We start from the raw sequence: 56,567 nt of genomic DNA on the forward strand, positions 1-56,567 counted from the left end.
CCCAGAGCACGCACCAGACGCCGCGCGGCCGCCCTGCGGGCGTGGGGGTCCCCCCGGCCGAAGGCTGGGGGAGGGAGTTTGAAGACACGCCCTAGTGGCCCGGGCGGGGACCGTGTCGACCGTGCGTGGCCTGTGAGTGTCGTCAACTACCTTGCCACGCAACGGCTATGACCCCTTGGGGTGCGGGCTCTACGTTCCCGCTGCCGACTGCACCTCGTTGTAGTTCGCCACGGTCCCCGCCACTCGCGTTGATGTTAAGAGCATGACGCAGCGCGCTGCGTCAGGGCCGCAGTTGCGTGCCTCTCTCGTTGTCCGACAAGCGTTGACCGCGGATCAGTTGAAGAACCACCAGCATCGTCGTCGGCCGGATGACGTCCCGCCGGGTGCCGGCGGTTCAGGCACGGCCTCGGCAGCATCTTCGACTGGTCGCTGAGGCGGGGGCGCTTTGAACACAGAGGCCCTGCCGCACCGGGGGGGTGTGCGGCGGGGCCAGTGCCGGGCGCTACCCGGCGCGCAGCGGCTGGGGCTCTATGGGCCCATGGTGACCGCAGGTGGGGCTTGCTGTGGCTACATGTCGTTGACCTTGAGGCACGTCTGGCACTGGACCCATTCCGCGCCAAGGAGCTTGCCTGTCTTCGTCGCGTCGATGAGCATGCCCCCGAGCTGCCCCGCAATGCTTCCATCGTCGAGCTCGAAGGCCTTGCGTGCGGAGATGACCACCTGCTTTTTGATCTTCTTGCATCGGTAGCAGTAGACCTTGACTGTCGACCCTCGTGCGGGCATGGGTCCCCCTGGGCTCTGGCACTTCGCGGATGAGGCGCGAAGTTTGTGTCCGAAGTGCTTCAAGCGTCCCGGAAGTTGAAGGTTGATCGGAAGATGCCGCAGGTCATGCTGTGTGCTGGTTCGCGGCACGTCCTGCGGCGGATAGACACCTACTGGTGTGTAGGTAGGAGAGCTACGTGAATCCCCGCTCCGCGGCAACGTGGGCTCGCGGTCAACGCCGCCCTGCGATGCCCGGTACTCCGTGCTCTGGCCGCTGTCCTTCTTCGCGGCCTTGGGGTCCCGGATGGGCATGTACTTGCGCAGTGCCATGACGGCGCTCCTGTCTCGTGATCGGGATGGGGGAACCGGGGCGGCCGACCAGCTGCCGGGCGGGCGGCCGCCCCGGGGGCTACGGGAGGTGGGTTGTGACCAAGTGGGAGCACAAGTTCGTGCTAGTTCAGAGGAACCTCGACGCGATCAACGCGCAGCTCGGGGAGTTGGGACGAGAGGGCTGGGAAGTCGTGGGGTTCACATGGGTCCCCGACCCGACAAGCGGCAGGCCTCACGCGTGGGCGTTCACGCTGAAGAGCCCGTTCGAGTAGCTGTTCATCAGCGGCCCCAGCAGTTCGCGAGGACGGCGCGCACGGTGCTCGTCGCGCCTGTCCTCGGCGTCGACACGGTGGTCGTGCGACTCCTCGGACCGGGCCCGGCACTCGGCGCACGAGTAGACGAACGGCATCGCTGCTCCCTCAGGGCTTGCGGAAGGTGACGCGGCGGTGATCGGCCGGGGCAGTGATGATCGTGATCCCCTCTCGGACGACCACCGTGGGCTTGTTGTTGGCGTTGGTATTGGCGCCCTCACCTGGCCAACATCCCCAACCGGGGTGTCGGTTGAAGCCGGGACCGCGCTGCCGTACGTCATGACCGGCCTCCGGCTGGCCGCCACCGTCGCCCAGACGTCCCGGGCGGCCCCCGAGATGTACGCGCTGATCGTCGTCAGCGGCTGCCTCGGCGTAACGGTCAACACCGGCGCAGCCTGTTCCCCTGGATGAGGGTGGCCGAGAACGTCGAACTGCCGCTGCGACAAAGAAAGTCGATGCCGCGTGTCGAGCGCAGGAGGCGGTCGGTCTCGCCGGGGCCGGACGGGCCTACCCCTGGGAGCTGTCCGGCGGCATGCGGCATGACCGTCCTGTTCGTGACGCACGACATCGGCGGGGCCGTGTACCTGGGCCGGCGGGTCCTGGTGCTCAGCGCGTCGCCGACCGTGGTGTGCGCGGACCTCGGGGTCGAACTCTTCCCGGAACGCAACCAGTTGACGACGCGCGCGGGCCCCCGTTTCACCGAGCTGCGGAGCCGGGTGTTCGCGCTCATCCGGAGCGGGGCGGCGCGGGACCCGCTCAGGAAGGCCGGTCACCCTGCCCGGGGAACCGACTCCTGAGCATGTCCCGGACCCGCCCGCCGAGGCGGTCCTTGTCCCGCTCGTGGGCGGTGAGCAGCGCCTGCACCACCCGGCCGAAGTTGTGCCAGCCGTGCGGCATCAGCACGAGTCCCCGCACCACCCGCTCGTACAGCGCGATCAGTTTGTCGTCGGTCAGCTCCGTCGTGTCGTAGAGCAGGAGCGTCAGCAGGTCGTGCGCCAGGGAGGAGGCGCGCTCGCCCTCGACGGGGACGAACGTCGTCAGGGCCGGCCCCAGGTTTCCGATCACCGGCTCCAGGGCGAGCCGCAGGACCGATTCGGACGTCGACCCCTCCAGCGCCGCCTTGTGCCACACCTCGTCCCAGTACGACCGCTGCCACACCTCGCCCCCGTGCCCCTGCGGATAGCCGAACAGCCAGTTGGCGTCGACCGGTTGGGGTGCCCGCAGCGTCCCCTCGCGCAAGGTGATCGTGAGCGAGCGCCCGCCGTCCTCGCCCCAGCCGCGCCGTGGGGTGAAGCTGAGGGCGAAGTCCGTCCACTGCTCCTCGTCCATCGACGAACGCCACAGCATGCAGTGCCGGTGCCAGATGTGGACCGGGTCCGCCGATTCGGGGAACAGCTCGGCCGCGGACGTCCGTCCGCGCAGGACCACGATCAGCAGCACCAGGTTCGCACCGTACAGACCGTGCCGCGCCGCCGTGCGCAGGGCCGCCGGGCGGTACGCCGCGTACCGGTCGGTCGTGCGGACCTCGTGCGAGCGCAGCACCTCCACGAGCCGCGCGGCGAGCCGCTCGCGCTCCGCGGCCGGCATCCGCTGGGCCAACTCCCCGGCGAAGCGCATCATCTGACGGGACGACAGGGGCGCGTACGACAGCAGCGCATAAGCCAGGTCGTCGTCGATCACACCCTCGGCGAGCGAGAACGCCGAGGGCCGCGCGGGCAGCAGATCGGCCAGCAGGCGCAGCGCGAGGCGGACGGTCAGGTACTCGCCGAACGTCGCGTGCAGGAACTCGTACGTGGCCAGCACGCGCCCGTCCCGCATCGACTGGGCCCGCTGGACGAAGAAGAACCGGCCGAGAGCGACCTCCGCCGCGTCCAGCGGGGTGCGGAACCCGGTGTCCTGGGACACCTGCTTGCCGAGCAACGCCACGAGGTCCGCGTCGAGTTCGTCCGCGGACACCCACTGGCGGCCGCGATTGAGGAGGGCGAAGGCGACGAGGGACAGGCGCTGGAGTTCCCGCTCCACCCGCTCGTCGACGACATGGTCGGGGGCCGCGCCCCGGCCGGTCTTGGTCACCTCGCGGCGCGCGAACGTCGACAGGAGCTCCTCGTACAGCTGGGTGACGGCCAGCGGCTCTCCGCTCTCGCCGTGCAGCCGCCCGTCGGTGGCGTCGTGCAGCGCGAGCATCGTCAACAGCAGGGGCTGCTCGGCCAGTTCGCGGTGACGGACGACCGCTTCCCAGGTGAGCGGGCGCCCGCCGGCGGCGTTGGCCTCGTTCCAGATCGCCAGCCACCGCTGGATCTGTTCCGCCCGGAACGGTTCGAGGCGCAGGGCGACCATGCCCTCGGGGTGCCGGGACCGGTCGGCCACCGCGGTCCTGCTGGTCACCAACGCCAGTACGGGACGGCCCTGTTCGGCCTCGCGCTGCTGGAAGCGGGCGACGCGGACCAGGAAGTCGGTGTGGTGGACGCCGGTCGTCTGGAGCAGCTCGTCGAAGCCGTCAAGGAGCAGCACGGGCGTGGCGCCGCCCGCCGAACGGACCAGCTCGGGCCACGTCGTGCGTTCACCGGTGAGGGCGCGCACCGCCTGCTCGATTTGGTCCTGCAGTTCGTCCTCGGCGCGGACGTCGCGCAGCGGGACCCGCACGGGCAGGAACCCGGCGGCGGGCAGCCGCGCGGCGAGCACCCGGGTCAGCACGGACTTGCCGGCGCCCGGGTGACCGAGGACGAGCAGCGGGGCCGCGGCGAGCGCCGGATTGGTGAGCGCACCGGCGAGGTAGTGCGTCAGGTCGCTGCGGACATCGACCCGTTCCCACCAGGACTCGTCCGCCGGATTGCCCTGGCTGCCGGGTACCGCGACCCGGAAGTCGGGGTCCAGGTACATGTCCTGCAGCGAGGGCACCCGGAATCCGTCCGGTGCGCTCGTGGAGTCGAGGACGGGCTGACCGAGCGCGGCGAGGTGGGCCCGGGCGAGGGCCGCGGCCACGTCGACGGGCGGGGCCAGCGCCTGCGCGGTCCGCGCGAGCAGCGTGTCGATGCCGGACAGGGCGTGCCGCACCTGGGTGCGGGTGGCCTGGTGCTCGATCCGCGTCGTCCAGAGCTGGAACTCCGGTGCCTGTTGGACGAGTTCGGAGTAGAGCGCGTCGTACCGGAGGATCGCGGTCTCGGTCAGCCGGTTCAGGGACACCCGGACGTCTGCGCGCTGCCTCGAGGAGAGCCTGTCCACGAGCGCGAGTCCGTCCAGGAACCGGGCGAAGGTGTCCGCGAGGACGAGGTAGTAGGGGTACAGGAGGCTGCGGACGTTCTCCGGCGGGATGTCCGGCGTGGGGAAGGGCGCTTCGACGGTGAGCAGCGACTGCCACCTGCCGTCGGGGTGCCCAGGGCCCCCGGAAGCCTGCCCCGCGAGCAGCACCTGCTCGTCCCGGTTCAGCTCCAACTCGTCCAGGGCGAACGGCAGTCGCGCCTCCTCCAGCGCCTCCTCCAGCGCCTCGAACCACGCCACGACCACGATGACCGTGTGCGCCGCCCGCAGCACCTCCGTCCGCTCGGCCCGTCGCCGCGTGTGCCGCAGCCGCTGCCCGAGTCCGCGCACCGCGTCCCGGCCCGCCCCGACGATGCGGGCGCGCCCGGACACCATGCCGAGGACGGTGCCGCTCGCGCCGCCGGTCGCCAGGTTCAAGGCCCCGCCCAGGGCGCGGTCGAGCGCGGCGATCCGCGGCGAGTCCACACCGAGCAGTTCCAGCGCATCCGCGAACGACAACAACCTCGACGACCCCACCCGAATCCCCCGTCCGTCAGGTGTCCTTGCGTGCGCCCAATTTACGCGCCCGTCCCCCGAATGGCTTACGGTGTGCCGGGTGGACAGTCAGGGGAAGCGGGCGGTTCGGCTGCGCCTGACCGGGGCCGCGGCCCTCGCCGTCGTGTCCTCAGCCGCGGGTTCCTGGGCGTACGCACGCGTCGGCGCGTCCGCGTCCGACCTGGTGCGCGACCTCGCCGTGGGCTGGGCGTACGTCGTCGCCGGCCTCATGGCCTGGCGGCGCAGGCCGGCCAACCACACCGGCCGGCTCATGGTGGCCGAGGGCATCACCTGGTTCTTCGGAAACCTCCAGGGCACCACGGTCCCGGCCCTGTTCACCTTCGGCGCCTGGTGGGAAGCGCTGAACATGGCGGTGCTCCTGCACCTCGTCCTCTCCTTCCCCGAGGGCCGGCTCACCACGGTCCTCACCCGCCGCCTCGTGCAGATCGCGTACGCACTCGTCGCCGTCGGCGGTCTGCTGCGCACCCTTCTGTTCGACCCGGCGACCGACACCGGCGCCACCTACCTGGACTGCCGCGACTGCGGCCCCAACCTCTTCTCCGTACCGGCCTGGCACGGGCTGTTCGAGCCCTTCGACGCCGTGTACCACGCGGCGGGCTGGCTGATCTCCGCCGTGGCGACGGTCGCTTTGATCCAGCGCTGGCGGCACGCGTCCGCCGCCCGCAGGCGCGCCCTGGTGCCCGCCTGGTTCGGCATCGCCGTCGCCGTCGTGTTCCTGATGTGGGACATGCTGTTCTACGTCGTGCCCTGGTTCGGCGAGGTCGGTTCGCTCGCCGAACAGGCCGTGTACCTGATGTCCGACCTGGCGCAGGTCGCCGTCCCCTTCGCGTTCCTCGGCGGACTGCTGCGCATGCACCTGCAGCGGGCCGAGGTCAGCGAACTCGTCATCGACGTGGGCACCGACCCGGACCCGGCCCGGGTCCGCGAAGCCCTGGTGCGCGTCCTCGGCGACCCGACGCTGCGGCTCGGCCTGTGGCGCGAGGAGCGCGGCGCGTACGTGGACGGGTCGGGCCGTGAGGTCAGCCCCGAGGGGGCCGGGCGCACCCCGGTCGGTGCCTCCGACGGTCGTCCGCTCGCCCTGCTGCACCACGACCCGGCCCTGCTCGACGACCCCGAACTCCTCGAATCCGTCGCCGCAGCGCTGCGCCTCGCCCTGGAGAACGTCTGGCTGCGCACCCGCGCCAAGGACGTCGCCACCCGCATCGTGCAGGCCGCCGACGCCGAACGCGGACGCCTGGAGCGGGACCTGCACGACGGGGCGCAGGCCCGCCTCGTCTTCGCGCTGATGTCCGTGCGCCGGGTCCAGCGCGGCCTCGCCGACCATCCGGACCAGGCGCTGCGCGGCGCCGCCGACGAGGCCGAGTCGAGCCTGCGGCTCGCCATCGAGGAGCTGCGCGGTATCGCCCAGGGCATCCACCCGGCCGTTCTCACCCGGGAAGGTCTGGCGCCCGCGCTCACCGCGCTCGCCAAGGAAGCCGCGATGCCCGTCGTCGTCGCGGCCGAACCCCGGCGCTACGACCCGCTCGTCGAGACCACCGCCTACTTCACTGTCTGCGAGGCCCTCACCAACGCGGCCAAGCACGCCAGGGCCCGAGCTGTCAGCGTCTCGGCCCGGCACCAGGACGGCCGGCTCGTCATCGAGACCGTCGACGACGGCATCGGCGGCGCCGACACCGCGCGCGGCTCGGGCCTGCGCGGCCTCGCCGACCGGCTCGCCGCCGTCGACGGCGTACTGCACATACACAGTCCCGCCGGTGGCGGGACCAGGATCAGGGCGGAGCTTCCGTGCGGGTGATCGTGGCCGAGGACTCGGCACTCCTTCGACAGGGGATCGTGCGCCTCCTCACCGACGAAGGGATCGAGGTGGTCGCCGAGTGCGGGGACACCGTGCCGTTGCTCGGGCTCGTCGCCGAGCACCTGCCGGACGCCGTGCTGCTCGACATCCGGATGCCGCCCACCCACACCGACGAGGGGCTCGTCGCGGCGGCAGCCATCCGTGACGCCCACCCCGGTACCGCCGTCCTGCTGCTGTCCCAGTACGTGGAGACGACGTCCACGGTGCAGACGCTGGCCGAGCGTCCCGAGGGCTTCGGCTATCTGCTGAAGGAACGCGTCGCCGACATCGACGAGCTGCGCAGCGCCCTGAAGCGCGTGGCCTCCGGCGAGACCGTGCTCGATCCGCTGGTCGTCGCGAAGCTGATGGACGCGCCGCGACCGCCGGGCCCGCTCGACGAACTGACGGGGCGCGAACGCGACGTGCTCGCGCTGATGGCGGAGGGCCGCTCGAACGAGGCCATCGCGCAGAAGCTGGTCATCGGCGGCAAGACGGTCGAGACGCACGTGCGGAACATCTTCACGAAGTTGCGTCTGGAACCCGACCTGCTCGAGCACCGGCGGGTGATGGCCGTGCTCACGTATCTGCGCGGCTGAACCGTCGCGCCCATCCCCCCAAGAGGTCCCGGCTGTCCGCTCCGGAGACGACGTCGTCCCCCGTTTTCCCCCGTGGTCCCCCGTACGTCGTCCGCGGAGCGGTGCCGGACCTCCACAGTAGGCGGGGCGGGGGAGGCGGACATCAGGGTCAGCCCTGAGATGTGGAATCCCGTCCACCTCTTTGATCACGGCATGCCCCCTTTTGATCACCCGGAGCCTCTTCCCAGGCGCCGAAGTGCGGGTCTATAGTCCAAAACTAGCACTGCTAATTTTGCCGTAGCCCCAGGAGCCGACCGTGCGTCCCGTTCACTTCGCCGCCGCCCGCCGCACCCCGATCGGGAAGCTGCGCGGATCCCTCTCCTCCGTACGCCCCGACGACCTCGCCGCGACCGTGATGCGGGGCCTGCTCGCCGACGTGCCCGGGCTCGACCCGGCGCGCGTCGACGACATCTACTGGGGCGCCGCGAACCAGGCCGGCGAGGACAACCGCAACGTCGCCCGCATGGCCGCCCTGCTCGCGGGCCTGCCCGAGTCGGTGCCCGGCGCGACCGTGAACCGGCTGTGCGCCTCCGGCCTCGAGGCCGTCACCACCGCGGCCCGCACCATCGCCGCGGGCGAGGCCGACGTCGTGCTCGCGGGCGGTTCCGAGTCCATGAGCCGCGCCCCGTTCGTGCTGCCCCGCCCCGACGAGGCGCTGCCGCACAAGATGGAGACGTACGACACGAGGCTCGGCTGGCGGCTGACGAACCCGAAGATGAAGGACCTGCACGGCGTCCTCGCGATGGGGGAGACCGCCGAGGAGGTCGCCGACCGGTACGGCGTCCCGCGCGAGCGGCAGGACGCCTTCGCCCTGCGCAGTCACCAGCGCGCGGCCGCCGCCCGCAAGGACGGCCTCTTCGACGCCGAGATCCTCCCGGTCACCCGGCCCGACGGCGTCGTCGTCGACGCCGACGAATGCATCCGCCCCGACACCTCCCTGGACAAGCTCGGCGGCCTCAAGCCCGTGTTCCGCAAGGGCGGTTCGGTCACCGCGGGCAACGCGTCGCCGATGAACGACGGTGCCGCGGGCCTGCTCCTCGTCTCCGAAGAGGCCCTGCACGACCTGGGCCTCGAATCGCTCGGCCGCTACGTCGCCGGGGCCTCGGCCGGCGTCCACCCCGACGTCATGGGCATCGGCCCGGTCCCGGCCACGCAGAAGGCGCTGGCCCGCGTCGGCTGGAGCGTCGCCGACCTCGAAGAGGCCGAGTTCAACGAGGCGTTCGCCGCGCAGGCCCTCGCCTGCGTCGACGCCCTCGGCATCGACCCCGAGCTCGTCAACCCCACCGGTGGCGCCATCGCCCTCGGCCACCCCCTCGGCTGCTCCGGCGCCCGCATCCTCACCACCCTGCTGCACCGCCTGCGCCGCACCGGTGCCGCCCGCGGCCTCGCCACCATGTGCGTCGGCGTCGGCCAGGGCAGCGCCGTCCTCGTCGAGCGCGGCTGAACTCCCGTAGAACGCAAGGAAGTCACGAGCACATGAACAGGTTCACCGGCCGCGTCGCCGTCGTCACCGGAGCCGCCCAGGGCATCGGCGCCGCCACCGCGCAGCGCCTCGCCGACGAGGGCGCGGCCGTCGCCGTCGTCGACCTCACCGCCGAGCGCGCGCAGGTCACCGTCGACGCGATCGAGGCGAAGGGCGGCACCGCCCGCGCCTACGGCTGCGACGTCACCGATCAGGAGGCCGTCGAGGCGACGTTCGCGCGGATCAACGAGGAACTGGGCGCCCTGCACATCCTCGTCAACAACGCGGGCATCACGCGCGACGGCATGTTCTTCAAGATGCCGAAGCCGGACTGGGACGCGGTCATCAACGTCAATCTGAACTCCGTCTACGCCTGCTCGCAGGCCGCGCAGAAGTACATGTCCCGGCAGCAGTACGGGAAGATCGTCTCGCTGTCGTCCCGCTCCGCCCTCGGCAACCGCGGGCAGGCCAACTACGCCGCCGCCAAGGCCGGCATCCAGGGCTTCACCGCGACCCTCGCCATCGAGCTGGGCCGCTTCAACATCAACGTCAATGCCGTGGCGCCCGGTTACATCGCCACCGCCATGACCGCCGCCACCGCCGAGCGCGTCGGCTCCAGCGCCGACGAGCACCAGAAGCTCGCGGCCGAGCGGACCCCGCTCGGCCGCGTCGGGCAGCCCGAGGACGTCGCGTCGGTCGTCGCGTTCCTCGCGAGCGACGACGCCTCGTACGTCAGCGGCCAGACGCTGTACGTCAACGGCGGCGCCCGCTGAGCCAGTTCAGGGCTCACGACCTGGTCCAGAGCCGCACCAGCAGTCAGTAGTACGGAACGGAGCACCACCCCCATGGCAACCCTGTCCCTCGCCGCGATCCTCGCCGAGTCCGCCCGCCGCCGCCCCGACAAGGTCGGCCTCGTCGAGGGTGAACTGCGCCTCACCTTCCGGGAGTTGTGGCTCCAGGCCCGCAAGCAGGCCGCGGCCCTGACCGGCCTCGGCATCCGCCCGGGGGACAAGGTCGCTTTGCTGGCGCCCAACACGGCCGAGTTCCCGCGCGCGTACTATGCGGCGCTCGCGGCGGGCGCCGTCGTGGTCCCCGTGCACCTGCTGCTGTCGGCGGAGGAAGTGCAACACGTGCTGAAGGACAGCGGCGCGACGCTGCTGCTGTGCCACCCCGCACAGGCGGCGGTCGGCGCGGCCGCCGCCGAGGCCACCGGCGTACGCATGCTGGTGCTCGGGGCGGGCGGCGAACTGGAGCAACTCACCGCAGCGGCCGAGCCGTTGGCGTCGTACGTCACCCGCGAGGCCGACGACCCGGCCGTCATCTTCTACACCAGCGGCACCACCGGCGTCCCCAAGGGCGCCGAGCTCAGCCACTTCAACCTGGTGATGAACGCGACGGTCAGCGCCTTCGACGCCAACGACGTGCACGTCGACGACATCGCCCTCGGCGCCCTGCCCCTGTTCCACGCGTTCGGCCAGACGGTTTCCCTGAACGCCACCTGGCGCGCGGGCGCCACCCTCGTCCTGCTGCCCCGCTTCGACGCGGCGCGCGCGATCGACCTGATGGTCGCCGAGAACGTCAACACGTTCCACGGCGTGCCGACGATGTACGTGAACCTGCTCGCGGCGGCCCAACAGGCGGAGAAACTCCCGCAGTTGAAGATCTGCATCTCGGGCGGCGCCTCGCTGCCCGTCGCCGTCCTCGAAGGCTTCCAGCAGGCCTACGGCGCCACCCTCTACGAGGGCTACGGCCTGTCCGAGACCTCCCCGGCGGCCGCCGCCAACCAGCCGGTGTTCGGCGCCCGCCCCGGCACCATCGGCCAGCCCCTGTGGGGCGTCGACGTGGAGATCGCCCGCGCCGAGGTCGAGGACCGCGTCGAACTGCTCCCCGACGGCGAACTCGGCGAGGTCGTCGTGCGCGGCCACTGCGTCTTCACCGGCTACGCCGGCCGCCCCGAGGCCACCGCGGAGGCCCTGGTCGACGGCTGGTTCCGCACCGGCGACCTCGGCACCAAGGACGAGGACGGCTATCTGCGCATCGTCGACCGCAAGAAGGACATCATCATCCGCGGCGGCTACAACGTGTACCCGCGGGAGGTCGAGGAGGTCCTGATGCGGCACCCCGGCATCGGCCACGCCGCCGTCATCGGCCTGCCCGACGACGTGCACGGCGAGGAGGTGTGCGCGGTCATCGTGCCCAAGCCGGGCCACGACCTGGACGCGGCCGGACTCACCGCCTGGGCCAAGGAGCACCTCGGCAAGCACAAGTACCCGCGCCGCATCGAGTTCACCGACCAACTGCCGCTCGGCCCCAGCATGAAGATCCTCAAGCGCGAGCTGCGGGCGACGTACACCGGATGAGCTTTCAGCACGTCCAAGCAGGCCTTTGAACATGGGGCTTCCTTTACCCGGAGCCTTTGCTTCGACGGTTGGTTGTTACGTTTTGTCGCTCATTCCTATGTTTTTGAGGCCTACGTTCGACATGTACCTACTCGAAGCAGTTCGCGGAAAGGTCGTTCACATGTCGAACTCGCGAGTCATCCGCACCACCCTGGTCTCGGCGGCCCTCGGCATCGGAGCCGTCACCGCCCTGGCCTCCACCGCAGGCGCCGCCACGCCGAACGACGTGGCACCCCAGCCGGCCGCCGACAGCGCCGCCGCGTCGAACGGCGGGGGCAGCCAGGACATCCACCTCAGCGACGGCAGCGTCGCGCACGTCACCGACCTCGGCGGCGGCAAGTGGCAGGCGAAGATCACCCGGAACGGGCACAGCGTCGCCAGCCTCGACTCCCAGCACGCCAGCAGCCGCGTGCACGGCTACACCTACGAGCTCAACCAGGCCAACGGCTTCGTCGGCGTGCAGGAGCCCTCGGGCTGGCACAGCGAGTCCGACGTCGCCCGCCCCGACGTGCACCAGCACCAGCACGGTGGCCCGGTCCACCACGGGCAGCACGGGGAGCGTGGGCAGCACGGACAGCGCGGGCAGAGCCCCGTACGCCAGGAGCACCAGCGCACGAGCACCGGGCACTCCGCCCACCGGGCGGCTGCGGCGACCCGGGACGTGAAGCTGCCCGGCGGAGCCGTCGCACACATCACCCAGCTGGGCTCCGGCAAGTGGCAGGCCTGGATCACGCTGGACGGGGTCCGCATCGCGCACCTCGACAACGCCCACCCCACGGCCCGCGCCCACGGCTACACCTACACGCTGAACCTGCACACCGGCGCCGTCACCGCACACAAGTGACCCACCGCACTTGACCCGGCAAGAGTGACCCGGCGAGCGTGACCCCACGAGCGTGACCACCCCCAGGGGCTGGTCACGCTCGTGGGTGGGTCTACCATCGACCCCCGCCATGCACGAGATATTCGGAGTCACGCCCTGGGAGTTCACCGCTCTGGCCGCCGCGGCCGTGCTGGTGGGGTTCTCCAAGACCGCCGTCAGCGGCGCCAATACGGTCAGCCTCGCCATCTTCGCGGCGATCCTGCCCGCCCGCGCGTCCACGGGCGTGCTGCTGCCGATCCTCATCTGCGGCGACGTCCTCGCCGTCCTCACCTACCGGCGGCACGCCCACTGGCCCACCCTGTGGCGGCTGTTCCCGGCCGTCGCCGGGGGAGTGGTGCTCGGCACGGTCTTCCTCGCCTTCGCCGGTGACGGGGCCGTGCGCACCTCCATCGGCGCGATCCTGCTCCTGATGGCCGCCGTCACGATCTGGCGCCGGCGCAAGGCCGAGGCCCCGGAGGTGGAGGAGTCGGCGACCCGCGCGGCCCGCGTGAAAGCGGGCTCCTACGGAGTGCTCGGCGGCTTCACCACCATGGTCGCGAACGCGGGCGGTCCCGTGATGTCGATGTACCTGCTGTCCGCCGGTTTCCGGAAGCTGGGCTTCCTCGGCACCTCCGCATGGTTCTTCCTCATCGTGAACTCCGCGAAGGTGCCGTTCAGCGTGGGCCTCGGACTCATCGACGGCCAGTCGCTGCTGCTCGACGCCGCGCTCGTCGCGTTCGTCGTGCCCGGAGCGTTCATCGGCAAGTGGGCTGTGAGCCGGATCAACCAGCGTCTCTTCGAGCAACTGGTCATCGCGGCCACGGTCCTCGGCGGACTCCAACTCCTGTTGCGCTGACTTACGAAGGGCTACGAAAGACTACGTAGGACTGAGCGTGCGGTCGGAGCCGGGCTGCGACGGCAGGCCCTGCGCCAGGTCCTCCGCCAGCAGCCGCTTCGCGATCGAGTCGACCGCCGCCCGCAGCTCCTTGCCCGGCGGCCGGCCCAGGTCCTCCTCGACCCGCTTGCTCAGCCAGTCGCCCCACGCGTGGTTGAGGACGCCGGCCTCCCGCCTGCCCGCCTCCGTGTGCGAGAAGTACGAGCCCGTGCGCGACAGATAGCCCTCGTCGACCATCCGCTGGAACACCGGCACCAGGACCTCCGGCGGGATCCTGCGCCGCGCCGCGATCATGCCGAGGCTGGCGTGCCCGACCATCCGCGTGAAGAACTCCACCTGCATCACGGCCCAGGCGCCCGCGATGTCGAGCCGGGAGTCGGACGCGTCGAGGATGCGCCGCGCGGTGTCCAGGTCCGTCTGCTTCACGAGCTTGCCGACCGCCCGCTCCAGCAGATGTGCCGGATCGCCGGTCGTCGGCTGGGCGAAGCCCTCGCCCATGTCCGACGACCCCATCCGGGCACTGTCGCGCAGCTGCACCTGCTTGAGGAACAGCGCCACCAGGAACCCGATCGCCGCCACCGGCACCGTCCACAGGAACACGGTGTGCAGCGTGTCGGCGTACGCCTGCGCGATCGGCTCCCGGGCCGCGGCGGGCAGCGCGTTGAGTGCTTCGGGGCTCTGTGCCGCCTTCGCGAGCGCCGCCGGGTCGACTCCCGTACCGGCCCGCGCCGCCGCCTCGACGCCGTCCGTCAGATTCGGCTTGAGGGTATTGGCGTAGATCGTGCCGAACACGGCCGTCCCGAAGGAGCTGCCGAGCGTACGGAAGAACGTGACGCCCGACGTGGCCGTGCCCAGGTCCGCGTACTCGACGGTGTTCTGCACGGCGATCGTCAGCACCTGCATGCACAGACCGATGCCGACACCGAGCACGAACATGTACAGCGACTCGAGCCAGGCACCCGACGACGTCCCCATCAGCGACAGGAGGTACAGGCCGAGCGCCATGATCAGGGAGCCGATGATCGGGAAGATGCGGTACTTGCCGGTCTTGCTGACCACGTTGCCGGAGAAGATCGACGCGATCAGCAGACCGATCACCATCGGCAGCGTGCGCACACCGGAGATCGTGGCCGAGTCCCCGTCGACGTACTGCAGATACGTCGGCAGGAACGTCATCGCGCCGAGCATCGCGAAGCCCACGATGAAGCTGAGGATCGAGCAGACCGTGAAGACGGGGTTGGCGAACAGCCGCATGGGCAGCATCGGTTCGGCCGCGCGCGTCTCCACCCAGCAGAACAGGCCGAGCGCGACGACGCCGCCCGCGAACAGGCCGATGATGGTGGCGGAGCCCCACGCGTACTCGTTGCCGCCCCAACTGGTCGCCAGGATCAGCGCGCTCGCGCCGATCGCGACGAGGGCGATGCCCAAGTAGTCGATCACCGGCCGCGACGCCGACTTCACCACCGGGATGGTGCGGGCGGCGGCGATCACCACGACGATCGCGATCGGTACGTTGACGTAGAACGCCCAGCGCCAGGTCAGGTGGTCCGTGAACAGGCCGCCGAGCAGCGGCCCGATGACCGTCGCCACACCGAACACGGCGCCGATCGCGCCCTGGTACTTGCCGCGCTCACGCAGCGGGATGACGTCCGCGATGAGCGCCATCGCCGTCACCATCAGACCGCCCGCGCCGATGCCCTGCATCGCGCGCCAGGCGATCAGCAGCGTCATGTTGCCCGCGAGGCCGCACAGGAACGAACCGGTGATGAAGACGATCGCCGAGACCTGGAAGACGACCTTGCGCCCGAACAGGTCGCCGAACTTGCCGACGAGCACCGTGGCGACCGTCTCCGCCAGCAGGTACGCCGTCACCACCCACGACATGTGCGCCGCGCCGCCGAGGTCCGAGACGATCGTCGGCAGGGCCGTGCCGACGATCGTCTGGTCGAGGGCGGCGAGCAGCATGCCCAGCATGATCGTGACGAAGACGACGTTGCGGCGTCGCTTGTCCAGCACGGGGGGCGATGCGGGCGCCTGTGCGGCGGGCGGGGCGGTGTCGGTGGCTGTCACTCTCGCAGGGTCACATCGAGGCCGGGGGTGCGCATGTGGGTGAGGGCCGGATCAGTGACGCCCTGGCGCCGTGCGGGTGTAAGCCGGTGCGCGGGTTCTTGTCCCGTCGTGGCCGCTCGCGCCCCGCGGCGGAGCCGCTGATCGATACAGCCCCGCGCCCCTCAGGCACCTCCCCTGAGCCGGGGGGACCGGGACGCGGCCTCGATCGGCTCGCCGTCCTGGGCCACTCGGTCCGCCAGCTCTCTCGCCCAGGTCGTCACCGCCGCCACGTCGAGCCCGCCCGGGGGTGTGCCCCGCCAGGACTCCAGCCCGTCCGCTCCTCTGCGGAGCAGCCTCGCGCCGCCCGTCGTGTTGCCGCGGGCCGCGTGGGTGAGGCCGACTGCCGTCTGGGCGAGGGCGCGCCACAGGCCGCGTTCCGTGTCCGGGCCCGACTTCCAGGCGTCCTCGAAGACCTCGTGCGCGTGGAACGGGCGGCCCGCGTCGAGGAGCGCCTGCGCCTCGGTGACCGTGTCCGCCGCGGTGCGCACGACGCCCTCCGGCTGGCGGGCGACGCCCGGGGCGCCGTAGGGGAGGGGGCGGCCGAGGCCGTCGCGGGGGCGGGCGTTGCGGGCGCGGCCCTCGTCGTCGCGGTCCCGGTCGGCGCTGCGCGGTGTGCTCATGTCTACGAGGGTCGCAGAACCGGTTTCAAACCAGCCGTGAGCTTGGGGTATTGTTCTGTCTGTCGCCGCCGGAAGGGACACCGGAAGCGCGGAGGACATCGGGACGTGGCGCAGCTTGGTAGCGCACTTGACTGGGGGTCAAGGGGTCGCAGGTTCAAATCCTGTCGTCCCGACTTTACGAAGTCGCAGGCCGTGGGGCCGCTTTGGAGAGATCCGGAGCGGCCCCATCGTCGTGTTCAGGCCGGGTGTGCCGCGCGCCACGCAGCCATCGACGTGTTCCAGTCCTCGCCGGACAACGCGGTCAGCGACGCGGGGAACAGGCCGTCCTCCTCCTTGGCGATGTGCCGGTGCAGTTCGTCCACGGCCTCGGTGAAGGTGCGTACGTCGGCCGGGTCCGTGAGGTCCAACGCGGGCAGCAGCGCGGCCAGTTCACGGTGCTCCCCCTCCAGGGCCGCGATGTAGTCGGCGTACTCGGGGTCCGCGCGCATCGCACGGAACAGGCCGTCCTCCTCGCCGCGCCAGTGCGTCGCGAGTTCGGCCGCCATCGTGTCGACAAGGGCGCGGGCCTGCTCTGGCTCGCCGCGCTCCAGGGCCCGCAGAGCGTCACCGGCGGCGTCCGTGACGCGCTCGTGCTCGGCGATGAACTCCTTGATGAGGGGGATGTCCCGGCAACCGCAGTAGTGGCACATGGGGTCAGTGATACGTCAGTCCTGGGGGGAGATCGTGGAGGCTCTCGTCCGGCGCCGCCACCCGTGGCAACATGCGTGTAACCAGCATGCAAGCGGGATGTGAGCGCGAGGGTGGGAACGGGCATGGCCGGCGCGGCGGTTGGCGTGAGCGGGACGGACACCGGGGCCGGGCGGGAGGTCTGGCCCGGCGTCGCCGCCCGGCTGGACGCCGTACCCGTCGGGGCCTGGCACTGGCGCGTCACCCTGCTCGCCGGACTCGCCACGTTCTTCGACCTGTACGAGGTCTTCCTGGGCGGCGTGCTCGGCGGGGTGCTCACCGGGCAGTGGGGCCTCGACAAGGACGCCAAGGCGCTGCTCGTCGGGGCGCCGTTCTTCGGGATGTTCGCGGGCGCCGTGTTCCTCGGGCGGGCCGCGGACCGGTTCGGCCGCAAGCCCTTGTTCATGGTCAACCTCGCAGGCTACAGCGTCAGTTCGCTCGCCGCGGCCTTCGCGCCGAACCTCGCCACCCTCGTGGTCCTGCGGGTCGTCGCCGGTCTCTTCCTCGGCGCCGAACTGCCGCTCGTCGACACGTACGTCAGTGAACTGCTGCCCGGCCGGGTCCGCGGCCGGTTCGTCGCCGTCGCGTACACGCTCGGCTTCTGCGGGGCGCCGGTAGCTGCGCTGCTGGGCGGGCAGCTCGTCGCCGGCCGGCACCTGTGGATCGACGGGTGGCGCTGGCTGCTGGTGTTCGGCGGTGTCGGCGCCGCCTTCGTGTGGGTGCTGCGGCGCTCGCTGCCCGAGTCGCCGCGCTGGCTCAGCAGCCGGGGCCGGTACACGGACGCGGACCGTGTCGTCGCCGACGTGGAGCGGCGCGCCGGGATCACACCGCCCCTGCCGTCGGCGCCGCTGCCCGCGCGCGAGGGGGAGCCCGGGAGTGCGTCCGTGCGGGCGCTGTTCCGGCCGCCGTATCTGCGCCGCACCGTCATGCTCTGGATCTTCCAGGTGCTCCAGACCGTCGGCTACTACGGATTCGGCTCGCTCGCGCCGCTCGTGCTCATGGCCAAGGGACACGACGTGGTCGACTCGCTCACGTACACGGCGCTCAGCTTCCTCGGCTACCCGGTCGGCTCCGCCGTCTCCGTGCTGTTCATCGAGCGGATCGAGCGCAGGACGCTGGTCGTCGTGTCGGCCGCCGCCATTGCCGTGTTCGGTCTCGCCTTCGGTACCGCCGACTCCTCGGCGGGCATCGTGACCGCCGGGGTGCTCATGACGCTCACCCAGAACGTCTTCTCCAACGCCTTCCACGTCTACCAGGCCGAGCTGTTCCCCACCGCACTGCGCGGCGGAGCCGTCGGCATCGCCTACTCGCTTTCCCGGCTCACCGGCGGCGTGCTGCCGTTCGTGGGCCTGAGCGTGCTCGGCGCCTTCGGCGCCGAGGGCATGTTCGCCGGCTGCGCCGTCCTGATGGTGCTGCTGTGCGTCAACGTGGCCTGGCTCGGGCCGCGTACGAACGGGCAGGCACTGGAGAGCGCGGCGACGGAAAATGAGGCGAGCCGCAGCGGACGGTCCGGGTAGTCTCGCGCAACCCGTCTCGAGCCGGAAAGGTGACCATGGACGTCCGCAAGCTGCACGACGACGAACCCGACATCGACGAGGCGCTGGTGCGCGCGCTCCTCGAGGACCAGTTCCCGCAGTGGGCCGCACTGCCGCTGCGGTACGTCGACGCGGACGGCACGCAGAACGTCCTGTTCCGGCTCGGTGACGAGTACGCCCTGCGGATGCCGCGGGTGCCGGGGGAGCTGTCGGAGGACGAGCGCCGCTGGATGCCCGTGCTCGCCGGGCAACTGCCGTTCCCCGTACCGGTGATGGTCGCCCAGGGCAAGCCCGGCCGCGGGTTCCCCCACCCGTGGCGGATCCACCGCTGGCTGACCGGGGAGCCGCCCGAGGTGGGCAGCCTGACGGACCCGCAGGCGCTCGCCGAGGACCTGGCTGCGTTCGTGACCGCGCTGCGCGGCATCGACACGACGGGCGCGCCCCGTTCCTACCGCGACGAGCGCCTGCCCGACCGGGACGCGGACACGCGCCGCTTCATCGGTGAACTCGCCGGACGGATCGACGCCGACGCGGCCCTCGCCGTCTGGGACACGGCGCTGGGCGCGTCGCGGGGCACGCTGCCCGAGGTGTGGCTGCACGGCGACCTCCAGCCCGGCAACCTCCTCGTCGCCGACGGCCGCCTCAGCGCCGTCATCGACTTCGACTGCATGGGCCTGGGCGAACCCGCCGTCGACCTGATCTGCGCCTGGTACGTCCTCCAGGAGCCGGAACGGAAGACCTTCCGGGCGGCGGTCGGACAGGACGAGAACACCTGGGCCCGCGCCCGCGGCTGGGCACTCAGCATCGCGGCGGCCGAACTCGCCTACTACGAAGGGAAGAACCCCTTCATGGCGCGCACCGCCGAGCGGGTCATCGGCGAGGTGCTGGCCGAATGCCGCGACTGAGGGACGCCGGTGCCGAACGGGCTGCCCGCGTACGAGGCAGGGGCGGCCTCCGGGCCGCAGGCGGACTCCGGCCTGGCCCCGCTGCTCACCGCCCCCGCCCCGTTCCGTCCCGTCGGCGGCCTACCTGGTCGGCGTGATCGAAGGGCTTGCGGCGTCCGACGCGTCCCGCTGATGCGGGATGACGACCTGGGCGCTGCCCTGCGTCAGGGCCACCGTCCTGGCCGGTGACGGGATCCGGATGCCCTCGGCGCGGAAGCGCTGGTGCAGGCGCTTGATGAACTCGTGCTTGATCCGGTACTGGTCGCTGAACTCGCCCACGCCCAGGATCACGTTGAAGCCGATCCGGGAGTCGCCGAAGGTGTGGAAGCGGACCAGCGGCTCGTGGTCGGGGACCGCGCCCTCGACGTCCTTCATGACCTCGGTCACGACATCCACCGTCACGCGCTCGACGTGCTCCAGGTCGCTGTCGTAGCCGACGCCCGCCGGCACGGTGAGGGTCATCTCCTGTTCCGGGCGGCTGAAGTTGGTCATGTTCGTGCCGGACAGCTGGGTGTTCGGGATGATCACCAGGTTGTTGGAGAGCTGACGGACCACGGTGTTGCGCCAGTTGATGTCGACGACGTAGCCCTCCTCGCCGCTGCTGAGCCGGATGTAGTCGCCCGGCTGCACGGTCTTCGAGGCGAGGATGTGCACGCCCGCGAAGAGGTTCGCGAGGGTGTCCTGCAGGGCGAGCGCCACCGCCAGACCGCCGACGCCGAGGGCGGTGAGCAGGGGCGCGATGGAGATGCCCAGCGTCTGCAGCACGACGAGGAAGCCCATCGCGAGCACGATGACGCGCGTGATGTTGACGAAGATCGTCGCCGAACCCGCCACCGCGGCCCGGGACTGTGCGACCGCCCGCACCAGACCTGTGATGACGCGGGCCGCCGTCAGCGTCGCCGCGACGATCACGAACGCGGTCAGCGCCATGTTCACGTTGCGGCCCGTGCGCGTGGTCAGCGGCAGCGCCTCGGCGGCCACCGCCGCGCCCGCCGCGAACGCGGCCCACGGCACCAGCGTGCGCAGCGCGTCGACGATCACATCGTCCCCGCCCCATCGCGTCCGGCTGGCCCGGTCGCCCAGCCAGCGCAGCAGCGTGCGCAGCAGCAGCCCGCCGATCAGCCCCGCGACGAGCGCGACGCCGGCGGCGATCAGGTCATGGAGTTCGAGACCGCGGGTCATCGGACACCTCCCGGGCGCAACTCGGCGATGGGGGTGGATATGTGATGTTTCGTCACGTGGTACCTGCTTGTTCGGGGATCGGGCGGCGCGCACCGTCGATTCGAGCGGCGGCGGGCGCGCACGTCATCCTGCCCCATGCGCCGATCCCCGGCGCACTCCCCGTCGGCTCCGGCGGATCGTCACACATGACCCATTGACTCCTCTTCGGCCCGGCACTGACGCTGGAGTCATGACCCAACTGTCCGAGCATCTGCGCCAGGCCACCCCCGTCGTCGCGCAGCGCGGGGAAGGCGTCCACCTCTACGGCATCGACGGACGACGCTATCTGGACTTCACCGCCGGGATCGGGGTCACCAGTACCGGGCACTGCCATCCGCGCGTGGTCGCCGCCGCGCAGGAGCAGGTGGCCACCCTGATCCACGGCCAGTACACGACCGTCCTGCACCAGCCGCTGCAGCGCCTCGTCGAGAAGCTGGGCGACGTGCTGCCGAGCGGCCTCGACAGCCTGTTCTTCGTGAACTCGGGGAGCGAGGCCGTCGAGGCGGCGATGCGGCTGGCCCGGCAGGCGACCGGGCGGCCCAACATCGTGGTGGCGCACGGCGGTTTCCACGGGCGTACCGTCGCGGCCGCGTCGCTCACCACGTCGGGCACGAAGATCCGCACCGGGTTCGGCCCGATGATGGCGGGCGTCGCCATCACCCCGTTCCCGAACGCCTTCCACTACGGCTGGGACGAGGAGACCGCCACCCGCTTCGCGCTGCGCGAGTTCGACCATCTGCTGCAGACCGTGTCCGATCCCGACGACACGGCCGCGATCCTCGTCGAACCCGTCCTCGGAGAAGGGGGCTACGTCCCCGCCAACACCGCCTACCTGCAAGGACTTCGCGAGCGCGCCGACCGCCACGGCATCCTGCTGATCCTCGACGAGATCCAGACCGGCGTCGGCCGTACCGGGCGCTTCTGGGGCCACGACCACTTCGACGTGCGGCCCGACGTCCTGGTCACCGCGAAGGGCCTCGCCAGTGGGTTCCCGCTGTCCGGGATCGCCGCGTCCGCCGAGCTGATGCACCGGGTCAGGCCCGGCTCGCAGGGCGGCACCTACGGCGGCAACGCGGTGGCGTGCGCCGCGGCCTGCGCCACCCTCGACGTCATCGCCGAGGAAGGCCTGGTGGCCAACGCCGCCGCGATGGGCACCAGGCTGCGGGCGGGCCTGGAGGACGTCGCCGCGAAGACCCCGGCGATCGGTGACGTGCGCGGGCTCGGCCTGATGCTGGCGAGCGAGTTCACGACGGCCGAGGGCGAGCCCGACGCGGCGACCGCGCTGCGCGCCCAACAGGCCGCGGCCGACGAGGGGTTGCTGCTCCTGACGTGCGGCCCGTGGGGGAACGTCGTACGGATGATTCCCGCCCTCGTGGTGACCGAGGACCAGGTGGACGAGGCGCTGCGGTTGTGGGGCGCCGCGGTGGCCACGGCGACCGACTGATGCGGGGAAGGCGCCAGCGCCCCGCCCACGACCACCGACCGACCACTACGGCGGAGCTCACATGACCACCACCCACGTGATCGAGAACGTCCCGAAAGGCCTGCACATCGGCGGCAGTTGGCAGCCCGCCGCGAGCGGCCGCACCATGCCCGTCGACAACCCCGCCACCGACACCACCCTGTGCCGCGTCGCCGACGCGAGCCCCGAGGACGGGCAGCGCGCCCTGGCCGCGGCCGTCACCGCGCAACAGGACTGGGCCCGCACCGCCCCGCGCGAGCGCTCCGAGATCCTGCGCAGGGCCCACGAGATCATCCTCGCCCGCACCGAGGAGCTCGCTCTCCTCATGACCCTGGAGATGGGCAAGCCCCTCGCGGAGGCGCGTGGCGAAGTCGCGTACGCCGCCGAGTTCTTCCGCTGGTTCTCCGAAGAGGCGGTCCGGATCGACGGCGGCTACGCCACCAGCCCCGACGGGCGCAACCGGCACCTCGTCCTGCGCCAGCCGGTCGGCCCCTGCCTGCTGATCACGCCCTGGAACTTCCCGCTCGCCATGGGGACCCGCAAGATCGGTCCGGCCGTCGCCGCGGGCTGCACCATGGTGCTCAAACCCGCTCCCCAGACGCCCCTGTCCACGCTCGCCCTCACCGCGATCCTCGGCGAGGCCGGTCTGCCGCCCGGCGTGCTCAACACCGTCACCACGTCCGACGCGGCCGCCCTCGTGGCACCCCTGCTGCGCGGCGGCGGCATTCGCAAACTGTCCTTCACCGGCTCGACGCAGGTGGGCAGGACCCTGCTCGCGCAGTGCGCCGACACCGTCGTCCGTACGTCGTTGGAGCTCGGCGGCAACGCTCCGTTCATCGTGTTCGACGACGCTGATCTGGACGCGGCCGTCGACGGCGCGATGGTCGCCAAGATGCGCAACATGGGCGAGGCGTGCACCGCCGCGAACCGGATCTTCGTGCACACCTCCGTCGCCGAGGAGTTCGCGACCCGGCTGACCGCGCGGATGTCGGCCCTGACCGTCGGGGACGGCACGACATCCGGCACCGACGTCGGACCGCTCATCGACGCGGCGGGCCGCGCCAAGGTCGAGCGGCTCGTGCGCGACGCCGTCGAGCGCGGCGCGAAGATCCTCACCGGCGGTGAACTCCCGGCAGGAGAAGGCAACTTCTACCCGCCGACCGTCCTCGCCCAGGTCCCGCGCGACGCCGAGCTCACCGGCACCGAGATCTTCGGGCCCGTCGCCGCACTGTTCCCGTTCGACGACGAGGACGACGTCGTGCGCGCCGCGAACGACACCGAGTGGGGCCTGGTGTCGTACGTCTTCACGCGCGACCTGGACCGTGCGCTGCGCGTCGGCGAGCGCCTGGAGACCGGCATGGTCGGACTCAACACCGGCCTCGTGTCCAACCCCGCGGCCCCCTTCGGCGGCGTCAAACAGTCGGGGCTCGGCCGGGAGGGCGGCCGGGTCGGCATCGAGGAGTTCCTGGAGTACAAGTACCTGGCCGTGCCCACCGGTTCGTGACGGGCGGGCGGCCGCTCACAGGCGCACGACCGCCCGGAACCCCGCGAGCCGGGACAGCAACGACCGGGCGGGCGGCGTCAGTTCACCCACGGCGACCTCGGCCCCCGAGTTCAACAGGCCGAGCAGCGCCGAGAGTTCGGGTGCGGTGAGGTCCGTCTCCAGGGTGTGCCCGCAGGCGGCCACGAGCCGGCGGCCCGCGGCCTCGGTCCACAGCACCCGCTCGACCGCGCGCACGGCGTCGTCGTCGGTGAAGTAGCCGGGCCGGGCGGGCGGCGGCACCGGGCGCAGGCCGCCGTCGGTGGCGTGGCGCAGCGCCTGGCGCGCCAGCGACCGTTCCAGGGCCGCGGGCCGCGCCGCCTCCCGGTGGTGGGCGAGCGCCTCGGCGAGGACCGGCGGCAGCCCGTGCAGGCCGTCCTCCTCGCGTACGTGGATGTCGTCGCCGCCCCAACGGCCCTGCGGGGACGCCGGGTTGGAGCCCGGCGCGAGCATCTGGCGCAACCCCTCGCCGGGCCGGGGCGCGGTCCGGCCCACCCCGAGGTGCACGGCCGCCGCCGGGGGACTGCAGGGCTCCGCGGCGTAGGGCAGACCGGCCGGCCAGTAGAGCAGGTCGCCGGGCTCGGGGCGGGCGGACCACCCCTGCCCGTCCGGTCCGAGGCGGATGCGGGGGTGCCCGAGCAAGGTGTACAGAAACGTTGCGCCGCGGATGTACGGCAGCCGGCCGGGGCTGGTCGTGCCGTGGAACAGCGTGGTGGTCGCGCCGAGCAGTGGCTGGCCCACGCGGTCCCACAGCTGCGCGAGGAACGCGCGGGCCCTGAGCCAGACCGGATGGTGGCAGGTGTGCAGTCCGCGCACGAGCAGGGCGAACGGCTCGCGCTCCACTTGGCGGAGCAGCCGCCGGTCGTAGCGCGCGAAGGAGCCGTCCTCCGGCTGCGGCAGCAGATCCCCGGGGTCGCGCAGCAGCCGCGGCCCGAGCGTGAAGCCCACCCGGTCGGCCGCGGGACGCTGCGCCGCAATGACGGCCCCTTCGAAGACCTCGTGCGCGTCGAACGGGGCGGGTCCGAGCCCGGAGCCGGGGATCAGCACCGGCCGCCGGTCCCAGTACCGTGCGAGGAAGAGGTCCTGGTCGAAGCGGTCCATGACGTCGACGGGCGGTATCGGAACCGGGCTCACGGCACCAGCTCCAGGGCGCGTACGCGGTACAACTCGTCGACCAGGGAGCGGAGTTCGGGGTCGTCCGGCGGCACGGCGCAGGCGGCCGCGAGCGGGGCGACGGCGGTCTCGTCGACCGTGGCGAGATGAGCGAGGACGCGGTCCGTCGTCGGTCCCGCGCCGCGTCGTGCGTGCCCGTGGGCGGCCCAGATCAGGGTTCCGGCGGTGTCCCGGGTGCGCAGGATCGCGGTGGTCCGCCGTAATCGGTGGTGCGCGGCGAGCGGGACGCGCGGCCGGGGCGGCGGCGCCGGATCGAGACCGGCGGCCGAGCGCAGGGCCGCCCAGCGCAGCAGCAGCGCACGCTCGGGCTCCTCGCCCGCGAGGGCTGCCACGTACCGCCGGGCGGGATCGGTGAACTGCGGCGGGGGCACCAGATGCCCGTCGGGACCTGCCTGTGCGGGATGGGGGAGCGTGGGCGGTGCGTCGGCGGAGCCGGGTGCGCGCCGCAGCAGTTCCCCGAGCACCTCGCCGACGTAGGGCAGGGCCGAGGCGGTGCGGGCGGGCACGGCGAGCCGCAGCGTCGTGCACGGCCGCGTACGGTCCTCGAGGTGCGTGCTGCCCGCGGGCCAGTGCACCAGGTCCCCGGCCCCGGCGTGCAGTTCGAACTCGGTGCCGGTGTGCTCGGGGCGCACCCGCACCGTCAGCGCACCGTCCAGGACCCAGGTGAGGGCCGCCGTGTCGGGGCGTGCGCCGAAGTCCTCGGGGGCGTGGTGCCGCGCCCCGACGGCCAGTTCGGCGGTCACGGGCAGCGGAGGTCTGCCGACGCACTGCCACAGGCCCGCGACGGCGTCGCGCACCCGCGACCAGAGCGGGAAGTCGAGGATCAGCGGGTGCCGGGCGGTCAACAGCCAGCCGCCGCCGGTCGGTTGGCCGGAACCGGACAGCCGGGCGGCGTACCCGGCCAGGTCCCGGTCCTCGGGTGCGGGCAGCAGCGGCCCGGGTTCGTTCAGCTCGCCGTCCCCGACCGCGAGGCGTATCCGCACCGGTCGCGGTGCTCGGGACGCCGCGACGAGGAGGCGGTGCGCTCCCGCCGCGTCGAGACCCGGCCGCGGCCCGTCCGAAACGACCACCGGCTCCCTCGCCCAGTGCCGCTCCGCGAAGAGCCGCCAGGCGTCGGCGTTCCGGTCGGACGGTCGGGCGGATTCACAGCTGGGGTTCATCGGGGCTGGGACCTCCTCGGTCCCTCGGGCAGGGGCGGCGTCACGGGCCTGGCGACCCTGTCAGAGGGCCTCGGGCCCCGTCAACGCCTTACGGAGAACCTGTGAACATCTGGCGCGGAACATGCGCCACGCCCCAGGGATTCACCGGCGCCCCAGCACGCTCACACCGCGCTGCCGGCCTGCCAGTCCGCCCACGACATGTTCCAGCCATTGAGTCCGTTCGCCGGGTTCACGGTCTCCTCGCCCGAGCGCCGGACCTCCACCACGTCGCCGACCATCGAGCTCTGGTAGAACGTCGCGCCCGGCGTCGACGCGTCGTCCGCGCCCCGGGCATCGCGCAGCCCGATGCAGCCGTGGCTGGTGTTGCTCGTGCCGAAGATCGACGGCGACGCCCAGTAGTTGCCGTGGATGAAGGTGCCGGACGCGGTCAGCCGCTGGGCGTGCGGGACGTCGTCGATGTCGTACTCGTCGCCGAGGCCCACCGTCGTCGAGTCCATCCGCGTCTCCTCGAACCGCTCGGAGATCACCATCTTCCCGGCCCACGTGGTGTGTTCGGCGTCGCCGCCGCTGACGTCGTAGGTGGCGATCTCCGCGCCGTCGCGGCGCACCGTCATCGACTTCGCCTTGAGGTCGACGACGCTGATCTGCTCGCGGCCTATGTGGAAGGTGACGTCCTTGTCCTGCGTGCCGAACACCCCGTCGGCGCCCTCGACGTCCTTCAGGCGCAGACTCAGCGTGATCTTCGTGCCGGCCGCCCAGTAGGACGCGGGCCGGAAGTCGAGCCGGGTGTCGCTGAACCAGTGCCCCGCTATCTCCACGTCCGGGTCCGCGGTCACGGTGATCGCCTTCTGCACGGCGGCCCGGTCGGTCACGGCCTTCGTGAAGTTCACGGACACGGGCATGCCGACGCCGGACGTCGAACCGTCCTCCGGGGTGAAGTACCCGACGAACGTGGCGCCCGGCTTCTTGGTGGTGAAACGGCTGGTGTGCGCGGCGGACGTGCCGTCGACCGTGGCGCTCACCGTGTAGTCCGTGCCCGACGAAGGGTGGGCGGAGGACGTCCACGTGGTGCGCGCGTCGTCGAACGACCCCTTCAGGGTCGTGCCGTCGGCCGCGGTGACGCTGACCTTGGACAGGGTCCCGTCGGTGGCCGTGACGGTGACCGGGCTGCCGAAGGCGGCCTGTTTGCTGCCGTCGGCGGGGACGACGGCGACCCTCGCCGCGCGGCCGGAGCCATTGCCCGACCCCGACCCCGACCCCGACCCCGACCCCGCCCCCGATCCCGACTGCGCGCCGGCCTTCTGTGCGGAGCAGCCCGCGACCGCCCCCACCGAAGCCGCTCCCAGCGCGGCGAGCACTCCGCGCCGCGACCAGGCCGCCGCCGTACCGTCTGCTGTCCGCACCCGAGAGACGCCCACACCGAGCCTTCCTGATCCATGGCCTTTGCGGTGTCGCATGCTGCCCGCGTGACCTGGGGGAATCCTTGGAAAATGGGGTGCTTGTCTTAATTCTTCCTTTGAGGGTGCCGTCGGCCGCCACCGGCCGGGATCGCGGCGTCGTACGCCCTGTGGAAGGGTGGTGGGTGAAATGCCCGAGTTGTTCGACTTGGACCCGTAAGGAGCGCCATGTCCTCGAAGCGACGCCGCAAGAAGAAGGCCCGCCGCAAGCACGCCGCGAACCACGGCAGCAGGCCGCAGTCCTGAAGAGCAGGTAAGAGCAGGTAAGAGCAGGTGGGGGCGGGTGGGGTGCGGGGCCTCAGGCCCGCTGCACGGCCCCGTCGCCGACGGCCGTCGCCCACTCGGTGACCAGTGCCTCGTACTCCGCCCGCTCCTCGGCGGTCAACTGACCGCCGGTGCGCGCCCACAGGTCACGGATCTGCTCGTTGACCACGTCGGCGGACCGTGCGGAACGCGGGGCGGGAGTGGAGGACATGTGAACGAGGGTAGGGGATCGGTGCGACTGTGCGCTCCGGTCCGTCACGTGGTCATCGCCATGTGTGATGTTCGCCATCCCGGGCAACCCGCCGGGCCCCACCGGACTGCGGGTGTCAGGGCTTGCGGGCGACCCCCGCGTACAGCGGCACGGTGGTCCCGTCCCGCTCCTCGTCGACGGCCAGCTCCGGATGCCAGTCCGGCAGCCAGACCACGCCCGGGTCGAGGAGATCGAGTCCCTCGAAGAACTTCGTCATCTCCTCGCGCGAACGCGGCACGAGCGTGACGCCCCCGGCCGCGTACATGGCGACGGCCTGCTGCGTGCGCTCCGGGTCGTAGTCGGACGCCAGTTGCGACAGGACCAGGTGGCTGCCCGAGGGCAGCGCGTCCACCAGCGTCCGCACGATGTCGTACGCGCCCTGCTCGTCCGGGACGAAGTGCAGCAGCGCGATGAGGGAGAGGGCGACCGGACGGTCGAAGTCCAGTATGTCCGCCGCCAGTTCGAGGATCCGGTGCGGTTCGCGCGCGTCCGCCTGCAGATAGCGCGTCACGCCCTCGGGGGTGCCGCGCAGCAGTGCCTCCGCATGGGCGAGCACGATCGGGTCGTTGTCGACGTAGACGACGCTCGACTCGGGCGCCGCGGTCTGCGCGATGCGGTGCAGGTTCGGCTCCGTGGGGATGCCGGTGCCGATGTCGAGGAACTGGCGGATCCCGACCCGTGCCGCGAGCAGCCGCGTCGCGCGCTGCATGAACCAGCGGTTGTGCCGCGCCCCGTACTTGGCCGTCGGCTCCATCTGCGTGATCTGCCGGCCGAGCGCCTCGTCCACCGGATAGTTGTCCTTGCCGCCGAGGAACCAGTCGTACACCCGGGCCGGGTGCGGCTTGCTGGTGTCGATCATGGGGCAACTCCCTGGTAGGCGCGGCCTGTTCGAGCGTACGTCCGATCATCCTGCCGTACGGATGTGACGCGTGGGGTGCGATCGGAGAGGATGGCGGCATGACCGGCCCCCAGCGCCTCGACATCTCCCGCGCCCGCATCGACGACTGGCCCGTGATCCGGGGCTGGGCCGCCGACGAGGGCTGGAACCCCGGGCTCGCCGACGGTCCCAGCTTCTTCGCGCAGGACCCCGACGGCTTCTTCCTCGGCCGGATCGACGGCGAGCCCGTCTCCGCGATCTCGGTCGTCAACTACGGTCCCGCGTACGCCTTTCTGGGCTGCTACCTCGTCCGTCCCGACCTGCGCGGCCGCGGGCACGGCATCGCCACCTGGCGGGCCGGGCTCGGGCACGCGGGCGAGCGCACCGTCGGCCTCGACGGCGTCGTCGCCCAGCAGGACAACTACCGCAGGTCCGGGTTCCGGCTCGCCCACCGCACCGTCCGCTTCACCGGGATCCCGACGGGCACCCCGGACGTGCACGCCGCCGGGATCGTGCCGGTCGGCGACGACCTCGCGCCGGTCCTCGCGTACGACAGCGCCTGCTACCCCGCCGACCGCCCCCGCTTCCTCGAGTCCTGGCTGACCACGCCGGGACACACGGCACTCGCCCGCGTCGCCGACGGGCAGGTCACCGGGTACGGCGTGGCGCGCCCCGGGCGTGACGGGCGCCGCATCGGCCCGCTGTTCGCGGACACCGCCGACGACGCGCGGGCCCTGTTCGACGCCCTCGCGCCCGTGGGGGAGCCGGTGTCCGTCGACGTACCGGCGACGAACACCGAGGGCATCGCGCTCATGAAGACGCGCGGCCTGCCGCCCGGGTTCGAGACGGCCCGCATGTACACGGGGCCCGTCCGGCCGTTCGCCCAGTCCCGCGTGTACGGGGTGACCACGCTCGAACTCGGCTGACACGCAAGGGAGTCGGGCAGCGCGGCTCACCCCTGCCCGAACGCCCCGTGCCGCCCCTCCCCGGAGGCGAACCGGCCCGCACCTTCGAGCCCCTCCTTCAACACGCCGACGCCGTGGCGCAGTTCGGTGCGCATGGCCGTCTCCTCGTCCACGCCGCCCTGCTCCCGCACCGACGCGCGGTCGCTGCGCAGACACGCCTGGGGGAACGCCACCAGCTGCGCGGCCAGCTCCTGTGCCGCGGCGCGGGCGCGGCCCGGCGGGACCAGACGGTTGGCGAGGCCCATCTCGTACGCCTCCCGCGCGGGCACGGGGCGCCCCGTCAGGATCAGGTCCATCGCGCGGCTCTCGCCGATCAGCCGCGGCAGCCGCACCGTGCCGCCGTCGATCAGCGGGACGCCCCAGCGGCGGCAGAAGACGCCGAACACCGCGTCCTGTTCGGCGACCCGCAGATCGCACCAGAGGGCGAGTTCGAGCCCGCCCGCGACGGCGTGGCCGCTGACCGCCGCGATCACCGGCTTCGACAGCCTCAGCCGTGTCGGCCCCATCGGCCCGTCCCCGTCCTCCGCCACCCGGTTGCCCCGCGCCGTCCCGACCGCCTTCAGGTCGGCGCCCGCGCAGAAGGTGCCGCCCTCGCCCCACAGGACGGCCGCCCGCGCCGTCTCGTCCGCCTCGAACTCCCGGAAGGCGTCCGCCAGTTGGGCGGCGGTCGGCCCGTCGACCGCGTTGCGGGCCCCGGGGCGGGACAGGACGACCGTGGTGACGGGACCTTCGCGTTCGACGCGGACGGACGGCATGGGGCTTCCTCCCGGCAGTACGGTTACGTGACCTTCAGGGTCAGTCTGGCCCCCGCCGTCGACGCGGTGCCGACGAACAGCTCGAACGTGCCCTCCTCCAGCAGGAATCGGCCTGAGGGGTCATTGGTCCAGAAGCCCAGATCGTCCGCGCCGAGCCGGAACGAGACCGTCGTGGACGCACCCGCGTCGAGCGTGACCCGCTCGAACCCCCGCAGCCTGCGCACCGGTTGAGTGATACTCGCGGCCACGTCATGGACGTAGAGCTGCACCACCTCGTCGCCCTTGCGCGAGCCGGTGTTGCGCACGGGCACCGACACCTCGACCGTGTCGCCGCTCCGCAGCGCCCGCGCGCGGACGCTGCCCCGGCTCGCCGTCGGTGTGCCGAGCTCGAACGTCGTGTAGCTGAGCCCGAAGCCGAACGGGAACTGCGGGGTCGGCGGCAGATCCAGGTACTTCGACGTGAACTTGTTGTTCGCGTCGAAGGGACGGCCCGTCGACTCGTGGTTGTAGTGGATGGGGATCTGGCCGACCGTGCGCGGGAACGACACCGGCAGCTTCCCGCCCGGGTTCACCTCGCCGAACAGCACGTCCGCGAGCGCGTGGCCCGCCTCGGTGCCGGGGTGCCAGGCCAGCAGGACGGCGGGTGCGGAGTCGAGCCAGTCGCCGATCGTCAGGGGCCGGCCGCCCACGAGCACCACCACGAACGGCTTGCCCGTGCCCGCGACCGCCGCGATCAGCTTCTCCTGGTCGCCGGGGAGCGAGATGTCGCTGCGGGCCGACGCCTCCCCGCTCATCGCCGCCGGTTCGCCCACGACCACGACGGTGACGTCCGCCGCCTTCGCCACCGCGACCGCCTCGGCGATGCCGCCGGTGTCCTTGCCCTCGGGGTCGACGCCCCGCGCGTACGTCACCTTCGCGTCGGGCGCCGCCTCGCGCACCGCGTCGAGCACCTTCACCGCCGGGAACCGCTCGGCCGACGCGGGCACCACCCACGTACCGAGCAGATCGGCGGAGTCGGCGAACGGGCCCACCAGGGCAAGGGAGTTCACCGACTTCTTCAGGGGCAGCACGTCCCCGTCGTTCTTCAGCAGGACCATCGAGCGGGACCCCGCGGCCCGGGCCGCCCTGCGTGCGTCGGGCGACGGCTCGGTGATCGCGGCCGACTCGTCCACGTACGGGTCGTCGAACAGGCCGAGCGCGTACTTCAGGCGCAGCACGCGCGTGACCGCGTCGTCGATCCGACGCTGCGTGATCGTGCCGGAGCGCAGCAGCTGCTTGCCGTTGGTGAGGAGGTTCGTGCTGGTCATCTCCATGTCCACGCCCGCGTTCAGCGCGAGGCGCGCCGCGTCCGCGCCGTCCTCGGCGAAGCCGTGCGCGATCAACTCCTGCACGCCCGTCCAGTCGCTGACGACGAACCCGTCGAAGTCCCACTCCTTCTTCAGGACATCGGTGAGGGTGTGCGCGTTGCCGTGTGCCGGGACGCCGCTGATCGTGTTGAAGGACGCCATCACGGTGGCGACGCCCGCGTCCAACGCGGCTTTGAACGGCGGGAGATAGAGATTGCGCAGCCGCGACTCGGACACGTCGACCGTGTTGTAGTCGCGTCCGCCCTCCGCACCGCCGTACGCCACGAAGTGCTTGGCGCAGGCGGCGAGGGTCTCCTTCGCGCCGTAGCCCGAGCCCTGGTACCCCTTGACCTTCGCGGCGGCGAACCGCGCGGTGAGGTACGGGTCTTCGCCGCTTCCTTCGGCGATGCGGCCCCAGCGCGGCTCGTGCGTGACGTCCATCATCGGCGAGAACGTCCAGTGCACCCCGTTCGAGCGGGCCTCCTTCGCCGACACCGCCGCGTCCGTCCGGGTCACCTCGGGGTCGAAGCTCGCTGCCTGCGCCAGCGGGATGGGGAAGTTCGTCCAGAAGCCGTGGATGACGTCCAGGCCGAACAGCAGCGGGATGCCGAGCCGGGACTCCTCGACGGCGAGGCGCTGCAGCGCGTTCGTGGTCTTCGCGCCGAAGATGCTGAGCACCGAGCCGAGCCGGCCCGCGCGCGCCGCGTCCTCGACCTCCTTCGTCGACCCGGAGCCCGGGTTGAGATCCCACGACCAGGGAAGCTGCTGCAACTGCCCGAGCTTCTCTTCGAGAGTCATACGGGAGAGCAGGTCCCTGACCTTGCCCTCGTACGATGCCCCGCGGCCGCCGCTCAGTGCGGACGCGGTGCTGGACTGGCTGGTCACGACGGCCCCCGCGGTGGCGGTGACGCCGATCGCGGACAGCAGAGTACGCCTTCGTAGCTCCGGCATGTCTTCGCTTCCCGATAGTCCGAGACCCACAACTTGTGTGGTGGGTACAAGAATTGAGGCGAAGCTACGGTCCGGTGGTGCGAGGGTCAAGAGGTCCGGCCGGGGTGTGGGCCAAAGGTGTGGCGTACTTCTGCGGTCCGTTTTCCGTCCCGCTGTTGACCTCAAGATTGGTTGAGGTCCTACCGTCATCGGCATGAGCATGGAGACCACAGCCTGGACGCAGCTGCACAGCGTCATGAACGCCCAGAACGGCGGGCCGCAGGGCCGCCCCTTCGCCCGCGCGACCCTGCGCCGGATCGCCGGATTCGCCCGGCCGCACAAGCGCCGCATCCTGCAGTTCGTGGCCCTGAGCATCCTGACAGCGCTGCTCGCCGTGGCGACGCCGGTGCTCGCGGGCCGCGTCGTCGACGCGATCGTCGGCGGTGACGACCAGAGCGTGGTGATCCGGCTCGCCCTCCTCATCGCCCTCATCGCGCTCGCCGAGGCGGGCCTCGGGCTCGTCGCCCGCTGGCTGTCCGCGAACCTCGGCGAGGGCCTCATCCTCGATCTGCGCACCGCCGTCTTCGACCACGTCCAGCGGATGCCCGTCGCGTTCTTCACCCGCACCCGCACCGGCGCGCTCGTCAGCCGCCTCAACAACGACGTCATCGGCGCACAGCGCGCCTTCAGCAACACGCTCTCCGGGGTCGTCGGCAACGTGGTCACGCTCCTGCTGACCCTCGCCGTCATGCTGACCCTCTCCTGGCAGATCACCCTGCTCGCGCTCCTCCTGCTGCCGGTGTTCGTGCTGCCCGCCCGCCGCATGGGCAGCCGCATGGCAGGACTCCAGCGCGAGGCCGCCGCCCACAACGCCGCGATGGGCACCCGCATGACCGAGCGCTTCTCGGCGCCCGGTGCCACGCTGGTCAAGCTGTTCGGACGGCCCGAGGACGAGTCGGCCCAGTTCGCCGAGCGGGCGGCGCGGGTGCGCGACATCGGCGTCCGTACGGCGATGGCCCAGTCGGCGTTCATCACCGCCCTGACCCTGGTCTCCGCCCTGGCGCTCGCGCTCGTCTACGGGCTCGGCGGCTACTTCGCCCTCGACGGCACCCTCGAAGCCGGCGCGGTCGTGTCGCTCGCCCTGCTCCTCACCCGCCTGTACGCGCCGCTGACCTCCCTCGCCGGCGCGCGCGTCGAGGTCATGAGCGCCCTCGTCAGCTTCGAGCGCGTCTTCGAGGTCCTCGACCTCGAGCCCCTCATCGACGAGAAGCCGGACGCCCGCGACGTGCCGGAAGGACCGGTCACGGTGGAGTTCGACGACGTCCGCTTCGCCTACCCGTCCGCCGACAAGGTCTCCCTCGCCTCCCTCGAAGAGGTCGCCTCGCTCGACACCCGCGGCGGCGCCGAAGTCCTGCACGGCATCTCCTTCCGCGCCGAACCCGGCCAGACCATCGCCCTCGTCGGCTCCTCGGGCGCCGGCAAGTCGACCATCGCGCAACTGCTGCCCCGCCTCTACGACACCGACGCCGGAGCCGTCCGGATCGGTGGCGTCGACGTGCGCGACCTGAGCCAGGCGTCGCTGCGGGCCACGCTCGGCATGGTCACCCAGGACGGCCACCTGTTCCACGACTCGGTCCGCGCCAACCTGCTCCTCGCCCGGCCGGGCGCGAGCGAGGCCGACCTGTGGGACGCGCTGCGCCGCGCCCGCCTCGAGGCCCTCGTGCACTCCCTGCCGGACGGCCTGGACACCGTCGTCGGCGAACGCGGCTACCGGCTCTCCGGCGGCGAACGCCAGCGCATGACCATCGCCCGCCTGCTCCTCGCCCGCCAGCGCATCGTCATCCTCGACGAGGCCACCGCCCACCTCGACAACACCTCCGAGGCCGCGGTCCAGGAAGCGCTCACCGAGGCCCTCGCGGACCGCACGGCGATCGTCATCGCCCACCGCCTGTCCACCATCCGCTCCGCGGACCGCATCCTCGTCCTGGAGGACGGCCGGATCGTCGAACAGGGCACCCACGACACCCTCCTCGAAGCCGCCGGCCGCTACGCCGAGCTGTACCGGACACAGTTCGCGGCGGGGGAGCGGGAGCAGCTGGGGGACGGGGTGGTGGAGGCGGCGTGAGGCGCGGGGCCGTCCCCGCCGGGGCGGGCGATGCGCCCCGCGCGGCCCGGCCCCGCGGCGGACCTGCTCCCCATCCACCCCGAATCTCCCCCAACTCCACCCGGCATGGGACCAGTTGACCCATGTCGGGGGCAACTGCCCGCGGTTACCCTGGGTTTCATGCTGCTGGGTCGCACAGCGGAATGCGCGCGGATCGCCGACCTCGTCGAGGACGCCCGCAGGGGACGGAGCACCGCCCTGGTGATCCGCGGAGAGGCCGGGATCGGCAAGACCAGCCTGCTGCAGTACGCGGAGTCGATCGCCGGGGACCTCACCCAGCTGCGGACCCACGGCATCGAGGCCGAGTCCCGACTCCCGTACGTCGGACTGGCCGACCTCTTCCGGCCGGTCACCGACCACCTCGACCGCATCCCCGACCGCCAGGCCGCCGCCCTCACCGGAGCCCTCGCGCTCGGCCCGGCCGTCGCCCAGGACCGGTTCGGTGTGGCGGCGGGCACGCTCAGCCTCCTCGGCGCGGTCAGCGACACGGGCCCGGCCCTGGTGATCGTCGACGACGCGCAGTGGCTCGACCCGTACTCCCTGGACGCCCTCGCCTTCGCCACCCGCCGCCTGAGCCGCGAGGGCATCGTCGCCCTGTTCGCGACCCGGGACACCGGCGACGCGGCCTCCCGCCTCGCGCCGGTCGAGACGCTCACCCTGCGCGGCCTGGACGCCGACGCGGCACGGCGGCTCGTCGCCGCCGAACCCCTGTCCCCGCACGACGTCACCTGGCTCCTCGCGGAGGCCCGCGGCAACCCCCTCGCCCTCGTCGAACTGCCCGCCCTGCTCACCCGCGGCGGCCACCGCCCCGACACCGGCGCCCCGCTGCCCATCGGCGAGATGCTCGCCCGCACCTTCCACAGCGCCATCGCCCAACTGCCCGCGCCGACGCAGGACGCCATGCTGCTGCTCGCTGTCCTCGGCCCGCGGCCCCTTGTCGGAACCGAACGCGTACTGCGAGCCCACGAGTTGACCTACTCGGCGCTCGAACCGGCCGAGCGGGCAGGGCTGATGACCGTGGAGGAAGGCGCCTACGTCTTCCGGCACCCCCTCGTGCGCTCCGGCGTCTACCACGGCGCCAGCGCGGGGCGCCGCTGGCGTGCCCACCGCACCGTCGCCCACGCCCTCCAGGACGCCACGGCCCCCACCGCCCTCGAACGCTACGCCTGGCACCTCGCCGAGTCCGGCGCCGACCCCGACGAACAGGTCGCCGCCGCCCTCGAACGCGCTGCGTCCGGCGGCCCCGGCAGCCTCACCCTCCCGCTCGCCTCCCGCCTGTACGCGCACGCGGCCCGCTTCACGCCGGAGGAGGAGCACAAGGCGCGCCGCCTGCTGTCCGCCGCCCGCGCCGCCCAGGCGGCCGGCTCCCTCGACGAGGCCGCCGACCTCCTCGACCGGGCCCTCGGCCACTCCGCCCACGAACGGACCCGGCTCGAGGTGCGCGGGCTCCGCTGCTACGTCGACATCCAGCGGGGCCGGCCCGCCCGGGCCCGCGAACAGCTGCGCGCCGCCGTCGACGAGGCCCGCCGCGTCGACCCGGCCCTCGCCGCCGTCATGCTCGGCGGCATCACCCTCACCGAACTCGCCATCGGCGACCTCACCGCGGCCCGCCTCACCTCCGCCGAGTCGATGCAGATCACCGAGGCGTTCGGCGACCCGGCCGCGGCGCTCCCCGTACGCCTGCTGCACGCGCTCGTCCAGCTCCTCGGCGGCGACGCGGACGACGGGCGCGCACTGCTGCGCGAACTCGAAAAGCCGCTCGCCGCACCGGACTTGGCGTTCCCCTACCCCGTCTCCGGCGTCGGCGGCCTGTGCCATCTCGCCGCCGAGGAGCTCGACGAGGGATACGCCCTGCTCGACCGCGCCGTGCACGCCGCCCGCACCTCGAGCACCGTGGGCCTGCTCGCGCACCTGCTCGGCACCCTGTCCGTCGTCGAGTACTGGCGCGGCGAGTGGAACGCCGCGCTCGCCCACGCCGACGAGTCCGCCCGCCTCGGCGAGGACACCGGGCGTGTCATCGAGGTGTGCCGGGCGCTCGCCGCCCAGGCCAAGGCCGAGGCCGCCCTCAACCGGGAGACCGACTGCCGCCGCCACGGCGCCCAGGCCGCCGCCCTCGCCGCGACCGCCGACCTGCCCATGGACGCAGCCCGCGCCCACGGCGCACTCGGCCTGCTCGAACTGGGCCTCGGCCGCTTCGAGGAGGCCGCCGGGCACCTGGAAAAAGTGCGGGAGTTCTCCCTCGCCAACGGCCGCGGCGACGGCCTCTACCTCTCCTGGGCCGCCGACCTCGCCGACGCCTACGCCCACCTCCACCGCACCGAGGAGGCGCACGAGGCGCTGCGCGTCCTGGTGCACGAGGCGGGCCGCGGACACCGCCCGATCACCGCCGCCGCTGCCGCCCGCTGCCGGGCCATGCTCGAACCGGCCGACGCCGAGGCCCACTTGGACCGCGCACTCGCCCAACTCGGAGCCGTGTCCGCCCCGTTCGAGCGCGGCCGCATCGAATTCACCCGCGGTGAACTGCTGCGCCGCCAGGGCAGGCGCAGCGAGGCGCGGCGGTGGCTGCGGCGCGGCCTCGCCACGTTCGAGCGGCTCGGCGCCGGGGGCTGGGCGGCCCGCGCCGCCGCCGAACTCCACGCGGCGGGCGGCGACCGGGTCCCCGCGGGCCGTACCCCGCTCGACGGGCTGACCCCGCAGGAGTTGCGCGTCGCCCTCGCCGTCGGCCGCGGCGTCACCAACCACGAGGCCGCCGAGCAGCTCTTCCTGAGCGTCAAGACGGTCGAGTTCCACCTCGGCAACATCTACCGCAAGCTCGAAGGGGTCCACCGCAGGGCCCAACTGGTGCGCCTGCTCAGCCAGTCCGCAGGACCCTGAGGGGTCCGGGCATACAGCGGGGGTGCCCGCTGCGGGCACCCCCGTCCCCCGTTTGTTCCCCCGTACCGGAAGACCCGTGCGCTTCCGTGTCCTCCACGATGGACCTGTACGCCGCCCCTGGCCACGGTGAAAACCCTGGGATCGGGGCCCGGGGCCGTACGACGGTTGATGTAGTCGTACCGACGGCCCCGGAGTACGACGGGCGTCACGTCGAGGGACGCCACCTCGGGGCGCGCGTCAGCTCCGTTCGCCCGCCGGCTTCATGCGGAATCCGGGCCCGGGCGTGTTCTCGATGTCCCCGGCCTCCACCGGGTGGCCCTGATCGCAGCAGATCCGGACGTCGACGTGCCCGCCGCACTCCCGGTGCCGCGGCACAACGGCGGGGCCCTCCGGGTCGGCGCGGTAGCGGTCGCCCCACTGAAGGAGGCCGAGGATGGCCGGGGCGAGGTCTGTGCCCTTGGGTGTGATCACGTACTTCGGTCGGCTGCGGGCTCCCGGCTCCTGGTACGTGTCGGTGGCCAGGATGCCCTCCGCCACGAGCATCTTCAGCCGCGTCGCGAGGAGGTTGCGGGGGCAACCGAGGACGTGCTCGATGTCGCCGAAGCGGGACGAGCCGTACCAGATCTCGCGGAGGATCAGGATCGTCCACTTGTCGCCCACGATCTGCAGGGTCCGCGCGATCGAGCAGTTCGAGGTGTCCCGGTCCAGGCGGGGATCCCCGGCGGTGTCCTGACGAGCGGTGGTCCATTCGTTCATGGGGCGACTCTAACCACACCTGAGTTTACTTTTCTATACTCAGCGCGTAGCGTCGTGAGTGTAGGCACGACCCGCCGCATGCGAAGGGCGCGTACGACACCGATCCACCAAGGAGCACCACCATGGGAAGAACGATGAAGACCTTCCTGATCGAGAAGTACGGCACCAAGGGCGCCGGGACCGGAGTACGAGCCGCCGAACGCCCCGCCCCGCAGATGGGCGCCGACGATGTCCTGGTCAAGATCCACGCGGCAAGCGTCAACCCGCTCGACCTCCGGCTCCGCGACGGCGCTTTCAAGACGTTCCTGCCGTACGAGCTTCCGCTGGTCCTGGGCAACGACCTCGCCGGGGAAGTCGTCGGGGTGGGCTCAGCCGTCACCCGGTTCACGGTCGGCGACGAGGTCTTCGCGCGGCCGGACAAGGACCGCATCGGCGCCTTCGCCGAACTCATCGCCGTGCACCAGGACGACCTGGCGCCCAAGCCCGCCACGCTCACGATGGCGGAGGCCGCGTCGCTGCCGCTGGTCGCCCTGACCGCCTGGCAGGTCCTGGTCGAGCGGGCGCGCGTACAGCCGGGCCAGAAGGTCCTCGTGCACGCGGGCGCCGGCGGCCTGGGCAGCATCGCCGTCCAACTGGCGAAGGCGCTCGGAGCGCACGTCGCCGCCACCGCGAGCGGGGCCAAGGCCGACCTCGTCGAGGAGCTCGGCGCCGACGTCGTCGTCGACCACCGGACGCAGGACTTCGTGACCGTCCTCGACCACGACTACGACGTCGTCCTCGACAGCCTCGGCGGCGACAACCTGGCGCGGTCCTTGCAGGTGCTGAAGCCGGGCGGCCTGGCCGTCAGCGTCGCGGGCCCGCCCGACCCGGCCTTCGCCCGCGAGCTGGGCCTGAACCCTGTGCTCCGGGTGGTGATGAGCGCCCTCAGCTTCACGATCCGGCGCAGGGCCAAGCGGCTCGGCGTGCGCTACACGTTCCATTTCATGCGGGCCAGTGGTGTCCAGCTGCGCGAACTGACCCCCCTGATCGACGACGGCAGGATCCGCCCCGTCGTCGACCGCGTCTTCCCGTTCGACGAGACCCCTCAGGCGCTGGAGTACGTCGAGAAGGGCCGCGCCAAGGCCGGCAAGGTCGTCATCACGATGGAGTGAGGGCCCAGGCCCCAGGGCGTCGGCAGGAGCACCAGGAACGCCCGCTGAGCGCGGCGGCGCGTTTGACGGGGACGAACCGGGTCAAACGATCTACCGGGACATGCGGCCGAAGGTCGTGCGTATGGCTGCCCGGCCTGTGGGCACACGGTACGGCCGCAGCCGCGCGCGAGCCGCGTGTCACCGACCGGCACGACGAGAGGCAGATCCATGACCCAGGACGTTTCCCCCGCCACCACCACGGATTCGGGGGCCCCGGTGGAGAGCGACGAGCACTCGCTCACCGTCGGGGCGGGCGGCCCGATCCTGCTCCAGGACTCGTACCTGATCGAGCAGATGGCGCAGTTCAACCGTGAACGGATCCCCGAGCGGCAGCCGCACGCCAAGGGCAGCGGCGCCTTCGGCCACTTCGAGGTCACGGGCGACGTCACCGCCTACACCAGGGCGGCACTCTTCCAGCCGGGCACCCGCACCGAACTGGTCGCCCGGTTCTCCACGGTCGCGGGCGAGCGCGGCAGCCCGGACACCTGGCGCGACCCGCGCGGCTTCGCGGTGAAGTTCTACACCAGCGAAGGCAACTACGACATGGTCGGCAACAACACCCCGGTGTTCTTCATCAAGGACCCGATGAAGTTCCAGCACTTCATCCGGTCCCAGAAGCGCCGCGCCGACAACAACCTGCGCGACCACGACATGCAGTGGGACTTCTGGACGCTGTCCCCGGAATCCGCCCACCAGGTCACCTGGCTGATGGGCGACCGCGGCATCCCGCGCACCTGGCGCCACATGAACGGCTACACGTCCCACACCTACATGTGGATCAACGCCCAGGGCGAGCGCTTCTGGGTGAAGTACCACTTCAAGACCGACCAGGGCATCGAGTTCTTCACGCAGGACGAGGGCGACCAGATGTGCGCCACCGACACCGACTTCCACACCCGTGACCTCTTCGAGCACATCCGCGACGGCGACTTCCCGAGCTGGACGCTGCACGTGCAGGTCATGCCGTACGAGGACGCGGCGACGTACCGGTTCAACCCGTTCGACCTCACCAAGGTCTGGCCGCACGCCGACTACCCGCTGACCGAGGTCGGGCGGATGACCCTGGACCGCAACCCCACCGACAACCACGCGGAGATCGAGCAGGCCGCCTTCCAGCCGAACAACTTCGTGCCCGGCATCGGCCCGAGCCCCGACCGGATGCTGCTGGGCCGGCTGTTCTCGTACGCGGACGCCCACCGCCACCGGATCGGCGGCAACTACCAGCAACTGCCGGTCAACGCACCGGTCGTGCCCGTCCACACGTACTCCAAGGACGGGGCGATGGCCTACCGGAAGACCACGGACCCGGTCTACGCGCCGAACTCCAAGGGCGGCCCCGCGGCCGACACGCAGCAGTACGGGACGCCGCCCGGCTGGTACGCGGACGGGGAGATCACCCGCGCCGCCAACGTCGACCACGCCGAGGACGACGACTGGGGCCAGGCAGGGACGATGGTGCGCGAGGTCCTCGACGACGCCGCGCGCGACAGGCTCGTGGACAACGTCGTGGGCCACCTGCTGGACGGCGTGAGCGAACCCGTCCTGACCCGCGCGTTCGCCTACTGGTCGAACATCGACAAGTCGATCGGGGAACGCATCGAACAGGGCGTGCGCGCCAAGGCCTGACCGATCCGGTGCGGACGCGCCTGGACCGTGCGCACCGGGGTCAGGCCCGACCGGCCGGGCCCCGGGGCGCCGGTCACGCGCCGCCGTGGGTGCGTCGCACGCACTCCGCCACGACCTCCCGCAGGCTCCCGGTGCGCCGGTGGACCTCACGCTGCACGCGCGCCCCGTTGCCGTCGCGCAGCAGCCGGTCCAGCCGGTCGCGGGCCTCGGCGAGGTCGCCGGTGTCCTCCAGCGCGGGGCGCACGTGCGCGAACAGCGCCTCCACCGCGGACTCGGCCGGCACGGGACGCATCTGCGCGGGGCTCACCAGCTGGTCGTCGAGGCCCGAACGGCCCGCACGCCAGGCCGCGAGCCGCAGCAGAGCCACCGGGTGGGCGGCCGGGGGCACACCGGCCCGCCACTGCCGGGCCGCCGTCTCGACCAGGCCGCGCACCAGCACGGCCAGCAGCACGGTCGTCGACGGTTCGAGACAGACGTCGGCGACGCGCACCTCCACGGTCGGGTGGGCCGCGGAGAGCCGGGCGTCGAAGTAGACCATGCCCGGGTCCCGTACGACACCGGTGGCGACCATGGCGCCGACCTGGTCGTGGTACGCGGCCGCGTCCTCGAAGAGCTCCACGGGCCCCGCGGACGGCCAGCGCCCCCACACCCGGCTGCGATAGCTGCTGTACCCGGAGTCCTTGCCCTGCCAGAACGGTGAGTTGGCGCTCAGCGCGACCAGGACGGACAGCCAGGGACGGATCCGGTTCAGCACGGCGACGCCCTCTTCGTCGGACTCCACGTACACGTGGACGTGACAGCCGCACGTGAGCTGTTCCTGCGTGGTGAGGCCGAAGTGATCCGCGAGCCACTGGTGGCGCGTGCCGCTGCTGATGGTGGGGCTCACCGGAAGCGGTGACGTGGCCAGCGCGGCGGCCGTGGCGCCGAGCCGCTCCGCGTGATCGGCGGCCGCCGCGCGCCAGCGGGTGATGTCCCGGGCGAGGTCCGCCATCGCCTCGCGCGGACGCGTGGCGAACTCCAGCTGCTCGCGGTGGAGTTCCGCCTCGAAGAGGTCCTCGTCCTCCTTGCGGGCGGCCGCCGCGAGCACCGCGCTGGACAGCGCCCGGGGCTCGCCGCTCGCCCGGTCGACGAGCAGGAGTTCCTCTTCCACACCGACACTGCGCATACGTCACGTCCCCACGCGATAACGGGCTCCGGGGACCGGTTGTCCCCGGCGCCGCCGACCAAACCGGCACGTTCAACAGCCGACTGCGGGGGCATTCGGGCCTTGCCGCCGGTCACCGTGTCCGGTGGCGGCGGCGCGAGGGAGGACACGCGATGGCAGCGACCGGGGTCCTGCGAGGCCTGCGATCCGCGAGGACCGGCAAGACCGGCAAGGCCCGCAGGGCGGCGCGGAGTTCGGCCGTCGACATCGGGGCGCGGTGGGGACTCGCCGCACGGGGCGTGTTGTACGTACTCATCGGCATCCTGGCCCTGCGCATCGCCCTCGGCGACGACGGAGGCTCGGGCAACGAGGCCGACAGCAGCGGCGCCGTACGGGAGTTGGCGCGTCAGCCGTGGGGCGAAGTCCTGGTGTGGGCGGTGGGCATCGGCCTGGTCGGCCTGGCCGTGTGGCGCTTCACCGAGGCGGTGTTCGGCGCGTCGGGCCCGGACGGCTCGAAGCAGGGCAAGCGGGCGCTGTCCGCCGTGCGCTGCGTGTTCTACGGGTTCATGGCCGTGTCCGTGCTGTCGTTCGTGATCGCGTCCAAGGGCGGTTCGGGCAGTGACGCCACCTCGCAGGACCTGACCGCGCGGGCCCTCGAACTCCCGCTGGGCCGCTGGCTGGTGGGGTTTGCCGGCCTCGTGGTGATGGGCATCGGCGTGGGCGTCGGCGTGCGCGCCGCGCGGCGCACCTTCCGCAAGCACCTGGAGAAGGCGAAGCTGCCCCGCGGCCTGGACCGGACGGTCGACGTCCTCGGCGTCGTCGGCGGCCTGGCCCGTGGCCTGATCTACACGGCGGCCGGCGTCTTCGTCGTCAGCGCGGCGCTCCACTACGACCCCGACGAGGCGAAGGGCATGGACGGAGCCCTGCGCAGCCTGGCCCGCACACCCGCAGGGCCGTGGCTGCTGATCCTGGTCGCCGGGGGACTGGTCCTGTTCGGCCTGTTCTCCTGCCTGCTGGCCCGCTGCCGGCGGGTGTGAGAGCTGGGTCTCGAAATCCCTGGGACAGGAGTACGGAAACCCGCCCCGCTGTACCCTGATGAGTACGCCCTTGACCTGCACAAAGGCAGGCAGGGAGCCGATTTTTCAGGAGTGCATCCATGCTGCGCACCATGTTCAAGTCCAAGATCCACCGGGCCACCGTCACCCAGGCCGACCTGCACTACGTCGGCTCGGTCACCATCGACGCGGACCTGCTGGACGCCGCCGATCTGCTGCCGGGCGAGCTCGTGCACATCGTCGACATCGACAACGGCGCACGTCTGGAGACGTACGTCATCGAGGGCGAACGCGGCTCCGGCGTCATCGGGATCAACGGGGCGGCAGCGCACCTCGTGCACCCGGGCGACCTCGTGATCATCATCAGTTACGCTCAGGTCGACGACGCCGAGGCGCGGTCGCTGCGACCCTCGGTCGTGCACGTGGACCGGGACAACAGGATCGTGGCGCTCGGCGCGGACCCGTCCGAGCCGGTGCCCGGCGGCGACGTGACGCGCAGCCCCCACGCGGTACCCGCGAGCTGAGATCCGCCTCGTCCAGGACGGCAGGAGAGCCCCATGAGCCCCATGAGCAGCGACATCGAGATCCACGACGACCGGGACCGGGGCCTCCTGCTGGCCCGCACCGGCGCCGACACGTCGGACGGCGAGATCGTCGGGTACATCCAGTACTTCGTGCTCGACGAGCCGCAGCGCGCCCTCGTCCCGGTCCACACCATCGTGGAGCCGCAGCACGAGGGCAAGGGCATCGCGGGCTCGCTCGCGCGCGAGCTGTACGCCATCGCCGCCCGCGAGGGCATCGCCGTCGCGCCGCTGTGCCCGTTCGTCGTGAAGTGGGCCGAGCGGCACCCGGGCGAGGCCCCGGCCGTCTCCGCCGAACTGCTCACCGCCGCGCAGGACGCGCTCGCCGCCGACCCCGGGAAGTGGTGACCGGGGCGGCTGCATAGGGTGCGGGGCATGATCGTCACGCTCCTGCACACCTCGCCGGTCCACGTTCCCGTCTTCGACGCCCTGCGCGCCGCGGGCCACCCGGACCTCACGCTGCGCCACGTCGTACGGGAGGACCTGCTGGAGCGTGCGATGGAGACCGGGCCCGACTCCGTCGCCGACGACGTGCGCGCGCTCCTCGAGGCCGCCGAGCGGGACGGCGCGGACGCGGTCCTGTGCACCTGCTCCAGCATCGGCGGCATCGCCGAGGACCTGGGCGGCGCCCTCGCAGTGCCCGTGCTGCGCGTCGACCGGCCGATGGCCGCGCGGGCCGTCGCCGCGGGCGCGCGGATCGCCGTCGTCGCCACGGTGCACAGCACGTTCGGTCCGACGGTCGCCCTCGTCGAGGAGGAGGCCGCCCGCGCGGGGCGCACCGTCGACGTGCGGCCCGTGTTCGTGGCGGACGCCTGGGAGTGCTTCCTCGCCGGTGACCGGGACGGCTACCTCGACAAGGTCGCCGCCGCGGTCGACGCCGTCACGGACGCCGACGCGATCGTCCTCGCGCAGGCCTCCATGGCCGACGCCGCCGACCGGGCCCGTACCGCCGTGCCCGTGCTGTCCAGCCCGCGGCCCGGGCTCGACGCCGCGGCCACGGAATGCGAGCGCGCCAAAACCGCTTAGGTTGAAGGGAGTTCCCCCGACGACCCCGACAGAGGAGCAGCGGCCATGGCAGACACCGACGTCGTCATCAGCCCGACCGGCTGGGTGGCGGACCAGGCGCGGACGTACGAGGAGTCCGGCGGCACGAAGGGCACCACCATCCAGGGCGTCCCGTGCCTGCTGCTCGACTATCAGGGCCGCAAGTCGGGGCAGTGGCGGCGCACCGTCCTCATCTACGGGCGTGACGGCGACGACTACCTGATCGTGGCCTCGTACGGCGGCTCCGACGCCCACCCCCTGTGGTACCTCAACCTCCAGGCCAACCCGGACGTACGGCTGCGCGTGGGCACCGAGCGGTTCGAGGCGCGGGCCGAGACGCTGTCCGCCGAGGACAAGGCGCGGGTCTGGGACTCGCTGGTCGAGCTGTTCCCGCAGTACGCGGCCTACCAGAAGAAGACCGACCGGGACATCCCCGTCGTCCGTCTGACCCGCACGAACGGCTGATCGAACGGCCCTTTGACGCGTGGACTCGGCAGGCGTGGGCACGCGACCCGGGAGACAGTGGACAGGACCCCCCTCCGAACCTCTGGAGGCAGAGCCATGACCCATCCGTTCCCCGACCCCGTCCCGCCGAGCCCCGTCCCCGTGCCGGGACCCGACGTCCCCGACCCGTTCCCGACGCCGGACCCGCTTCCGACGCCGGGGCCCCGGCCCGTGCCGGAGCCCTCGCCGTCGCCGGTGCCACCGGGGCCGAAGCCGGAACCCGACCCGGCACCGCCGGAGCCCGAGCCGTCACCGGTGTAGGTGCTAGGCGTCGACCTCGGAGCGGTCCCCGCCCCACAGCGTGTGGAACGAGCCCTCGCGGTCGGTGCGCCGGTACGTGTGCGCGCCGAAGAAGTCCCGCTGGCCCTGCGTGAGCGCGGCCGGCAGGCGCTCGGCGCGCAGCGCGTCGTAGTACGCGAGCGCCGCGGCGAAGCCCGGCGTCGGCACGCCCTGCGTGGTCGCGGCGACCAGGACGGCACGCCAGTCGTCCTGCGCCGCCGCGATCTCGTCGGCGAAGCCCTTGTCCGACAGGAGGGACACCAGGCCGGGCTCGGCTTCGTAGGCCGCCGTGATCCGGTCGAGGAACGCCGCCCGGATGATGCAGCCGCCGCGCCAGATGCGGGCGACCGCGCCCAGGTCGATGTCCCAGTCGTACTCCTCGCTGCCCGCGGCGATCTCGTGGAAGCCCTGCGTGTACGACACGATCTTCGAGGCGTACAGGGCCTGTTCGACCTTGTCGGCGAAGGCCGCGGCCTCGGACTCGCTCAGGGGCTTCGCCGTCGGACCGGCCAACTCCCGCGACGCGGCGCGCAGTTCGGCGTGCCCGGACAGCGACCGCGCGAACACCGCCTCGGCGATGCCGGACACCGGCACGCCCAGGTCGAGCGCGATCTGCACCGTCCAGCGGCCGGTGCCCTTCTGTTCGGCCTGGTCCTGGACGACGTCCACGAACGGTTTGCCGGTGGCCGCGTCCACATGGGACAGGACCTCCGCCGTGATCTCGATCAGATACGAGTCCAGGCGGCCCGTGTTCCACGTACGGAAGATGTCGGCGATCTGCGCGGGGGAGTACCCGGCGACGTCGCGCAGCAACTGGTAGGCCTCGCCGATAAGTTGCATGTCGGCGTACTCGATGCCGTTGTGCACCATCTTCACGAAGTGGCCCGCGCCGTCCGGGCCGACGTGCGTCACGCACGGGGCTCCGTCCTTCGCCTTCGCGGAGATCTTCTCCAGCATCGGGCCGAGCGAGTCGTACGACTCGACGCTGCCGCCGGGCATGATGCTCGGGCCGTGCAGCGCGCCCTCCTCGCCGCCGGAGACGCCCGTGCCGACGAAGTGGATGCCCTGCTCCCTGAGTTCCTTCTCGCGGCGCCGGGTGTCGGCGAAGTGCGCGTTGCCCCCGTCGACGATCATGTCGCCGGGCTCCAGGAGCGGCGCGAACTCCTTGATCACCGCGTCGGTGGGTTCGCCCGCCTTCACCATGACGACGAGGCGCCGCGGCCGTTCCAGGGCGGCCACGAACTCCTCGGCGGTGTCGGTGGGGACGAAGATGCCTTCCTCGCCGAAGTCCGACACCAGCTGGTGGGTGCGGGCCGCGGTGCGGTTGTGGAGGGCGACCGTGTACCCGTTGCGGGCGAAGTTCCGGGCCAGATTGCGCCCCATGACGGCGAGCCCCGTGACACCGATCTGCGCTGTAGTGCTCATGCCTGTCGCTCCTGTATTGGGAAACTGATGGATCTTGTTCAGTTGTCGCGCCGTGAGGCGTAGCGTAGGTATCCGTCCCCCCACGCAACTCGTTCGAACTCTCTACGATCCTGGAGCCGTGCGTGCCTCATTTCGACCTGCCGCTCGACGAACTGCGGGCGTTCAAGCCCGCGTTGACGGCCCCCGACGACTTCGACGCCTTCTGGGAGAAGACCCTGGCCGAGACCAGGGAACACGACCTCGACGCGCGCTTCGAGCCGGTCGACGTCCCGTACACGGCAGTGGACGTATTCGACGTTACGTACGCGGGCTTCGGCGGGCATCCCGTGAAGGGGTGGCTGATCCTTCCCGCGGGCACCACCGAGCCGATACCGGCCGTGGTCGAGTACATCGGCTACAGCGGCGGCCGCGGCCTGCCGCACACGCACCTCAGGTGGGCGGCGGCCGGATTCGCGCACTTCGTGATGGACACCCGCGGCCAGGGCAGCGGCGGCTCGGTCGGTGACACCACGGACCCGGTCGGCAGCGCTCCCTCGGTCTCCGGCTTCATGACGCGCGGTGTCCAGGACCCGCACGACTACTACTACCGGCGCGTGTACACCGACGGCGTGCGCGCCGTGGACGCGGCCCGCTCGCACCCGCTCGTGGACGCCTCGCGCGTGGCCGTGACCGGCGGCAGCCAGGGCGGCGGCATCACCATCGCGGTGGCCGGTCTCGTCCCCGACCTCAAGGCGGCCGCGCCCGACGTGCCGTTCCTGTGCCACTTCGGCCGCGCGGCCACGCTCACGGAGCGTCACCCGTACCGCGAGATCGCGCTCTACCTGAAGGCGCACATCGGCGAGGACGAGCGCGTCTTCCGTACGCTCTCGTACTTCGACGGCATGAACTTCGCGGCCCGCGCCACCGCGCCCGGCCTGTTCTCCGCGGCCCTGGAGGACCTGACCTGCCCGCCGTCCACGGTGTTCGCCGCGTACAACCACTGGGCCGGTGCCGAGCGGTCCATGGAGGTGTACGCCTTCAACGACCACGAGGGTGGCGGCCCCTTCCAGCAGGCGGTCCAACTGCGCTGGATTCCGGGCCACTTGAGGGGCTGAAAGTCGCCACCGTGGCTTGAGGAGCTCTTGTCATGACTGCGTAGGAGCGGCTAATTTGCCGCTCCTACGTGTGCCTGCACGGGTTCCGGAGGGGGCTTTCATGGCGTTACGGGGCCGGCATCGCCGGTATCAGCCGAGCCGGGTCAATCGCGCGTCGCTCACCGTGACCGTCGGGGGCGCGGGCATGGCGATCCCCCTCATCGGAGCGGGCGCGGCGCAGGCCGCGGACGCGCACACCTGGAACAAGGTGGCCGCCTGCGAGTCGAGCGGCAACTGGAGCATCAACACGGGCAACGGCTACTTCGGCGGCCTGCAGTTCACCCGCTCCACCTGGGCCGCGTACGGCGGCACCGCGTATGCGCCCCGCGCCGACCAGGCCACGAAGAGCCAGCAGATCGCCGTCGCCGAGAAGGTCCTCGAGGGGCAGGGGCCCGGGGCCTGGCCGGTGTGCGGTCAGCGGGCGGGCCTCGCCCGGACACCCGAGCGGGCCGCGGTGCGCCCGGTCACGGACGTGAAGCCCGAGGTCACGCCCCAGTCGACGGCGGGCCGCACGGAGATGTACACGGTGATCAGCGGCGACACCCTCTCGGGCATCGCCGACTCCCGCAAGGTGCCCGGCGGCTGGCAGCGGCTCTACGAGGCCAACCGCCGGACCGTCGGCGCCGACCCGGACCTGATCCTGCCGGGTCAGCGCCTGTCCGTGCCGGGCGCGTCCGCGAGGGCCGCAGCGCCCGGGAAGACGCGACAGCCCCACACGACGCAGCCGAAGAAGGCCCCTCCCAAGACGGCCGAGCCGAAGAAGGCCGAGCCGAAGCAGTCCGCGCCCAAGCAGTCCGCGCCGAAGAAGACCGAGACCAAGAAGACCGGGACGAAGAAGGCGCCGTCCCAGCACCAGACGCAGCCGAAGAAGACCCGGACGGCCACGAAGACCGCCTCGCACGGCGTCGTCGCCCCCGTCCAGGCCTCCCTCGGCACCCCGTACCACGCGGCCGGCTCCTCCTGGTCGAAGGGCTACCACACGGGCGTGGACTTCGCCGTGCCCACCGGCACCTCCGTCAAGGCCATCGCCGCAGGTCAGGTCGTCGACGCGGGCTGGGGCGGCTCGTACGGCTACCAAGTGGTGATCCGGCACGCCGACGGCCACTACAGCCAGTACGGACACCTGTCGGCCCTGTCCGTGAAGAGCGGCCAGCGCGTGGTGGAGGGCCAGCGCATCGCCCGCTCCGGGTCCACCGGCAACAGCACGGGCCCGCACCTGCACTTCGAGGTGCGGACCGGGCCCGGCTTCGGCAGCGACGTCGACCCGCTGGGATATCTGCGGGCCCACGGCGTCAGGATCTGACGTTCTCCACCGCCGGTTCGCCGGCGGGCGGCTTGGGCTGGCTCGGCATGCCGTCGAGTCCGGCCGGGCTGTCGGGGACCACCGGAACCTCCGCGTCGTCCGCGTCCTGCGCGGCGGCCGGTGCCGGTGTGGGTGCTTGTGCCGCGTGCTGTGCGACCACGTGCGTGCCGCGGCCCTGACCGATGCGCTCGGTCGTCAGCAGGATCAGGCCGCCCGCGGCCACGACGCCGCAGCCGAGTGCCAGGGCCGTGCCCACCGTCCCGTACCGGAAGGACTCGCCGAACAGGGTCAGGCCGACGGCCGCCGCCGCCACCGGGTTCACCACGGTCGCGGTCGCCAGGGGCGCGGCCAGGCCCGCGCCCCGGTACGAGGCCTGCGACAGGAGCATGCCGGTCGTGGCCAGGGCGGCGATCGCCAGCAGGCTCGTGAGCTGCTCGAACGGGTTGCCCGACCAGTCCACGGCCACGGACTTCGTGAACACCGACGCCATGCCGAACGCGCCGCCCGCCGCGACCGCGAGCAGCACCGCACGCACCACGGGGTGCCGGTGCGCGGCCCGCGCCGACGTCATCAGGACCAGCACGCCACCGGCCGTGATCAGGCCCACCAGCAGGCGCTCCGCACCGTCCAGGGAGTCCTCGGAGGCCGATCCCGTCAGCGCCAGCAGGCCCGCGAGCCCGACCGTCGCCATGATGGCCCCGCGCCAGGCGGTGGAACCCGCCCTGCGCCCCACCAGCAGGGCCGCCATGGGCAGCGCCAGCACGATCGTGAGGGCGCCCAGGGGCTGCACCAGGCTCAGCGGTCCACAGGCCAGCGCCACGACGTGCAGCAGCGCACCCAGACCGTTCAGACAGCCCGCGCCCCACCAGGCGGGCCTGCGCAGCGGCGCGTACGCCGACTCCGGTGACGTCTGCGCGACCCGCTCCTGCACGATCGCCCCGCCGGCGTAGGCCACCGCGGAGACGAGGGAGAGCAGCACGGACAGCGCCAGGGCACTCATATGGCGCCTCCGGCGATGCGGCTCGCGGCACGATCGGTTCTCATACCCTCTACGATCTCTCTCCCCGGCTCTCCTGTCGTCCGACCTGAGCAGGCATTGGGTCCTACTGCCGATGGAGTAGGCCGCCTGCCGAGTCATCCCCAGGGCGGGTGCCCGCGGGACACGGGAAGCCCTCCGTGCCGTCCGCGCTCTTCCGTGTACGGCGCCGATGCCTGACCATGAGAGACGAGCGAGCACAACCTTTCTGGGCGAGCACGACCCACCCGAGCCGTGGGTGGGATCCGACGACGGGGGCCGCGCGTGCGAGTGGGACTGCTCACGAGGGAGTACCCGCCGGACGTCTACGGCGGCGCCGGGGTCCATGTCGAGTTCCTGGCACGGGAGTTGAGGCCGCTCGTCGACCTCGAGGTGCACACCTGGGGCGAGGGCACCGCCGACGGAGTGCGCCGCCACCGCGCCTGGCCGGTGCTCGACGGGGCGAACGACGCGCTGCGCACCCTCTCCGTGGACCTCTCCATGGCCGCCGCCCTCGAAGGCCGCGAGCTCGTCCACTCCCACACCTGGTACACGAACCTCGCCGGCCACCTCGCGGCCCTCCACCTCGGCATACCGCACGTGATGACCGCCCACTCCCTGGAGCCGCTGCGCCCCTGGAAGGCCGAGCAGCTCGGCGGCGGCTACGCACTGTCGGCGTGGGCCGAGCGGACCGCGATCGAGGCCGCCGACGGCGTCATCGCCGTGTCCCGGGCGATGCGCGACGACATCCTCGCCTGCTACCCGGCCCTGGAGCCCAAGCGCGTCCGCGTCGTGCACAACGGCATCGACGTGTCGCTGTACCACGCCGACCCCGGCACGGACGTGCTGCGCCGCCACGGCATCGACCCGCGCCGCCCCTACGTCGTCTTCGTCGGCCGCATCACGCGCCAGAAAGGCGTGCCCCATCTGTTGCGCGCCGCCCGCGACCTGACCCCGGGCGTGCAAGTCGTGCTGTGCGCGGGCGCTCCCGACACCCCGGAGATCGGGCGCGAATTCCGGGAGCTGGTCGAGGAGTTGAAGAAGACCCGCGACGGAGTGTGCTGGATCCCGTCCATGCTGCCGCGCGGCGAGGTCGTCCAACTCCTCACGCACGCCTCGGTGTTCGTGTGCCCCTCGGTGTACGAGCCGCTCGGCATCGTCAACCTGGAGGCCATGGCCTGCGGCACCGCCGTAGTCGCCTCCGAGGTCGGCGGCATCCCCGAGGTGGTGGCCGACGGGGAGACGGGCCTGCTCGTGCCGTACGCGCAGACGGACCCAGAGGGGTTCGAGGCGGGCCTCGCCCGCGCCCTGAACGAGGTGGTCGGCGACCCCGAGGCGGCGCGCCGCATGGGGGACGCCGGGCGGGAGCGGGCCGCGGCGGAGTTCGGCTGGCACGCCGTCGCCCGCCGCACGGCCGAGGTGTACGGGGAGATCCTCAACGGCGGCTAGCACGCCGGGACTTGAAGGGGGCTGGCATGCGCGGTGGGCCTTCGGTGCTCGGGATCGTACTGGCGGGAGGAGAGGGCAAGCGGCTGCTGCCGCTGACCGCGGACCGGGCGAAACCCGCGGTGACCTTCGGCGGCACGTACCGCCTGGTCGACTTCGTCCTGTCGAATCTCGTGAACGGTGACATCCTGCGGGTCTGCGTCCTGACGCAGTACAAGTCGCACTCGCTCGACCGGCACGTCACCACGACCTGGCGGATGTCGAGCCTGCTCGGCAACTACGTCACGCCCGTTCCGGCGCAGCAGCGCCTCGGGCCGCGCTGGTACTCGGGCAGCGCCGACGCGATCCTGCAGTCCCTCAACCTCGTGCACGACGAACAGCCGGACTTCATCGCGGTGTTCGGCGCCGACCACGTCTACCGGATGGACCCGCGGCAGATGCTCGCCCAGCACATCGAGACCGGCGCGGGCGTCACCGTCGCCGGCATCCGGGTGCCGCGCGCGCAGGCCCCGCAGTTCGGGATCATCACGCCGGCCCGCGACGGCACGCGCGTCGAGGCGTTCCTGGAGAAGCCGTCGAACCCGCCGCCGCTGCCCGGCAGCCCGAACCAGGTCTTCGCCTCCATGGGCAACTACCTGTTCACCACGAAGATCCTCCTGGACGCGCTGCACCAGGACGCGGAGGACGAGAACTCGGCGCACGACATGGGCGGTTCGATCCTGCCGCTGCTCACCGAGCGCGGCGTCGCCCAGGTCTACGACTTCGACGGCAACCACGTCCCCGGCGAGACCGACCGCGACCACGGCTACTGGCGCGACGTCGGCACTCTCGATTCCTACTACGAGGCCCACATGGACCTCGTCTCGGACGAGCCGGAGTTCAACCTCGACAACCGGCGCTGGCCCATCTACACCCACTCGGGGCAGCTGCCGCCCGCCAAGTTCTGCGCGGCCAGCATGGTGAGCGAGTCGATCGTCAGTCCCGGCTGCGTCATCCGCGGCCAGGTCTCCAGGTCGGTCCTGTCACCGGGCGTGACGATCGAGGACGGCGCCGTCGTGCAGGGCTCGGTGCTCCACGACAACGTCCGCGTGGGACGCGGAGCGGTGGTGCGCGGTGCCGTCCTCGACAAGAACGTCGAGGTACCGGCGGGCGCGACCATCGGCGTCAACCCGGGCCGCGACGCGGAGCTCTACACCGTCTCCCAAGGGGGCGTCATCGCCCTCGGCAAGGGGCAGGCGGTGCACTGACCCGCAGCCGTCACACCGGATCCGCGTCCGGCGGCGCGCCCTCGAAGCCGTTGGCCCAGTAGCAGCCGCGCAGCGACAGGCCGAGCAGCATGCGCGTCGCCTCCTGCGGTGGCATCGGGCGCGGATCCGACTCCAACCACCAGTGCAGCACGGCGAGTTGCTCGCCGAACCTGGCGCGGGCCAGGACGTCGACGCTGATCCGGGGCGTGACCTTCTCGTGGTCGGCGCGCGCAAGCTGTTCGCCGCCGAGACGCCTTCCGGATCGCCGACGAGGCGGTGCAGATCCACGGCAAGGCGGGCCTGGTGCGCGGCGCCGAAGTGGAGTGGCTGTTCCGGCGGTTGCGCATGTTCCGGATGCTGACCGGGTCCTCCGAGATCCGGAAGAACGGCATCGCGCGCGACCTCCTCATGCCGAGGGAGCCACGCCCCTGACGTCGATCGGCACCGCGCCCGTGCGGTAGCCGCGCTCGTCGAGGAGATGGCCGTTGAGCTTCATCGGCCACAGGGCCACCGCCCGGTCGACCACCGTCAGGGCGGGCACCCGTTCGGCGAGCCGGACCTCGAAGCGCTGCGCATCGTCGAGCGAGCGGACCCAGGCGATCACCTTGAGGTTGTGGCGGCCGATCACCCCCGCGCACAGCCGCACCTCACGCGCGCCGGTGACCTGCTCGGCCACCGCCCGCAGGTCGCCCGGCGCCGCCCGGCCCCACAGGATCAGCGACACCGGCCACTCCGACAGCGGCCTCGCCACCTCGCAGCGGGTCTGCGCCATGCCCGCGGCGAACAGCCGGTTCACCCGCCGGCGCACCGTGTCCGGGCTCGTCCCGCACCGCTCGGCGAGGGCGCGGTGCCCCGCCCGGCCGTCCACCGACAGCTCGGCGAGCAACGCGTGGTCGAGATCGGTCAGCTCGAAGACCGGCGCGTCCGCGCGGCCCGGCGACGTGTCGGTGAGGCGGGCGATCTGCTCGGCGTCCAGCGCGCGCAGCCGCCAGCGGCTGCCCTCCGTGTAGACGGTGCTCGCCAGATGGGTGCGGGTGGCGACGATGCCCTCCAGCGCGCCGAGCCGGTGCGTCACCCAGTGGGTGAGCGCCGACAGCCGCGGCGCGAACACCGTCAGCAGCAGGTCGCGTCCGCCACTGACGTGCTCGACCGCCACCACGTGCGGCTCGGCCGTCAGCGCACGGGCGACGGCGGACAGCCGGCCGTTCGCGCAGTCGACCTCGACGAACGCCAGACACCCCTGGCCGGACTCGGCGACGACCGGCGCCGGATGACAACTGACCCAGGCGGCGCCCGCCTCCGTCAGCCGGGTCCAGCGGCGGGCCACCGTCACCGGATCCACCCCGATCGCCGCGCCGATGCGGGCCCAGCCGGCCCGCGGCGCGATCTGCAGGGCGTGCACGAGGGCCTGGTCCAGGTCGTCGAGCACCATCCTGCCGGATTCCTGCACCACTGCTCTACTCCTGCGTTTTCCCTGCGATTCAAGACCCGTTCATGCGCCAGGGCAGCACCCTGAACGCCATTCCCCCTATTCCCCCTCGTCCCGCCGGACCGTACACCAGGAGGCTCATCCGCCATGTCGATCACCGAACGTGCCCGGGAACTCCAGCCCGAACTCGTCGAGCTGCGCCGCGCCCTGCACCGCGAACCCGAGCTCGGCCTCACGCTGCCCCGCACCCAGGAGAAGGTCCTCGCCGCGCTCGACGGACTGCCCCTGGAGATCACCCTCGGCAAGGACCTCAGCTCCGTCACCGCCGTGCTCCGCGGCACACGACCCGGCGGCGCCGTGCTCCTGCGCGGCGACATGGACGCCCTGCCCGTCACCGAGAACAGCGGCGTGGAGTACGCCTCCCAGGTCCCCGGCGCCATGCACGCCTGCGGCCACGACCTGCACACCGCCGGGCTCGTCGGCGCGGCGACTCTGCTCGCGGAGCGCCGCGAACACCTCCACGGCGACGTCGTGTTCATGTTCCAGCCGGGGGAGGAGGGCCACAACGGCGCGGGCGCCATGATCGAGGAAGGCGTCCTCGACGCCGCGGGCAAGCCCCTCGACGCGGCGTTCGCCCTGCACGTCGCCGCGAACCGGCTGCCCGGCGGCCTCGTCGCCACCCGGCCCGGCACCGTGACCTCCGCCTCCGACGTGCTGCGCGTCACCGTGCGCGGCAAGGGCGGGCACGGCTCGACCCCGTACAGCGCCAAGGACCCGATCCCCGTCGCCTGCGAGATCGTCACCGCGATCCAGACCTGGGTGACGCGCCGCTTCGACCTCTTCGACCCGGCCGTCGTCACCGTCGGCACCTTCCACGCCGGGACGCAGCAGAACGTCATCCCGGAGACCGCCACCTTCGAGGCGACCGTGCGCAGCTACTCCCAGGCCGCGCACGAGCGGCTCGTCGAGGGACTGCCGCGCCTGGTGCGCGGCATCGCCGAGGCGCACGGCATCGACGCCGAGGTGTCGTACGACGTGATGTACCCGGTCACGGTCAACGCGCCCGATGAGACCGCCTTCGCGCTCGACACCGCCCGCGAACTGCTCGGCGGCGACCAGGTGTGGCAGGCGCCCGACCCCGCGAACGGCTCCGAGGACTTCGCGTTCGTCACCCAGCGCGTCCCGGGCGTCATGCTCCTGGTCGGCGCCGCCCCCGAGGGCGTCGACGCCACCACCGCACCCATGAACCACTCACCGCGGGCCGTCTTCGACGACCGGGTCCTCGGCCGCCAAGCCGCCCTGCTCAGCGCGCTCGCCGAGCGGCGCCTGGCGCGGGGATCCGCCGCGTGAGCGCGCCGAAGGTACGTGCCGTCGTCGGGCTACTCGTCGCCTTCGAGCTGGTCAGCGGGTTCCTCCAGGGCGCCGCCGTGCCGCTCGTGCCCGAGATCCAGGACTGGCAGGGCATCAGCACAGGACAGGCCCAGTGGTTCACCACGGTCCAGTACCTGGCCGCCGCGATCAGCGTCCCGGCCCTCGGCCGCCTCGGTGACCTGTACGGACACCGGCGGATGATCCGGGTCACGCTCGCCGTGATCGCCACGGGCACGGTCCTGGTCGCCTGCGCCCCCGACCTGGGCGTCCTGCTCCTAGGCCGTGCGCTGATGGGTCCGCTGGCGGCCCTGCTCCCGCTGGAGATCGGTCTCGTCCGCGACCGG

Annotated in this window: 48 protein-coding genes, 1 tRNA gene and 1 pseudogene (1 of these 50 running past the window's edge); 31 read left to right on the forward strand and 19 right to left on the reverse strand. The window is 72.1% G+C overall.

Going from position 1 to position 56,567, the window contains the following annotated elements; translation table 11 throughout:
• Window positions 1-567 precede the first annotated feature (567 nt).
• Window positions 568-1,092 (reverse strand): hypothetical protein, encoded by a 525-nt coding sequence (locus tag ACIBUY_RS37820; RefSeq protein WP_365578037.1) that lies wholly within the window; start codon window positions 1,090-1,092, stop codon window positions 568-570.
• A gap of 232 nt (window positions 1,093-1,324) precedes the next feature.
• Window positions 1,325-1,501 carry a hypothetical protein gene (locus ACIBUY_RS37825; protein WP_399155054.1) on the reverse strand — a complete coding sequence of 59 codons (177 nt, stop codon included), beginning with the start codon at window positions 1,499-1,501 and terminating at the stop codon, window positions 1,325-1,327.
• Between the two features lie 145 nt (window positions 1,502-1,646).
• On the opposite strand from ACIBUY_RS37825, the gene ACIBUY_RS37830 reads away from it, so the two are divergent.
• Window positions 1,647-1,814: a hypothetical protein gene (locus ACIBUY_RS37830; protein WP_365578133.1), complete on the forward strand. Its 168-nt coding sequence runs from the start codon at window positions 1,647-1,649 to the stop codon at window positions 1,812-1,814.
• Window positions 1,784-2,200: pseudogene (locus tag ACIBUY_RS37835) on the forward strand (ABC transporter ATP-binding protein); the annotation flags it as partial. The gene ACIBUY_RS37830 and the pseudogene ACIBUY_RS37835, both read left to right, overlap by 31 nt.
• On the opposite strand, the gene ACIBUY_RS37840 reads toward ACIBUY_RS37835, so the two are convergent.
• Entirely contained in the window at window positions 2,160-5,159 is a 3,000-nt protein-coding gene (locus tag ACIBUY_RS37840; protein WP_365578041.1) for a hypothetical protein, read from the reverse strand. The pseudogene ACIBUY_RS37835 and the gene ACIBUY_RS37840 overlap by 41 nt on opposite strands.
• A 97-nt stretch (window positions 5,160-5,256) precedes the next feature.
• Here ACIBUY_RS37840 and ACIBUY_RS37845 point away from each other — a divergent pair, with 97 nt between their 5' ends.
• From ACIBUY_RS37845 to ACIBUY_RS37875, 7 genes are all read left to right on the forward strand, one after another.
• On the forward strand, window positions 5,257-7,011 hold the full coding sequence (locus ACIBUY_RS37845) for a histidine kinase (RefSeq protein WP_365578043.1): 1,755 nt from the start codon (window positions 5,257-5,259) through the stop codon (window positions 7,009-7,011).
• Window positions 7,002-7,646 carry a response regulator transcription factor gene (locus ACIBUY_RS37850; protein WP_365578045.1) on the forward strand — a complete coding sequence of 215 codons (645 nt, stop codon included), beginning with the start codon at window positions 7,002-7,004 and terminating at the stop codon, window positions 7,644-7,646. The genes ACIBUY_RS37845 and ACIBUY_RS37850 overlap by 10 nt, the downstream gene beginning before the upstream one ends.
• A 295-nt stretch (window positions 7,647-7,941) precedes the next feature.
• Window positions 7,942-9,129 (forward strand): thiolase family protein, encoded by a 1,188-nt coding sequence (locus tag ACIBUY_RS37855; protein ID WP_399155055.1) that lies wholly within the window; start codon window positions 7,942-7,944, stop codon window positions 9,127-9,129.
• A gap of 32 nt (window positions 9,130-9,161) precedes the next feature.
• Window positions 9,162-9,920, forward strand: a complete 759-nt coding sequence (fabG, locus tag ACIBUY_RS37860) for a 3-oxoacyl-ACP reductase FabG (protein WP_365578049.1) — start codon at window positions 9,162-9,164, stop codon at window positions 9,918-9,920.
• A 72-nt stretch (window positions 9,921-9,992) separates the two neighbouring features.
• Complete coding sequence (locus tag ACIBUY_RS37865) at window positions 9,993-11,507, forward strand: long-chain fatty acid--CoA ligase (protein ID WP_399155056.1); 1,515 nt, start codon at window positions 9,993-9,995, stop codon at window positions 11,505-11,507.
• 160 nt (window positions 11,508-11,667) lie between these two features.
• A complete protein-coding gene (locus ACIBUY_RS37870) occupies window positions 11,668-12,390 on the forward strand; it encodes a hypothetical protein (RefSeq protein ID WP_399155057.1) in 723 nt (240 codons plus the stop codon).
• Between the two features lie 109 nt (window positions 12,391-12,499).
• A complete protein-coding gene (locus ACIBUY_RS37875) occupies window positions 12,500-13,264 on the forward strand; it encodes a sulfite exporter TauE/SafE family protein (protein WP_399155058.1) in 765 nt (254 codons plus the stop codon).
• A gap of 21 nt (window positions 13,265-13,285) precedes the next feature.
• Here ACIBUY_RS37875 and ACIBUY_RS37880 read toward each other — a convergent pair whose 3' ends face one another.
• Complete coding sequence (locus ACIBUY_RS37880) at window positions 13,286-15,373, reverse strand: MDR family MFS transporter (protein WP_365578057.1); 2,088 nt, start codon at window positions 15,371-15,373, stop codon at window positions 13,286-13,288.
• Window positions 15,374-15,534: 161 nt separating this feature from the next.
• Window positions 15,535-16,032 carry a DUF309 domain-containing protein gene (locus ACIBUY_RS37885; protein WP_365578059.1) on the reverse strand — a complete coding sequence of 166 codons (498 nt, stop codon included), beginning with the start codon at window positions 16,030-16,032 and terminating at the stop codon, window positions 15,535-15,537.
• A gap of 99 nt (window positions 16,033-16,131) precedes the next feature.
• On the opposite strand from ACIBUY_RS37885, the gene ACIBUY_RS37890 reads away from it, so the two are divergent.
• Window positions 16,132-16,205, forward strand: a tRNA-Pro gene (locus ACIBUY_RS37890).
• A gap of 63 nt (window positions 16,206-16,268) precedes the next feature.
• Here the strand turns inward: ACIBUY_RS37890 and ACIBUY_RS37895 are convergent.
• The gene (locus ACIBUY_RS37895) at window positions 16,269-16,721 is read right to left on the reverse strand and encodes a hemerythrin domain-containing protein (RefSeq protein ID WP_399155059.1); all 453 of its coding nucleotides are present in this window, start codon (window positions 16,719-16,721) and stop codon (window positions 16,269-16,271) included.
• A gap of 144 nt (window positions 16,722-16,865) precedes the next feature.
• Between ACIBUY_RS37895 and ACIBUY_RS37900 the strand changes: the two genes are divergently transcribed.
• Window positions 16,866-18,275, forward strand: coding sequence for an MFS transporter (locus ACIBUY_RS37900; protein WP_399155060.1), 1,410 nt, complete (start codon window positions 16,866-16,868; stop codon window positions 18,273-18,275).
• Window positions 18,276-18,310: 35 nt separating this feature from the next.
• The gene (locus tag ACIBUY_RS37905) at window positions 18,311-19,198 is read left to right on the forward strand and encodes an aminoglycoside phosphotransferase family protein (RefSeq protein WP_399155061.1); all 888 of its coding nucleotides are present in this window, start codon (window positions 18,311-18,313) and stop codon (window positions 19,196-19,198) included.
• A 120-nt stretch (window positions 19,199-19,318) separates the two neighbouring features.
• Here the strand turns inward: ACIBUY_RS37905 and ACIBUY_RS37910 are convergent, their stop codons facing one another.
• Entirely contained in the window at window positions 19,319-20,419 is a 1,101-nt protein-coding gene (locus ACIBUY_RS37910; protein WP_399155062.1) for a mechanosensitive ion channel family protein, read from the reverse strand.
• Window positions 20,420-20,648: 229 nt separating this feature from the next.
• Here ACIBUY_RS37910 and ACIBUY_RS37915 point away from each other — a divergent pair, with 229 nt between their 5' ends.
• Both ACIBUY_RS37915 and ACIBUY_RS37920 read left to right on the forward strand, forming a co-directional pair.
• Entirely contained in the window at window positions 20,649-21,902 is a 1,254-nt protein-coding gene (locus tag ACIBUY_RS37915; protein ID WP_399155063.1) for an aspartate aminotransferase family protein, read from the forward strand.
• Window positions 21,903-21,963: 61 nt separating this feature from the next.
• Window positions 21,964-23,424: an NAD-dependent succinate-semialdehyde dehydrogenase gene (locus ACIBUY_RS37920; protein WP_399155064.1), complete on the forward strand. Its 1,461-nt coding sequence runs from the start codon at window positions 21,964-21,966 to the stop codon at window positions 23,422-23,424.
• 15 nt (window positions 23,425-23,439) lie between these two features.
• Here ACIBUY_RS37920 and ACIBUY_RS37925 read toward each other — a convergent pair whose 3' ends face one another.
• The 5 genes from ACIBUY_RS37925 to ACIBUY_RS37945 all read right to left on the reverse strand — a co-directional run bounded on the left by ACIBUY_RS37925 (window position 23,440) and on the right by ACIBUY_RS37945 (window position 28,623).
• The gene (locus ACIBUY_RS37925; RefSeq protein ID WP_399155065.1) at window positions 23,440-24,594 is read right to left on the reverse strand and encodes a hypothetical protein; all 1,155 of its coding nucleotides are present in this window, start codon (window positions 24,592-24,594) and stop codon (window positions 23,440-23,442) included.
• Window positions 24,591-25,793: a hypothetical protein gene (locus tag ACIBUY_RS37930; protein ID WP_399155066.1), complete on the reverse strand. Its 1,203-nt coding sequence runs from the start codon at window positions 25,791-25,793 to the stop codon at window positions 24,591-24,593. Before ACIBUY_RS37930 ends, ACIBUY_RS37925 begins: the two co-directional genes overlap by 4 nt.
• 161 nt (window positions 25,794-25,954) lie before the next feature.
• Window positions 25,955-27,211 (reverse strand): Ig-like domain-containing protein, encoded by a 1,257-nt coding sequence (locus ACIBUY_RS37935; RefSeq protein WP_399155067.1) that lies wholly within the window; start codon window positions 27,209-27,211, stop codon window positions 25,955-25,957.
• A 337-nt stretch (window positions 27,212-27,548) separates the two neighbouring features.
• Window positions 27,549-27,725, reverse strand: a complete 177-nt coding sequence (locus ACIBUY_RS37940) for a hypothetical protein (RefSeq protein WP_365578079.1) — start codon at window positions 27,723-27,725, stop codon at window positions 27,549-27,551.
• Between the two features lie 115 nt (window positions 27,726-27,840).
• The gene (locus ACIBUY_RS37945) at window positions 27,841-28,623 is read right to left on the reverse strand and encodes an SAM-dependent methyltransferase (protein ID WP_399155068.1); all 783 of its coding nucleotides are present in this window, start codon (window positions 28,621-28,623) and stop codon (window positions 27,841-27,843) included.
• A gap of 98 nt (window positions 28,624-28,721) precedes the next feature.
• On the opposite strand from ACIBUY_RS37945, the gene ACIBUY_RS37950 reads away from it, so the two are divergent.
• Entirely contained in the window at window positions 28,722-29,567 is an 846-nt protein-coding gene (locus ACIBUY_RS37950) for a GNAT family N-acetyltransferase (protein ID WP_399155069.1), read from the forward strand.
• Window positions 29,568-29,593: 26 nt separating this feature from the next.
• Here ACIBUY_RS37950 and ACIBUY_RS37955 read toward each other — a convergent pair whose 3' ends face one another.
• Both ACIBUY_RS37955 and bglX read right to left on the reverse strand, forming a co-directional pair.
• Window positions 29,594-30,361, reverse strand: a complete 768-nt coding sequence (locus ACIBUY_RS37955) for a crotonase/enoyl-CoA hydratase family protein (protein WP_399155070.1) — start codon at window positions 30,359-30,361, stop codon at window positions 29,594-29,596.
• A 23-nt stretch (window positions 30,362-30,384) separates the two neighbouring features.
• Window positions 30,385-32,658 carry a beta-glucosidase BglX gene (gene bglX / locus ACIBUY_RS37960; RefSeq protein WP_399155071.1) on the reverse strand — a complete coding sequence of 758 codons (2,274 nt, stop codon included), beginning with the start codon at window positions 32,656-32,658 and terminating at the stop codon, window positions 30,385-30,387.
• 199 nt (window positions 32,659-32,857) lie between these two features.
• Here bglX and ACIBUY_RS37965 point away from each other — a divergent pair, with 199 nt between their 5' ends.
• Window positions 32,858-34,762 carry an ABC transporter ATP-binding protein gene (locus ACIBUY_RS37965; RefSeq protein WP_399155133.1) on the forward strand — a complete coding sequence of 635 codons (1,905 nt, stop codon included), beginning with the start codon at window positions 32,858-32,860 and terminating at the stop codon, window positions 34,760-34,762.
• A 159-nt stretch (window positions 34,763-34,921) separates the two neighbouring features.
• A complete protein-coding gene (locus ACIBUY_RS37970; RefSeq protein ID WP_399155072.1) occupies window positions 34,922-37,675 on the forward strand; it encodes an ATP-binding protein in 2,754 nt (917 codons plus the stop codon).
• A gap of 237 nt (window positions 37,676-37,912) precedes the next feature.
• Here ACIBUY_RS37970 and ACIBUY_RS37975 read toward each other — a convergent pair whose 3' ends face one another.
• Window positions 37,913-38,431, reverse strand: a complete 519-nt coding sequence (locus ACIBUY_RS37975) for a winged helix-turn-helix transcriptional regulator (RefSeq protein WP_399155073.1) — start codon at window positions 38,429-38,431, stop codon at window positions 37,913-37,915.
• A gap of 134 nt (window positions 38,432-38,565) precedes the next feature.
• On the opposite strand from ACIBUY_RS37975, the gene ACIBUY_RS37980 reads away from it, so the two are divergent.
• Both ACIBUY_RS37980 and ACIBUY_RS37985 read left to right on the forward strand, forming a co-directional pair.
• On the forward strand, window positions 38,566-39,582 hold the full coding sequence (locus ACIBUY_RS37980) for an NADP-dependent oxidoreductase (protein WP_399155134.1): 1,017 nt from the start codon (window positions 38,566-38,568) through the stop codon (window positions 39,580-39,582).
• A 207-nt stretch (window positions 39,583-39,789) separates the two neighbouring features.
• Window positions 39,790-41,247 carry a catalase gene (locus ACIBUY_RS37985; RefSeq protein ID WP_365578093.1) on the forward strand — a complete coding sequence of 486 codons (1,458 nt, stop codon included), beginning with the start codon at window positions 39,790-39,792 and terminating at the stop codon, window positions 41,245-41,247.
• 73 nt (window positions 41,248-41,320) lie between these two features.
• Here the strand turns inward: ACIBUY_RS37985 and ACIBUY_RS37990 are convergent, their stop codons facing one another.
• Window positions 41,321-42,412 carry a glutamate--cysteine ligase gene (locus tag ACIBUY_RS37990; protein WP_399155074.1) on the reverse strand — a complete coding sequence of 364 codons (1,092 nt, stop codon included), beginning with the start codon at window positions 42,410-42,412 and terminating at the stop codon, window positions 41,321-41,323.
• Window positions 42,413-42,564: 152 nt separating this feature from the next.
• Here ACIBUY_RS37990 and ACIBUY_RS37995 point away from each other — a divergent pair, with 152 nt between their 5' ends.
• From ACIBUY_RS37995 to ACIBUY_RS38015, 5 genes are all read left to right on the forward strand, one after another.
• Window positions 42,565-43,428 (forward strand): DUF1206 domain-containing protein, encoded by an 864-nt coding sequence (locus tag ACIBUY_RS37995; protein ID WP_399155075.1) that lies wholly within the window; start codon window positions 42,565-42,567, stop codon window positions 43,426-43,428.
• 119 nt (window positions 43,429-43,547) lie between these two features.
• On the forward strand, window positions 43,548-43,970 hold the full coding sequence (panD, locus tag ACIBUY_RS38000; RefSeq protein WP_399155076.1) for an aspartate 1-decarboxylase: 423 nt from the start codon (window positions 43,548-43,550) through the stop codon (window positions 43,968-43,970).
• A 33-nt stretch (window positions 43,971-44,003) separates the two neighbouring features.
• Window positions 44,004-44,375: a GNAT family N-acetyltransferase gene (locus tag ACIBUY_RS38005; protein ID WP_399155077.1), complete on the forward strand. Its 372-nt coding sequence runs from the start codon at window positions 44,004-44,006 to the stop codon at window positions 44,373-44,375.
• A 27-nt stretch (window positions 44,376-44,402) separates the two neighbouring features.
• Complete coding sequence (locus ACIBUY_RS38010; RefSeq protein ID WP_365578101.1) at window positions 44,403-45,053, forward strand: aspartate/glutamate racemase family protein; 651 nt, start codon at window positions 44,403-44,405, stop codon at window positions 45,051-45,053.
• Window positions 45,054-45,098: 45 nt separating this feature from the next.
• On the forward strand, window positions 45,099-45,536 hold the full coding sequence (locus ACIBUY_RS38015; protein WP_399155078.1) for a nitroreductase family deazaflavin-dependent oxidoreductase: 438 nt from the start codon (window positions 45,099-45,101) through the stop codon (window positions 45,534-45,536).
• A 303-nt stretch (window positions 45,537-45,839) separates the two neighbouring features.
• Here the strand turns inward: ACIBUY_RS38015 and gndA are convergent, their stop codons facing one another.
• The gene (gndA, locus tag ACIBUY_RS38020) at window positions 45,840-47,279 is read right to left on the reverse strand and encodes an NADP-dependent phosphogluconate dehydrogenase (protein WP_365578105.1); all 1,440 of its coding nucleotides are present in this window, start codon (window positions 47,277-47,279) and stop codon (window positions 45,840-45,842) included.
• Window positions 47,280-47,401: 122 nt separating this feature from the next.
• Between gndA and ACIBUY_RS38025 the strand changes: the two genes are divergently transcribed.
• Together ACIBUY_RS38025 and ACIBUY_RS38030 are read left to right on the forward strand one after the other, a co-directional pair.
• Window positions 47,402-48,373, forward strand: a complete 972-nt coding sequence (locus ACIBUY_RS38025) for an acetylxylan esterase (RefSeq protein WP_365578107.1) — start codon at window positions 47,402-47,404, stop codon at window positions 48,371-48,373.
• 100 nt (window positions 48,374-48,473) lie between these two features.
• Window positions 48,474-49,715, forward strand: coding sequence for a transglycosylase family protein (locus tag ACIBUY_RS38030; protein ID WP_399155079.1), 1,242 nt, complete (start codon window positions 48,474-48,476; stop codon window positions 49,713-49,715).
• Here ACIBUY_RS38030 and ACIBUY_RS38035 read toward each other — a convergent pair.
• The gene (locus ACIBUY_RS38035) at window positions 49,705-50,715 is read right to left on the reverse strand and encodes a DMT family transporter (protein ID WP_365578111.1); all 1,011 of its coding nucleotides are present in this window, start codon (window positions 50,713-50,715) and stop codon (window positions 49,705-49,707) included. The two genes, ACIBUY_RS38030 and ACIBUY_RS38035, sit on opposite strands and share 11 nt — an antisense overlap.
• 306 nt (window positions 50,716-51,021) lie before the next feature.
• Here ACIBUY_RS38035 and glgA point away from each other — a divergent pair, with 306 nt between their 5' ends.
• The 3 genes from glgA (at window position 51,022) to ACIBUY_RS38050 (ending at window position 53,855) form a co-directional block, all read left to right on the forward strand.
• Window positions 51,022-52,179, forward strand: a complete 1,158-nt coding sequence (glgA, locus tag ACIBUY_RS38040; protein ID WP_365578131.1) for a glycogen synthase — start codon at window positions 51,022-51,024, stop codon at window positions 52,177-52,179.
• A gap of 26 nt (window positions 52,180-52,205) precedes the next feature.
• Window positions 52,206-53,423, forward strand: a complete 1,218-nt coding sequence (glgC, locus tag ACIBUY_RS38045) for a glucose-1-phosphate adenylyltransferase (protein ID WP_365578113.1) — start codon at window positions 52,206-52,208, stop codon at window positions 53,421-53,423.
• Window positions 53,424-53,699: 276 nt separating this feature from the next.
• On the forward strand, window positions 53,700-53,855 hold the full coding sequence (locus ACIBUY_RS38050; protein ID WP_399155080.1) for an acyl-CoA dehydrogenase family protein: 156 nt from the start codon (window positions 53,700-53,702) through the stop codon (window positions 53,853-53,855).
• Here the strand turns inward: ACIBUY_RS38050 and ACIBUY_RS38055 are convergent.
• Window positions 53,830-54,876: an Lrp/AsnC family transcriptional regulator gene (locus ACIBUY_RS38055; protein WP_399155081.1), complete on the reverse strand. Its 1,047-nt coding sequence runs from the start codon at window positions 54,874-54,876 to the stop codon at window positions 53,830-53,832. The two genes, ACIBUY_RS38050 and ACIBUY_RS38055, sit on opposite strands and share 26 nt — an antisense overlap.
• Before the next feature lie 123 nt (window positions 54,877-54,999).
• Between ACIBUY_RS38055 and ACIBUY_RS38060 the strand changes: the two genes are divergently transcribed.
• Window positions 55,000-56,202, forward strand: coding sequence for a M20 family metallopeptidase (locus tag ACIBUY_RS38060; RefSeq protein WP_399155082.1), 1,203 nt, complete (start codon window positions 55,000-55,002; stop codon window positions 56,200-56,202).
• Window positions 56,199-56,567, forward strand: partial view of an MFS transporter gene (locus ACIBUY_RS38065; RefSeq protein WP_399155083.1) — the beginning only. The gene runs 1,068 nt beyond the window's last position; the window shows 369 of its 1,437 coding nt (coding positions 1-369); it begins with the start codon at window positions 56,199-56,201; its stop codon lies beyond the right edge, outside the window. The genes ACIBUY_RS38060 and ACIBUY_RS38065 overlap by 4 nt, the downstream gene beginning before the upstream one ends.

Origin of the sequence: Streptomyces sp. NPDC050085 (assembly GCF_044460595.1) — a bacterium.
In the GTDB taxonomy this organism is placed as follows: Bacteria; Actinomycetota; Actinomycetes; order Streptomycetales; family Streptomycetaceae; genus Streptomyces.

Bases quoted from the DNA above. Each gene is read 5' to 3' on its own strand.
- ACIBUY_RS37870 (WP_399155057.1), top strand. From the start codon at position 11,668: ATGTCGAACTCGCGAGTCATCCGCACCACCCTGGTCTCGGCGGCCCTC.
- ACIBUY_RS37930 (WP_399155066.1), bottom strand. From the start codon at position 25,793: ATGAACCCCAGCTGTGAATCCGCCCGACCGTCCGACCGGAACGCCGAC.
- ACIBUY_RS38060 (WP_399155082.1), top strand. From the start codon at position 55,000: ATGTCGATCACCGAACGTGCCCGGGAACTCCAGCCCGAACTCGTCGAG.
- ACIBUY_RS37990 (WP_399155074.1), bottom strand. From the start codon at position 42,412: ATGCGCAGTGTCGGTGTGGAAGAGGAACTCCTGCTCGTCGACCGGGCG.
- ACIBUY_RS37825 (WP_399155054.1), bottom strand. From the start codon at position 1,501: ATGCCGTTCGTCTACTCGTGCGCCGAGTGCCGGGCCCGGTCCGAGGAG.
- ACIBUY_RS38015 (WP_399155078.1), top strand. From the start codon at position 45,099: ATGGCAGACACCGACGTCGTCATCAGCCCGACCGGCTGGGTGGCGGAC.
- glgC (WP_365578113.1), top strand. From the start codon at position 52,206: ATGCGCGGTGGGCCTTCGGTGCTCGGGATCGTACTGGCGGGAGGAGAG.
- ACIBUY_RS37965 (WP_399155133.1), top strand. From the start codon at position 32,858: ATGGAGACCACAGCCTGGACGCAGCTGCACAGCGTCATGAACGCCCAG.
- ACIBUY_RS38030 (WP_399155079.1), top strand. From the start codon at position 48,474: ATGGCGTTACGGGGCCGGCATCGCCGGTATCAGCCGAGCCGGGTCAAT.
- ACIBUY_RS37950 (WP_399155069.1), top strand. From the start codon at position 28,722: ATGACCGGCCCCCAGCGCCTCGACATCTCCCGCGCCCGCATCGACGAC.
- ACIBUY_RS38035 (WP_365578111.1), bottom strand. From the start codon at position 50,715: ATGAGTGCCCTGGCGCTGTCCGTGCTGCTCTCCCTCGTCTCCGCGGTG.
- ACIBUY_RS37905 (WP_399155061.1), top strand. From the start codon at position 18,311: ATGGACGTCCGCAAGCTGCACGACGACGAACCCGACATCGACGAGGCG.
- ACIBUY_RS37920 (WP_399155064.1), top strand. From the start codon at position 21,964: ATGACCACCACCCACGTGATCGAGAACGTCCCGAAAGGCCTGCACATC.
- ACIBUY_RS37995 (WP_399155075.1), top strand. From the start codon at position 42,565: ATGGCAGCGACCGGGGTCCTGCGAGGCCTGCGATCCGCGAGGACCGGC.
- ACIBUY_RS37910 (WP_399155062.1), bottom strand. From the start codon at position 20,419: ATGACCCGCGGTCTCGAACTCCATGACCTGATCGCCGCCGGCGTCGCG.
- ACIBUY_RS37885 (WP_365578059.1), bottom strand. From the start codon at position 16,032: ATGAGCACACCGCGCAGCGCCGACCGGGACCGCGACGACGAGGGCCGC.
- ACIBUY_RS37875 (WP_399155058.1), top strand. From the start codon at position 12,500: ATGCACGAGATATTCGGAGTCACGCCCTGGGAGTTCACCGCTCTGGCC.
- bglX (WP_399155071.1), bottom strand. From the start codon at position 32,658: ATGCCGGAGCTACGAAGGCGTACTCTGCTGTCCGCGATCGGCGTCACC.
- ACIBUY_RS37955 (WP_399155070.1), bottom strand. From the start codon at position 30,361: ATGCCGTCCGTCCGCGTCGAACGCGAAGGTCCCGTCACCACGGTCGTC.
- ACIBUY_RS37985 (WP_365578093.1), top strand. From the start codon at position 39,790: ATGACCCAGGACGTTTCCCCCGCCACCACCACGGATTCGGGGGCCCCG.
- ACIBUY_RS38005 (WP_399155077.1), top strand. From the start codon at position 44,004: ATGAGCCCCATGAGCAGCGACATCGAGATCCACGACGACCGGGACCGG.
- ACIBUY_RS37820 (WP_365578037.1), bottom strand. From the start codon at position 1,092: ATGGCACTGCGCAAGTACATGCCCATCCGGGACCCCAAGGCCGCGAAG.
- ACIBUY_RS37975 (WP_399155073.1), bottom strand. From the start codon at position 38,431: ATGAACGAATGGACCACCGCTCGTCAGGACACCGCCGGGGATCCCCGC.
- ACIBUY_RS37980 (WP_399155134.1), top strand. From the start codon at position 38,566: ATGAAGACCTTCCTGATCGAGAAGTACGGCACCAAGGGCGCCGGGACC.
- panD (WP_399155076.1), top strand. From the start codon at position 43,548: ATGCTGCGCACCATGTTCAAGTCCAAGATCCACCGGGCCACCGTCACC.
- fabG (WP_365578049.1), top strand. From the start codon at position 9,162: ATGAACAGGTTCACCGGCCGCGTCGCCGTCGTCACCGGAGCCGCCCAG.
- ACIBUY_RS37915 (WP_399155063.1), top strand. From the start codon at position 20,649: ATGACCCAACTGTCCGAGCATCTGCGCCAGGCCACCCCCGTCGTCGCG.
- ACIBUY_RS37865 (WP_399155056.1), top strand. From the start codon at position 9,993: ATGGCAACCCTGTCCCTCGCCGCGATCCTCGCCGAGTCCGCCCGCCGC.
- ACIBUY_RS37895 (WP_399155059.1), bottom strand. From the start codon at position 16,721: ATGTGCCACTACTGCGGTTGCCGGGACATCCCCCTCATCAAGGAGTTC.
- ACIBUY_RS37970 (WP_399155072.1), top strand. From the start codon at position 34,922: ATGCTGCTGGGTCGCACAGCGGAATGCGCGCGGATCGCCGACCTCGTC.
- ACIBUY_RS37940 (WP_365578079.1), bottom strand. From the start codon at position 27,725: ATGTCCTCCACTCCCGCCCCGCGTTCCGCACGGTCCGCCGACGTGGTC.
- gndA (WP_365578105.1), bottom strand. From the start codon at position 47,279: ATGAGCACTACAGCGCAGATCGGTGTCACGGGGCTCGCCGTCATGGGG.
- ACIBUY_RS38010 (WP_365578101.1), top strand. From the start codon at position 44,403: ATGATCGTCACGCTCCTGCACACCTCGCCGGTCCACGTTCCCGTCTTC.
- ACIBUY_RS37945 (WP_399155068.1), bottom strand. From the start codon at position 28,623: ATGATCGACACCAGCAAGCCGCACCCGGCCCGGGTGTACGACTGGTTC.